Source organism: Butyricicoccus faecihominis (assembly GCF_014648015.1).
Classification (GTDB): Bacteria; Bacillota; Clostridia; order Oscillospirales; family Butyricicoccaceae; genus Agathobaculum; species Agathobaculum butyriciproducens.
The window spans coordinates 1-57,671 of the sequence record NZ_BMQH01000006.1 but is presented as its reverse complement, the minus strand read 5'-3'; the positions used below and the strand labels follow the sequence as shown (position 1 = coordinate 57,671).

Annotated in this window: 53 protein-coding genes, 1 tRNA gene and 1 other annotated feature (1 of these 55 running past the window's edge); of the genes, 19 read left to right on the top strand and 35 right to left on the bottom strand. The window is 53.2% G+C overall.

The genetic code is table 11. The features are described 5' to 3' along the window. From ileS to IEY11_RS07120, 4 genes are all read left to right on the top strand, one after another. Positions 1-998, top strand: the 3' end of a protein-coding gene (gene ileS / locus IEY11_RS07135) for an isoleucine--tRNA ligase (RefSeq protein WP_119189377.1). Its footprint begins 1,792 nt before the window's first position; 998 of the gene's 2,790 nt are visible here — the last part of the coding sequence; the start codon falls outside the window, past its left edge; it ends in the stop codon at positions 996-998. A gap of 61 nt (positions 999-1,059) precedes the next feature. Next, a complete protein-coding gene (gene lspA / locus IEY11_RS07130) occupies positions 1,060-1,530 on the top strand; it encodes a signal peptidase II (protein WP_110436776.1) in 471 nt (156 codons plus the stop codon). Positions 1,531-1,532: 2 nt separating this feature from the next. Next, entirely contained in the window at positions 1,533-2,453 is a 921-nt protein-coding gene (locus IEY11_RS07125) for an RluA family pseudouridine synthase (protein WP_188886184.1), read from the top strand. After that, positions 2,450-3,262, top strand: a complete 813-nt coding sequence (locus IEY11_RS07120; RefSeq protein ID WP_188886183.1) for an HAD family hydrolase — start codon at positions 2,450-2,452, stop codon at positions 3,260-3,262. Before IEY11_RS07125 ends, IEY11_RS07120 begins: the two co-directional genes overlap by 4 nt. Positions 3,263-3,702: 440 nt before the next feature. On the opposite strand, the gene pdxT is transcribed toward IEY11_RS07120, so the two are convergent. The 6 genes from pdxT to IEY11_RS07090 all read right to left on the bottom strand — a co-directional run bounded on the left by pdxT (position 3,703) and on the right by IEY11_RS07090 (position 10,914). Further along, positions 3,703-4,287, bottom strand: a complete 585-nt coding sequence (gene pdxT / locus IEY11_RS07115; RefSeq protein WP_117750800.1) for a pyridoxal 5'-phosphate synthase glutaminase subunit PdxT — start codon at positions 4,285-4,287, stop codon at positions 3,703-3,705. Position 4,288: 1 nt separating this feature from the next. After that, a complete protein-coding gene (gene pdxS / locus IEY11_RS07110; RefSeq protein WP_110436780.1) occupies positions 4,289-5,161 on the bottom strand; it encodes a pyridoxal 5'-phosphate synthase lyase subunit PdxS in 873 nt (290 codons plus the stop codon). A gap of 163 nt (positions 5,162-5,324) precedes the next feature. Continuing rightward, positions 5,325-7,244 (bottom strand): HlyD family secretion protein, encoded by a 1,920-nt coding sequence (locus tag IEY11_RS07105; protein WP_188886182.1) that lies wholly within the window; start codon positions 7,242-7,244, stop codon positions 5,325-5,327. Between the two features lie 61 nt (positions 7,245-7,305). Next, complete coding sequence (locus tag IEY11_RS07100; protein WP_118359391.1) at positions 7,306-7,818, bottom strand: nucleoside/nucleotide kinase family protein; 513 nt, start codon at positions 7,816-7,818, stop codon at positions 7,306-7,308. Between the two features lie 130 nt (positions 7,819-7,948). Continuing rightward, positions 7,949-9,424, bottom strand: coding sequence for a stage IV sporulation protein A (gene spoIVA, locus IEY11_RS07095; protein ID WP_188886181.1), 1,476 nt, complete (start codon positions 9,422-9,424; stop codon positions 7,949-7,951). 14 nt (positions 9,425-9,438) lie between these two features. Next, complete coding sequence (locus IEY11_RS07090) at positions 9,439-10,914, bottom strand: DUF3794 domain-containing protein (RefSeq protein ID WP_118729859.1); 1,476 nt, start codon at positions 10,912-10,914, stop codon at positions 9,439-9,441. Between the two features lie 141 nt (positions 10,915-11,055). Here IEY11_RS07090 and IEY11_RS07085 point away from each other — a divergent pair, with 141 nt between their 5' ends. Next, complete coding sequence (locus tag IEY11_RS07085; protein WP_158557213.1) at positions 11,056-11,202, top strand: hypothetical protein; 147 nt, start codon at positions 11,056-11,058, stop codon at positions 11,200-11,202. 152 nt (positions 11,203-11,354) lie between these two features. Here the strand turns inward: IEY11_RS07085 and IEY11_RS07080 are convergent, their stop codons facing one another. Genes IEY11_RS07080 through nrdD form a run of 3 tightly spaced genes read right to left on the bottom strand, consistent with a single transcriptional unit; the run spans position 11,355 to position 14,507 of the window. Next, a complete protein-coding gene (locus IEY11_RS07080; RefSeq protein ID WP_118285774.1) occupies positions 11,355-11,870 on the bottom strand; it encodes a dCTP deaminase/dUTPase family protein in 516 nt (171 codons plus the stop codon). Positions 11,871-11,886: 16 nt separating this feature from the next. Continuing rightward, positions 11,887-12,381 carry an anaerobic ribonucleoside-triphosphate reductase activating protein gene (nrdG, locus tag IEY11_RS07075; protein WP_118729860.1) on the bottom strand — a complete coding sequence of 165 codons (495 nt, stop codon included), beginning with the start codon at positions 12,379-12,381 and terminating at the stop codon, positions 11,887-11,889. Positions 12,382-12,386: 5 nt separating this feature from the next. Beyond that, positions 12,387-14,507 (bottom strand): anaerobic ribonucleoside-triphosphate reductase, encoded by a 2,121-nt coding sequence (nrdD, locus tag IEY11_RS07070; protein ID WP_118729861.1) that lies wholly within the window; start codon positions 14,505-14,507, stop codon positions 12,387-12,389. A gap of 426 nt (positions 14,508-14,933) precedes the next feature. Between nrdD and IEY11_RS07065 the strand changes: the two genes are divergently transcribed. The 4 genes from IEY11_RS07065 (at position 14,934) to hydF (ending at position 18,980) form a co-directional block, all read left to right on the top strand. Continuing rightward, a complete protein-coding gene (locus IEY11_RS07065; protein WP_110436788.1) occupies positions 14,934-15,191 on the top strand; it encodes a TM1266 family iron-only hydrogenase system putative regulator in 258 nt (85 codons plus the stop codon). Next, a complete protein-coding gene (gene hydE / locus IEY11_RS07060; protein WP_188886180.1) occupies positions 15,184-16,230 on the top strand; it encodes a [FeFe] hydrogenase H-cluster radical SAM maturase HydE in 1,047 nt (348 codons plus the stop codon). Before IEY11_RS07065 ends, hydE begins: the two co-directional genes overlap by 8 nt. A 71-nt stretch (positions 16,231-16,301) precedes the next feature. Continuing rightward, complete coding sequence (gene hydG / locus IEY11_RS07055; RefSeq protein WP_188886179.1) at positions 16,302-17,750, top strand: [FeFe] hydrogenase H-cluster radical SAM maturase HydG; 1,449 nt, start codon at positions 16,302-16,304, stop codon at positions 17,748-17,750. A gap of 12 nt (positions 17,751-17,762) precedes the next feature. Next, the gene (hydF, locus tag IEY11_RS07050; protein ID WP_188886178.1) at positions 17,763-18,980 is read left to right on the top strand and encodes a [FeFe] hydrogenase H-cluster maturation GTPase HydF; all 1,218 of its coding nucleotides are present in this window, start codon (positions 17,763-17,765) and stop codon (positions 18,978-18,980) included. 237 nt (positions 18,981-19,217) lie between these two features. On the opposite strand, the gene thiD (IEY11_RS07045) is transcribed toward hydF, so the two are convergent. Both thiD (IEY11_RS07045) and IEY11_RS07040 read right to left on the bottom strand, forming a co-directional pair. Beyond that, entirely contained in the window at positions 19,218-20,015 is a 798-nt protein-coding gene (thiD, locus tag IEY11_RS07045; protein WP_188886177.1) for a bifunctional hydroxymethylpyrimidine kinase/phosphomethylpyrimidine kinase, read from the bottom strand. A 1-nt stretch (position 20,016) separates the two neighbouring features. Beyond that, on the bottom strand, positions 20,017-20,910 hold the full coding sequence (locus tag IEY11_RS07040) for a radical SAM protein (protein WP_188886249.1): 894 nt from the start codon (positions 20,908-20,910) through the stop codon (positions 20,017-20,019). A gap of 178 nt (positions 20,911-21,088) precedes the next feature. Here IEY11_RS07040 and metF point away from each other — a divergent pair, with 178 nt between their 5' ends. The 3 genes from metF to IEY11_RS07025 are packed head-to-tail and all read left to right on the top strand — an operon-like array spanning position 21,089 to position 24,968. Continuing rightward, positions 21,089-21,949 (top strand): methylenetetrahydrofolate reductase [NAD(P)H], encoded by an 861-nt coding sequence (gene metF, locus IEY11_RS07035; RefSeq protein ID WP_110436794.1) that lies wholly within the window; start codon positions 21,089-21,091, stop codon positions 21,947-21,949. After that, the gene (locus IEY11_RS07030) at positions 21,946-22,590 is read left to right on the top strand and encodes a vitamin B12 dependent-methionine synthase activation domain-containing protein (protein ID WP_188886176.1); all 645 of its coding nucleotides are present in this window, start codon (positions 21,946-21,948) and stop codon (positions 22,588-22,590) included. Before metF ends, IEY11_RS07030 begins: the two co-directional genes overlap by 4 nt. Before the next feature lie 5 nt (positions 22,591-22,595). Then, positions 22,596-24,968: a homocysteine S-methyltransferase family protein gene (locus IEY11_RS07025; protein ID WP_188886175.1), complete on the top strand. Its 2,373-nt coding sequence runs from the start codon at positions 22,596-22,598 to the stop codon at positions 24,966-24,968. Positions 24,969-25,200: 232 nt separating this feature from the next. On the opposite strand, the gene IEY11_RS07020 is transcribed toward IEY11_RS07025, so the two are convergent. Together IEY11_RS07020 and IEY11_RS07015 are read right to left on the bottom strand one after the other, a co-directional pair. Further along, entirely contained in the window at positions 25,201-26,199 is a 999-nt protein-coding gene (locus tag IEY11_RS07020; RefSeq protein ID WP_118285766.1) for a helix-turn-helix transcriptional regulator, read from the bottom strand. Beyond that, a complete protein-coding gene (locus IEY11_RS07015; protein WP_188886174.1) occupies positions 26,192-26,716 on the bottom strand; it encodes an O-acetyl-ADP-ribose deacetylase in 525 nt (174 codons plus the stop codon). Before IEY11_RS07015 ends, IEY11_RS07020 begins: the two co-directional genes overlap by 8 nt. Before the next feature lie 129 nt (positions 26,717-26,845). Here IEY11_RS07015 and IEY11_RS07010 point away from each other — a divergent pair, with 129 nt between their 5' ends. After that, entirely contained in the window at positions 26,846-27,898 is a 1,053-nt protein-coding gene (locus IEY11_RS07010) for a tyrosine recombinase XerC (RefSeq protein WP_118761201.1), read from the top strand. 215 nt (positions 27,899-28,113) lie between these two features. Here IEY11_RS07010 and pyrB read toward each other — a convergent pair whose 3' ends face one another. The 6 genes from pyrB to IEY11_RS06980 all read right to left on the bottom strand — a co-directional run bounded on the left by pyrB (position 28,114) and on the right by IEY11_RS06980 (position 34,823). Further along, on the bottom strand, positions 28,114-29,178 hold the full coding sequence (gene pyrB / locus IEY11_RS07005; RefSeq protein WP_188886173.1) for an aspartate carbamoyltransferase: 1,065 nt from the start codon (positions 29,176-29,178) through the stop codon (positions 28,114-28,116). Positions 29,179-29,266: 88 nt separating this feature from the next. Continuing rightward, positions 29,267-30,439 (bottom strand): ABC transporter permease, encoded by a 1,173-nt coding sequence (locus IEY11_RS07000; RefSeq protein ID WP_188886172.1) that lies wholly within the window; start codon positions 30,437-30,439, stop codon positions 29,267-29,269. Next, positions 30,436-31,392: an efflux RND transporter periplasmic adaptor subunit gene (locus tag IEY11_RS06995; RefSeq protein WP_188886171.1), complete on the bottom strand. Its 957-nt coding sequence runs from the start codon at positions 31,390-31,392 to the stop codon at positions 30,436-30,438. The genes IEY11_RS07000 and IEY11_RS06995 overlap by 4 nt, the downstream gene beginning before the upstream one ends. Before the next feature lie 61 nt (positions 31,393-31,453). Beyond that, on the bottom strand, positions 31,454-32,809 hold the full coding sequence (gene radA, locus IEY11_RS06990) for a DNA repair protein RadA (protein WP_110436803.1): 1,356 nt from the start codon (positions 32,807-32,809) through the stop codon (positions 31,454-31,456). 10 nt (positions 32,810-32,819) lie between these two features. Further along, positions 32,820-33,518 carry an N-acetylmuramoyl-L-alanine amidase gene (locus IEY11_RS06985; RefSeq protein WP_118729871.1) on the bottom strand — a complete coding sequence of 233 codons (699 nt, stop codon included), beginning with the start codon at positions 33,516-33,518 and terminating at the stop codon, positions 32,820-32,822. 51 nt (positions 33,519-33,569) lie between these two features. Then, positions 33,570-34,823 carry an S-layer homology domain-containing protein gene (locus tag IEY11_RS06980; RefSeq protein WP_188886170.1) on the bottom strand — a complete coding sequence of 418 codons (1,254 nt, stop codon included), beginning with the start codon at positions 34,821-34,823 and terminating at the stop codon, positions 33,570-33,572. Between the two features lie 116 nt (positions 34,824-34,939). Between IEY11_RS06980 and IEY11_RS06975 the strand changes: the two genes are divergently transcribed. After that, positions 34,940-35,884 (top strand): L-lactate dehydrogenase, encoded by a 945-nt coding sequence (locus IEY11_RS06975; protein WP_188886169.1) that lies wholly within the window; start codon positions 34,940-34,942, stop codon positions 35,882-35,884. Between the two features lie 50 nt (positions 35,885-35,934). Here IEY11_RS06975 and IEY11_RS06970 read toward each other — a convergent pair whose 3' ends face one another. The 7 genes from IEY11_RS06970 to thiD (IEY11_RS06940) form a co-directional block, all read right to left on the bottom strand. Continuing rightward, positions 35,935-36,951 (bottom strand): ABC transporter substrate-binding protein, encoded by a 1,017-nt coding sequence (locus tag IEY11_RS06970; RefSeq protein ID WP_118761195.1) that lies wholly within the window; start codon positions 36,949-36,951, stop codon positions 35,935-35,937. Between the two features lie 62 nt (positions 36,952-37,013). Further along, complete coding sequence (locus IEY11_RS06965; protein WP_118729874.1) at positions 37,014-37,763, bottom strand: ABC transporter permease; 750 nt, start codon at positions 37,761-37,763, stop codon at positions 37,014-37,016. Next, on the bottom strand, positions 37,760-38,515 hold the full coding sequence (locus IEY11_RS06960) for an ABC transporter ATP-binding protein (protein ID WP_188886168.1): 756 nt from the start codon (positions 38,513-38,515) through the stop codon (positions 37,760-37,762). The genes IEY11_RS06965 and IEY11_RS06960 overlap by 4 nt, the downstream gene beginning before the upstream one ends. 3 nt (positions 38,516-38,518) lie before the next feature. Beyond that, positions 38,519-39,187 (bottom strand): thiaminase II, encoded by a 669-nt coding sequence (gene tenA, locus IEY11_RS06955; protein WP_188886167.1) that lies wholly within the window; start codon positions 39,185-39,187, stop codon positions 38,519-38,521. 78 nt (positions 39,188-39,265) lie between these two features. Beyond that, the gene (gene thiM / locus IEY11_RS06950) at positions 39,266-40,093 is read right to left on the bottom strand and encodes a hydroxyethylthiazole kinase (protein ID WP_243183972.1); all 828 of its coding nucleotides are present in this window, start codon (positions 40,091-40,093) and stop codon (positions 39,266-39,268) included. Next, positions 40,090-40,599: an energy coupling factor transporter S component ThiW gene (thiW, locus tag IEY11_RS06945; protein WP_188886166.1), complete on the bottom strand. Its 510-nt coding sequence runs from the start codon at positions 40,597-40,599 to the stop codon at positions 40,090-40,092. The genes thiM and thiW overlap by 4 nt, the downstream gene beginning before the upstream one ends. A gap of 6 nt (positions 40,600-40,605) precedes the next feature. Next, positions 40,606-41,397, bottom strand: coding sequence for a bifunctional hydroxymethylpyrimidine kinase/phosphomethylpyrimidine kinase (gene thiD / locus IEY11_RS06940; RefSeq protein WP_188886165.1), 792 nt, complete (start codon positions 41,395-41,397; stop codon positions 40,606-40,608). 761 nt (positions 41,398-42,158) lie between these two features. Here thiD (IEY11_RS06940) and IEY11_RS06935 point away from each other — a divergent pair. Next, a complete protein-coding gene (locus IEY11_RS06935; RefSeq protein ID WP_188886164.1) occupies positions 42,159-43,895 on the top strand; it encodes a carbon starvation CstA family protein in 1,737 nt (578 codons plus the stop codon). A gap of 310 nt (positions 43,896-44,205) precedes the next feature. Here the strand turns inward: IEY11_RS06935 and leuB are convergent, their stop codons facing one another. Genes leuB through IEY11_RS06915 form a run of 4 tightly spaced genes read right to left on the bottom strand, consistent with a single transcriptional unit; the run spans position 44,206 to position 48,591 of the window. Further along, positions 44,206-45,282 (bottom strand): 3-isopropylmalate dehydrogenase, encoded by a 1,077-nt coding sequence (gene leuB / locus IEY11_RS06930; RefSeq protein ID WP_118285757.1) that lies wholly within the window; start codon positions 45,280-45,282, stop codon positions 44,206-44,208. A gap of 4 nt (positions 45,283-45,286) precedes the next feature. Further along, positions 45,287-45,778: a 3-isopropylmalate dehydratase small subunit gene (locus IEY11_RS06925; RefSeq protein ID WP_117488093.1), complete on the bottom strand. Its 492-nt coding sequence runs from the start codon at positions 45,776-45,778 to the stop codon at positions 45,287-45,289. A gap of 17 nt (positions 45,779-45,795) precedes the next feature. Then, entirely contained in the window at positions 45,796-47,058 is a 1,263-nt protein-coding gene (leuC, locus tag IEY11_RS06920; RefSeq protein ID WP_188886163.1) for a 3-isopropylmalate dehydratase large subunit, read from the bottom strand. 21 nt (positions 47,059-47,079) lie between these two features. After that, positions 47,080-48,591, bottom strand: coding sequence for a 2-isopropylmalate synthase (locus tag IEY11_RS06915; RefSeq protein WP_118359336.1), 1,512 nt, complete (start codon positions 48,589-48,591; stop codon positions 47,080-47,082). A 76-nt stretch (positions 48,592-48,667) separates the two neighbouring features. Next, positions 48,668-48,911: a binding site (T-box leader), on the bottom strand. Between the two features lie 520 nt (positions 48,912-49,431). Here IEY11_RS06915 and metG point away from each other — a divergent pair. The 4 genes from metG (at position 49,432) to IEY11_RS06895 (ending at position 53,628) form a co-directional block, all read left to right on the top strand. Then, positions 49,432-51,366 (top strand): methionine--tRNA ligase, encoded by a 1,935-nt coding sequence (metG, locus tag IEY11_RS06910; protein ID WP_117752003.1) that lies wholly within the window; start codon positions 49,432-49,434, stop codon positions 51,364-51,366. A gap of 203 nt (positions 51,367-51,569) precedes the next feature. Continuing rightward, positions 51,570-51,983, top strand: a complete 414-nt coding sequence (locus IEY11_RS06905) for an EamA family transporter (protein ID WP_117488099.1) — start codon at positions 51,570-51,572, stop codon at positions 51,981-51,983. Positions 51,984-52,077: 94 nt separating this feature from the next. Continuing rightward, positions 52,078-52,842: an HAD hydrolase family protein gene (locus IEY11_RS06900; RefSeq protein WP_188886162.1), complete on the top strand. Its 765-nt coding sequence runs from the start codon at positions 52,078-52,080 to the stop codon at positions 52,840-52,842. Between the two features lie 12 nt (positions 52,843-52,854). Further along, complete coding sequence (locus IEY11_RS06895) at positions 52,855-53,628, top strand: TatD family hydrolase (RefSeq protein WP_118285755.1); 774 nt, start codon at positions 52,855-52,857, stop codon at positions 53,626-53,628. Between the two features lie 266 nt (positions 53,629-53,894). On the opposite strand, the gene IEY11_RS06890 is transcribed toward IEY11_RS06895, so the two are convergent. The 5 genes from IEY11_RS06890 to IEY11_RS06870 all read right to left on the bottom strand — a co-directional run bounded on the left by IEY11_RS06890 (position 53,895) and on the right by IEY11_RS06870 (position 57,405). Beyond that, positions 53,895-54,779 carry a HEPN domain-containing protein gene (locus tag IEY11_RS06890; RefSeq protein WP_118359328.1) on the bottom strand — a complete coding sequence of 295 codons (885 nt, stop codon included), beginning with the start codon at positions 54,777-54,779 and terminating at the stop codon, positions 53,895-53,897. 120 nt (positions 54,780-54,899) lie between these two features. Next, positions 54,900-56,021, bottom strand: a complete 1,122-nt coding sequence (locus tag IEY11_RS06885) for a hypothetical protein (RefSeq protein WP_188886161.1) — start codon at positions 56,019-56,021, stop codon at positions 54,900-54,902. 98 nt (positions 56,022-56,119) lie between these two features. Then, the gene (locus IEY11_RS06880; RefSeq protein WP_243022709.1) at positions 56,120-56,728 is read right to left on the bottom strand and encodes a KilA-N domain-containing protein; all 609 of its coding nucleotides are present in this window, start codon (positions 56,726-56,728) and stop codon (positions 56,120-56,122) included. Between the two features lie 216 nt (positions 56,729-56,944). Continuing rightward, positions 56,945-57,136: a recombinase family protein gene (locus IEY11_RS06875; protein ID WP_118729883.1), complete on the bottom strand. Its 192-nt coding sequence runs from the start codon at positions 57,134-57,136 to the stop codon at positions 56,945-56,947. Between the two features lie 193 nt (positions 57,137-57,329). Further along, positions 57,330-57,405: transfer RNA gene (locus IEY11_RS06870), tRNA-Ala, on the bottom strand. Between the last annotated feature and the right edge of the window lie 266 nt (positions 57,406-57,671).

Here is a 57,671-nt window from a genome sequence, read left to right as displayed (position 1 = left end):
ACGAGGAGCGCCAGAAGATGTCCAAGTCTCTGGGCAATGGTATTGCTCCGGAGGATATCCTCAAGCAGTATGGCGCAGACGTAATGCGTCTGTGGGTTGCTTCTTCTGACTACCGTCAGGATATGCGTATTTCCAAGGACATGCTCAAGCATCTGTCTCAGAACTACCTCAAGATCCGCAACACGGCTCGCTACATTCTGGGCAACCTGTTTGACTTTGATCCTAAGACCAACGCTGTTGCATACGCAGATATGCCGGAGTTGGATAAGTGGGCACTGATGAAGCTGAACGACCTTGCTGCAAAGGTTCGTGAGGGATATGATAGCTACGAATTCCACACCGTATTCCATGCAATTCATAATTTCTGTGTTGTTGATATGTCCAACTTCTACCTCGATGTGATCAAGGATCGTCTGTACTGCGATGAGACCGATGGTCTGAGCCGCCGCTCTGCACAGACTACGATCTATCGTATTCTGAGTGCGCTGGTTCGCATGCTGTCTCCGATCCTGTGCTTTACCGCAGACGAAATCTGGCAGGCTATGCCGCACGCTGCTGAGGATGATGCTCGCAACGTAGCATATAACGAGATGCCGCAGGCTGACGAGGCTTTGTCCTTCAGCGATGAGGATCGTGCTAAGTGGGACAAGCTGACCGCATTCCGCGATGACGTAAACAAGGCGCTCGAGGGTGCGCGTACTGCTAAGACCATCGGCAAGCCGTTGGAAGCATGCGTTACTGTTTACGCTGACGCTGAACAGGCTGCATTCCTGAACGGCTGTGGTCAGGATCTGGCCGATCTGTGCATTGTTTCCGAACTTGATGTCGTTGCCGGTGACGGCGAGGGCGCTGCAAGCGAGAATCTGCCGGGTCTGAAGATTGCTGTTGCCCGCGCAGCAGGTGAGAAGTGCCTGCGCTGCTGGAAGCAGGCTAAGACCGTTGGTTCTGATGCAAAGCATCCGGGTCTGTGTGCTCGCTGTGCCAAGGTTGTAGGCTAAAAGAAGAATCCAAGGGGGAGCAGAGCAATTCTGTTCCTCCTTTTTGGTTTGGAGGTAGAAGATGCCGATTTATATTTGTGCAATCTTGCTGATGATCGCAGCAGATCAGGCAGTGAAATACTGGGCGTTTACGTCCCTGCAGGCACAGCAGACCATTCCGTTAATCAATGGTGTGTTTCACTTGACTTATATCGAGAATCGCGGTGCAGCATTCAGCCTGTTCGCGCAATTTGATTCACGCTGGATTTTTGTTGTATTGGCCATTGTGATTACAGTTGCCATTTTCACAGCGATTTACAAGAATATGCTGCAGACTCAGCTGGGCTGCTGGTCTCTGATTCTGGTGGCGGCAGGCGCACTCGGCAACGCCATTGATCGTGTAGCACACGGTTTTGTTGTCGATATGTTTGACTTCCGTCTGATTCATTTTCCGGTATTTAATGTGGCAGATATCTTCATTTGTGCAGGTGGTGTACTGTTTGTGCTATATTTTATGTTTCAGCACAAGGAAACAAGCGAAGCGGAGAAGTAATCATGAGTGAATTACAATTTACAGTTCCGGCAGAGCAATCCGGCAAGCGTATCGACATCTGGCTGGCAGAGCAGATTGAAGGATTGACCCGCTCTGCGGCGCAGAATCTGCTGTCAGAGCAGGCAGTAAGCTGTAACGGTCAGCCACTCAAGAAAAATTACAAGCTGGCCGGCAGCGAGGCGATTACGGTTCAGCTTCCGGAGTTAAAGGAAGTAGATCTCAAGCCGGAGAATATTCCGCTGGATATTGTTTATGAGGATGCAGATATTGTGGTGGTCAACAAGCCACGCGGCATGGTTGTGCATCCGGCGGCCGGCAACTGGGACGGCACGTTGGTAAATGCATTGATGTACCACTGTGGTGACAGTCTTTCTGGCATTAACGGTGAACATCGACCGGGCATTGTGCATCGTATTGATAAGGATACCAGCGGTCTGCTCGTTGTGGCGAAAAATGACGCCGCACATCAGAGCTTGGCAGCTCAGATTGCGGCGCATACGGCGTATCGCGGCTATGAAGCGATTGTGGTTGGTTCTGTCAAGGATGATACCGGAACGGTGGATAAGCCGATTGCCCGTCACAAGATGGATCGAAAAAAAATGGCAATCGTGGAGGGCGGACGTGAAGCAATCACGCATTATACTGTCATCAAACGATATAACGGCTACACATATATGGCATTTCAGCTCGAGACCGGACGTACACACCAGATTCGTGTACATATGGCATCTATTGGTCATCCGATTATCGGTGATCCGGTGTACGGACTGAAAAAAGACCGGTTTTCCAATATCGGCGGTCAATGTCTGCATGCAGCGAAGCTGACGCTCACGCACCCGAAAACAGGGGAGCGGATGGAGTTTTCGGCATCGCTGCCACAATATTTTACTGAAGTTCTTGATAAATTGGAGCGTATGCAATGAAAAAGTTTAAGGGTATGCTGCTGGCTTGCGATATGGATGGTACGCTGCTCGATGATTCAAAGCAAATTCCGGCAGAAAATTTGCGCGCATTACAATATTTTACGAAACAGGGAGGACGGCTGTCGCTTGCGACCGGCCGTTCTCCTCATGCTATTGGCACATATATAGACCAGTTGCCGGTCAATGCGCCATACAGTGTGATGAATGGTTCGTTGATTTGCGATGAAAATCGCAAGATTTTGTATTGCTCCGGCATGCCGTACGAGACGAAAGAAATGATCGAGCATATATTGTTAAATAATTCACAATTCGGTTGTGAGGTTTTTACTGCAGAAACGGCGCTGATTCGTCAAATGAGCGATCACACGCTGCAGCACATGCACAAGCTGCATTTGGATTATCAGATGCTTTCTAATGAGCAGTTTGCAAAAAGCGCAACTGCGGACTGGTGTACGGTCAATTTTACCGGTGAACCGGCACAAATCACCGCACTTACACAGGATTTACTGATTCGATATCCGCATGTATTTGATGTGACATCCAGCATGCCGACATTCTGTGAAATCACAGCCGCTGGTGTGAATAAGGGTTCGGCTCTACGAAATATTGTTGAATACTTACCAGACGTTGAACGTGTGTTTGCTATTGGCGACAGCTACAATGATGAATCCATGCTGCAAGAAGCTCAGATTTCGTTTGCACCGGCCAATGCAGAGCCGGAAGTGCTGCAAAATGTCAATATGACGGTAAGTTCTAATAATGATCGTGCTGTGGCTGATATGATAGAGTATCTGGAGAAAATAGGATGAAAACTGTTAATTATTAATTGTCTATAAAATAGATGGTTTGTTAATTATACAAAATCTTTATTTTGTATAATTAGAGGTACTGGCAATTACGCAGCATCGCTGCTGCGCTGACTGTCCTAATTTTTCTTATTCAGCTTCTTCTATCCTCGTAAGACGTTCTATAATTTGTTGCAATTGGTTATGTATCGGCACATATGTGCCAATAGCATGAGTTGTTTTCGTATCTGCATAGGCTTTTTCTCGTATGGTTTTCGTAAAATAAAATCATCGCAAAAATACTTAGACAATTGTTTTTCTGTGATGCATCATTTTCGTGCAGTGACAGCAAACACAATTGTCACATTTAGTCATAGCATGCTCATATCTTTCTGTTGGTGTTTTTGTGTGCAGTAGATTTTCTATACAGACGAAAGCGGCTCTTACAGAGCCGCTTATTTTAGTTATCCCGCATTCTTCAACCGAAACTGCTCAACCATCCGAATAAAATGCTGATGCACCGTCAAATCCATATCTAATTCCGGATGAAATGCGGTCACGAGCATATTATCCTGCTGTGCAGCAACAATATTACTGTCAACAACGGATAGCACCTCGACATTATTTCCTACGCTCTCAATATATGGTGCGCGAATGAATGTCATCGGTATTCTCTCGCTACCGCCAAACCGATCATCCGTGAAAAAACTGCCAAGCTGTCTGCCATAGGCATTACGCTTTACGCGGATATCCATCACACTGAAGCATGGTATGCCACCATCAATCTGCTTAGCCAGCAGAATCAGACCGGCACAGGTTCCGAATACAGGAAGTCCGCTTTGAATCCGCTCACGTAGCGTATCATACAAATCCAGCTCGCGCAAGAGTTTATTCATTACTGTGCTTTCGCCACCCGGAATAATCAAACCATTCATCGGCTGATCCAGATCGCGCTTCTGGCGAATTTCGAAGTGCGGTACGCCGAGTTTATCCAGCACTGCGGCATGCTCTGCGAAGGCGCCCTGCAGCGCCAGAATTCCAACTGCCATTTTACTTGCCTCGCTCTGCCATCAGCAATGCGATTTCGTTCTCGTTAATGCCAACCATTGCTTCACCCAGATCGGTAGACAGTTCTGCAATCAGCTTTGCATCGGTGTAGTTAGTAACCGCCTTTACGATTGCTGCAGCACGCTTTGCCGGATCGCCGGACTTGAAGATGCCCGAGCCAACGAATACGCCTTCTGCGCCAAGCTGCATCATCAGTGCTGCGTCAGCCGGAGTTGCAACGCCGCCTGCTGCAAAGTTTACGACCGGCAGTCGGCCATTTTCATGCACACTTCGGAGCAGTTCAACCGGAACCTGCAGTTGCTTTGCGGCCTCAAACAACTCATCCTCACGCAGATTCTGCACACGGCGAATCTCTGCGTTCATAGCGCGCATGTGACGAACCGCTTGTACAACATCACCGGTGCCCGGCTCACCCTTGGTACGGATCATTGCAGCGCCTTCAGCGATGCGGCGCAAAGCTTCACCCAGATCACGCGCACCGCATACAAACGGAACCTTGAACTGTGTCTTATCAATGTGGTATACATCGTCCGCCGGAGACAGCACTTCACTCTCGTCGATATAGTCGATCTCGATTGCTTCCAGCACCTGTGCCTCAACAAAGTGACCGATACGGCACTTTGCCATAACCGGAATGGAAACCGCTTCCTGAATACCGCGAATCATCTTCGGGTCGCTCATACGGGAAACACCGCCTGCTGCACGGATATCAGCCGGAATGCGCTCCAATGCCATAACTGCACATGCGCCTGCTGCTTCGGCAATCTTTGCCTGCTCCGGTGTGGTTACGTCCATAATGACGCCGCCCTTCAGCATCTGGGCCAGTTCCTTGTTCAGCTTATATTGTACGCTCATGTCGTTCAGACTCCTTTGTTGTTTGGTGTATGAACGCATTATACGCCTGATCTGAATATGTTAAAATATTCAGATTATAATTATTTTATAATGCCAGTTTGTAAGAAATAAAGGAAAGCACGGTTTCTGTTTCTAAAACAAAATCCGTGCTTTATGCTACTTATCAGCCGTTATATGCTGTATTTTCCTCATCAGTTACCGCGTTTGATGTATTTGGTGTGGCATTCAGATAAACCGTTGCACCTTCATCGCCGCCCCAGAAAATTTCGGTATTGTTCGCATCTGAAACGCCGGTTTCCACCGCTACCAGCTGATAGCCTTCGGGGGCTTCCATGCCGTCCGGAATCGGCAGTGTATCATCGAACGAAATTTCGTTGCCGTCCTTGTCGATGAGCTTTTTGGTGAATACACCCGTACTGCCATCCGCCGTGTGAACGATAGCGGAAGTCGGTACTATCAGGCAGCCGTTCGATTCGGCAACTGCAATTTTGTAATCGACCATCATGCCGCTGGAAATCGCCTGACCTTCGATAGAATCAACCGTGATAATTGCTTTAAAAGTCGTCAGACTGCCCTGACTGCCCGTGTTCTGACTCGGCTCCGGCGAAACCGAGTCAACCACACCGGTGAGCGGCAGCTCGGAACCATCCATTGTGTACATGTTCATTGTCACCGTCTGACCAGGCTCGACAGACTGCACTTCATCTGTCGTCAGCTCGGCCGTAACAACGGTATCGCTCAGGTCGGAAACAACAACCAGAGGCTCGGTACCATCGGTCTCCTCCCCTTCTTCCGCGTTCAGTGAGGTGACAACGCCGTCCATCGAAGCCGTCATCGTAGCATCCAGAATCTCCTGCTGCAGCTTGAGAATGCGCGTCTGAATCTCGCTCACCTTGGCCTGTGCGGCTGCAGCCGTGCTCTGTGCAGCCGTGAGACTGCTTCGCGCGTCCGAGGTATCCGGCGCTGCAACATTGGAAATTGACATAATGACTGCACTGCTGCTGTATGTGCGGTTCGAGCCGTTATAGGCCGTGATTTCACCGCTGATCGGTGCCGTGATAACCTGCTCCTTGCTGTAGTCCAGCGTGCCTGAGCCGGAAGAGAAAATCGTGCCGGCGCTGTCGCTGTTGATCGTTGCGGTAGCACTCGTTCCCTGCGCCAGTGAACCGGAGGGATTCTGCACGGTTAATACGACAAGGAACGTACCTTTGCCGGAAGTGGAATCAATCGACGAAACCACAGCGGAAACCTGTCCGGCAGAGGTAGAGATCGTAGCCGTCTGACCGGCCTTGATATCTTTGGCATATTCCGAACTAAACTGTACAGCAAGCTGCATCTGGCTGTCGTTGACCATACGGCCGATGGTCTGTCCTGCACTTACCTTCTGCCCTACCGCAAATGTGCTTGATGCGATAAACTTGCCGCTGAACGGTGCCGTAGCGCTGCTGTGGGTGTACTGGCTCTGTGCCGAGGCAATGCGGCTCTGTGCCTGCGTGATCGCTGCCTGTGCGTTGGTCAACTCACTCTGCGCGGCCGTGAATTCGGCCTGTGCCGCTGTCAGCTGTTCGCGGATTCCGGTCGGATCGACAACGACCAGCGGATCACCGGCATGCACCGCATCTCCCTCGGAAACCAGCACCTGAGAGATTTTGCCCTCAAGTCCCAAGCCAAGTTCTTCCGTGTTGCGTGCAGCCGTTTCACCGCTGCCCTCGATATAAGTGCCAATATCGCCATAGGTAACGACTGCAGTCGTCGGAACTGTGTCCTCCGTGCCGGTATTACGTGACTGAATGACAGCAAATACCGAACCGCCGACCAGCAGAATAATCAATCCTGCTGCAATGATAACGCGGACGCACTTGCTTCGATTAAATCTTTTGCGAAAGGATTCAGCTATCTGCTCTGCCTTCTCGTTTTTTTCGTCAGCATCAGCTTTTTCGGATGCTTCTTCCAGTGCAGTATTGTCCTCCGTCTGAACGGTCTTGTCAGCAGTGTTTTCTGACATCGACGGAAGCGTCTGTGTCTGCTCAAGCTCTTGTTCATGCTTGTGTTTGCCGAAGAACTTCTTCTTGTTCTGGCTCATATTTTGATGTTCCTTTCTATGCGCTGTTCCTGTGAAACAGAGCCGTGCCCGATCTTGAAAGTTATCTCTCGATCAGAGCCTGTAAAAAGTCATGTACTTTTGCGGGCAGTTCCTCCAGCGAACCGTCGTTGAGGAATTCCGCATCATAGGCGTACGCTGCAACACCATCGTCTGAGCGATTGCCCAGTTGTCCGCGTGCCTGCTCAAGTGTCGGTCGACGCACGAGAATGGTCTTGCAGTTTACGCCTGCCGCCTGACGGAAGCGCTCGATCTCCTCCGGCTCCCGGATATGGACGAACAGCAGTTCTGCATCATTTTCAGCAAATATCTGCAGCTGTTCTGTGCAGTAGCGGAACGGAAGGTCGTTGAATTCCGTGCAGTCTGCCTTCAGCTGCGAAAGAAAACGACGTGCCGCCGGTGTTTTGGTGCCGTCCCATCCGGCGGCTTTGGCCACCTGCAAAATGGGTGTGATGGACGAAATGTTCTGCACCTTCCAGCTTTGCGCGGCAGCACTGCATACGGTATCCTTGCCGACACCGCCGCTGCCGTTTATGATAAACACTTGTTTGGTCAAGTAAAAGTCTCCTTCAAATGCGCATTTCTATACACTATACATTTTAGCACAGCAAATCGACCTTTACAAGCGGACAGTCTTTACAATTCTGTTAAAAAAGCGTGCCTGTTTTTGGCAGGCACGCCCGATTTCACAGGATGATGCAGATGAGTCCTCCTGCGCTTTCGTTGATGATCTTTTCCAGTGTTTCACGGATTTTACCGCGAGCATCGTCCGGCATACGGCTCAATTTGTGCGACAATTCCTCACGCACGAGTTCATTGAGCGACTTTCCGAAAATATTGGTCTCCCAAATCTTCTCCGGCTGTTCCTCAAACTCGCTGAGCAGATAGTGTACCAGTTCTTCCGACTGCTTTTCCGTGCCGACGATCGGATTGACCTCGGCTTTGATGTTGGCCCGCATCATATGGATGGATGGTGCAGAAGCCCGCAGACGCACGCCATACCGTCCTCCCTGCCGAACGATTTCTGGTTCCTCGAGCGACAGCTCCTCCACCGACGGCATCACAATGCCGTAACCGGTCTGATATACCTGATCGAGCGCACCATGCAGCCGTTCGTACTGCTGTTTCACCGTAGCGAAATCCTCAAGCACATGAATCAAATCTGCGTCATCCCGAACCTGAATGCCGGTCTGCTCGCCGACAATGCCATAGAATACGGTTTCTGGTACATCCACATGCACGACCGCCGAGCCGCTGCCGAGCGCCATATTGTCCACACTCGCCCGCTCGACGTATTCGTTCTCTTCAAGGGTACGGCATAGCTTCTGTACATCGCGCATTTTTTCTCCGCCTTCGGTGGCTGTGCGGATGCACTGGTAAATGCTGTTCTGCACCGGATGATGCAGCGGCAGAGTACCGATATAACGCGGAAGGACAAAACCAATCTCGCAGACCGGAAATTCATACAGCACCTGCTGCAGAATATCCGCAATGCCGCTCTCATCCAGTTCAAGACAGTTCACCGCAATCGGTGCAATCCCGTACTGCGACTGCAGCTCGGCGCATACACACTGTGCTGCTTCGCCGTTTGGCTCTGACGAGTTTACCAGCACGAGAAACGGCTTGCCGAGTGACTGCAGTTCCTCGATTACGCGTTTTTCTGCCGGTATATAGGCTTCACGCGGCAGATCGGTAAAGCTGCCATCGGTCGTCACCACCAGTCCGATGGTAGAGTGCTCGCCGATAACTTTGTGTGTGCCGATCTCTGCCGCTTCGGCCAGTGTCATGGGTTCCTCCTGCCACGGTGTAGATACCATGCGCGGTGTATCTCCCTCCATGCCGCCGAGTGCGCCCTCTACCAGATAGCCTACGCAGTCCACCAGCCGTACCCGGCATGCGCCGCCTTCCGGCAGAGCGATTTCTGCCGCTTCTTCTGGCACAAATTTTGGTTCGGCAGTCATAATTGTCCGTCCGGTGCCGGACTGCGGCAATTCATCCCGTGCGCGCTCCCGCTTGTAGGGATTCTCCATATCGGGCAGCACCATAGTCTCCATGAACCGCTTGATAAATGTGGATTTTCCCGTACGAACCGGACCGACAACGCCAATATAAATATCACCGTCGGTGCGACTGCTGATTTGATCGTAAATCTGGTTTTCCATTCTCTTCCCGCCTTTCAGTCCTGAATCGGAATCAGCAGCATGGCATTCTGCACACGCTCTGCCTCTGCCGGCAAGTCATTCGCACAGCGAATCGCCTGCTCGGTCGTACCGCAGTTTTTGGCAATGTCCCACAGCCGTTCTTCGCCGTTGATCTGCTTGAGAACCAGTGTTACGCCGTTATGACTGCTCTCCTTTGGCTTGATCTCCAGCGCAGAGATATAGCAGAACGTCACGCGCTCCTGTGTTGCAGCAGTGCCGTTTGCGGTGACAGTCAAAAGTAATCCACGCTCACCCGCCGCTGTGGCGCGTGCCGAAAGCGTAAGATCTTCCGGCTCTCCGGCTTCACTATACGGCATGGTCAGCGGTACAATACGCTGCACTGCGCAAAGCTGCTGTTCATCACTCAAATACAGCACACGAACACCGGCTTTGACCTGCAGCTCGCTCTCCGATACGCGCTTTGCGCCGCAGCAAACCGCCTGCGCGGCAATCACATGAGAAACATGCTGTGCAGTCTGCAAAGTCTCACTGCCTTCGGAGGTAAACGGCTGCGCGGATGGCATATTCTGCAATACAGGATGCTCTGCCTGCGCAGCAAGCTCCTTGCCGGGCAGATACATATCCTCGATGCAGCGCAGCCTGCGCTCCTGCCGCAGCAGCACCATAGCCTGTGCGCTGATGGTGCAGGACAACATGCCATCGGATTCCAATCGGCAGTCTGCCTCAGATACGGTCATCCGGACTGCAGTCAGGGCGTCTTCTTCTGCTTCCGATAGCTCGAGAATCTGCGTGAACGGCGTGCTGCTGTTCAGTACGCGCACTGCATCATCCTCCTGCATGGCAAGACAGTGCAGCACAGCTTCACCTTTCACGATGATTCTGCCATGCATTGCGCGGCACTCGGAAACCTGCATCGTGCAGTCGCTATGCAGAAGGGACAGCTCCGCTGCATCCGCAAGCTGTATGTCGTCCAGTATTGTCACCGGATAACTGCGTACCTGCTCCAGCAGCGTTATGTTCTGCAAATGGCTCAGGCATTCTATGCCGTCCAGTTCGACCGATTCCGTCACGTCGCATTCAGCTTTGCAGTAGCCTTCGGTTAAAAAGCAAAGCTGAACGCTGACGCTCACCTTGCGGCTGTTCATAGCTTCGGCATCTACTGCAGCAATGCGGCACACGGTGCTGCAGATAGATTCTGCCGTTAAACCCTCACATTCCTCAATATGCGCAAACGTGACCGGCACGGAGAGCCGACGCAGCTTACCACCGTTTTCCGGTTCGTACAGTATGGTCGTCTGCACGGTGCCGGATACCAGCAGGCGGTCATTCTGTGGAGTCTGGTCCTTGATGGCCGCCGTACCATACGCGCACACAATTCGTCCGATATCCGGAAACGTGTCCGGCACAATCGAATCCGCACTCTCTGTCGCCGCAGAGATATGCGCTAATTTCTTTTCGTAGTAGCAGATGCTTGTTTGATTCAGTTCCATTGATGCTGCCTCCTTTGGTTTCACCGCTGCTCCTGCATTACCATATGAAGCACTTGTGTAAAATATGAGCAGATTGGTTTCGCTTTGCTGTCACATTTTCCATCCGCGCTGCTTATACTGGTAACAGGAGCGTGATGCGCTATGTTCTGCCGTGGTCAGGCGATCGGTCTTGCCGTATTTATGTTTGGAACAGGCTTGCTGCTAGGCAGTCTGCTCCCATCCTGTCTGCCGGTGTGGCTGATTGCACTGGCAGTGATCGCGGCAGGGCTGTTCCTGCTGCAGTGCTGAAGGAGGGTAAGGCATATGAAGGTTGTTGTATGGAAAAGTCCCAAGTGCTTACGCGGGATCCTGTGCTGCCTGTTTCATGTAAACAGGGCATAAGAAAAAGCGCATTCGCAGATAAATCTCTGTGAATGCGCTTTTGGCTGTTTATAAAATCGTTACTTCTTTTCAGTCGTGCTACCGAAGCCGCCGGTGCGTTCACCGTCAGCCTCATCGTCCACGGTGATACCGAACGGCAGGAAAATACCTTGTGCAAAGCCGTCGCCTGCGGCAACCGAAAGGGTTTTGCCCTTATGATCGTCGCTGGTCATCTTAATGAGAATGTGTCCTTCATTTTTAGCCTCAAAGTAGTCGCTGTCGATAATGCCGACCGTATTGTCGAGCTGCAGACGGTGACGGAAGCCCAGACCGGAACGCGGGTACAGGCTCAGCACCCAGCCGTCCTCGATCATAACGCGGATACCGGTCGGAATAAGGATGGTCTCATGCGGAACAAGCGTAAAGCTTTCCGGCGCAAAAAAATCATAGCCGGCAGAGCCTTTGGTCGCGCGGCGCGGCAGCCGGATGTTCTGATAGACCTTCTTGGCCTCATCCGCGCTGCGGCGGGTAGCCGCGCACCAGTCACGGACAAACTGTTCCTCGGATACCTTGAAAAACTGTGCGATCTGTTGCATAATTCAGAACTCCTTTTTACTTATCGTCATGCAGGACGATATTGTTAGCCGCAAGCGTGCGCGGAACATCGATCACGCGCTGGTTGGCACTGCCGCGCCAGTGAAGCTGCGGATCGGCCTGCGCCTGTACAAAACGACCGTCGATCAGCACGTCAATCTGATCGAGAAACGGCAGCCACTTGATTTCCTCCCAGCGATAGCCGGTGTACAGCCAGATGGTCTTGTCCGGAAACTTCTGCCGAATCTCGCGGCACAGCTCGCTGACCTCCTCACGGTTGCCGGGGAAAAGCGGATCGCCGCCGGAAAACGTGATGCCGGAGATATAGTCCTTGCCGAGCTCGGTGAACAGCTCATTCTTTGCTGCCTGATCAAACAGCAGACCGCCTTCCGCATCCCATGTGATGGGGTTGTGACAGCCGGGACAGGCGTGTCCGCAGCCGGCCACCCACAGCACAACACGCAGGCCGTCGCCGTTGAGCATATCGTCCTTGGTTATATTGTGATACTGCATTCGTGTTACATACTCTTTCTTTCAGCAATTTCGGCCATCTTGGCATCGTTCAGGCGCGTATCGCCCTTAACGCGAGAGTAGGAAAGATAGCCGTTCATTCTCTCGATTTTGGTAAGGTTGCGGCTGCCGCACTTCGGGCAGACATCCATAGACAGTTCCTCATGACCGCAGTCATCGCAGTACGCGAGTGAAAGATTGACACCCTCATAGAAGCCCTTTGCCATGGCGCGGCGCACCAGAGAGCGAATCGCCTCATGGTTGTAGTCAATCGGATACTTGACGTACTGAATCTTACCGCCGTTGCACAGATTCCAGAAACGACCCTCAAGATCCTGCTTCTGAATCGGTGTCAGGTCCTCGGTAACATGGCAGTGGAAGCTGTTGGAGACATACGGACGATCGGAAACGCCCTCGATGATGCCGTATTTCTTGCGGAACTGCTCGACCTGCAAACCGCACAGACTCTCTGCCGGTGTACCGTAGATAGCATACAGATTGCCGTCCTCGTTCTTGAACTGCTCGACCTTATCGTTGATATACTGCAGTGTTTCGAGGGCAAACTGACCGTCCTCGGCAAGCGATTTACCGTTGTACAGTTCCTGCAGCTCGTTGAGTGCAGTAATGCCGAACGACGCAGTAGCGGTTTTCATAATCGGCTTGATCTTGTCCGACGGCTTGAGATGTCCGCCGTAGAAGCCGCCCTCGCAGTACGCCAACGGATTGGTGGATGCACGCATCTCCCCCAGGTATGCATAGGTGCGGATGTGCAGCTTGCGGATAAGCTCCAGATAGTAGTCCAGCACCTCGCAGAACGGACGGCTCTCCTGCTGTGCCTTAGCGTAGATCATCGGCAGGTGCAGCGATACCGCGCCAATGTTCCAGCGGCCGACAAATACCGGCTTGTCGCTCTCATCAGCGGGCTTCATGCCTCCGCGCTCGTACCACGGAGACAGGAACGCGCGGCAGCCCATCGGACTGATGATCGCGCCGTACTTTTTATACATGCTCGGCACATAGCCTTCACCGGTCAGCGACAGCCAGTCCGGATACATCGCACGGGACGAGCACAGGATACCGGCTTCAAATACATCCTCAAGCAGTTTGCCGGGACCGTGCAAGTTCTCATCGTACAGGAATACGATCTTCGGGAACAGGACCGGCTTTTTCTGGCCTTTTTTGCCCTGTCCCTTGCGGCGTACATTCAGCATGGTAATGGAGGCCAGCTTGGCAAAACGACCGGTGCCGGTTCCCATTGTCATGGTGATGAACGGATAGTCGCCGCGGCTGGATGCTACCGTGTTGAACTTGTACTCCCAGCCCTGGAAGCCCTGCTCAAAGTCGTTGAGAATGTCCGCCATAACTTCCTTCTCGACCGTATCAGCATCCAGTCCCAGACGAGTATACTTCTCGGTCAGCATTTTGTAGCTGCGCTCGGCATAGGGCTCGAGCAGCAGATCGACCGACGGCACGGTAAAGCCGCCGTACTGCTGGCTTGCAGCGGAAAGCACGATATCACCGATCACGTCAAATGCAACATTAAGTGTTTTCGGCTCGTTGTACCACAGATTGCCCATCTCAAAGCCGTCCTTGAGGACACTCGCTACATCAAACAGGCAGCAGTTCATGGTATCGCGGCGTGCCGACATATCGTGGACGTAAATGTAGCCGTCCCGACAGGCCTGCAGTTCCTCGGTGTTCATAAAGAACTTCTGGTACAGCTCCTTGTTGAGCTGATTGAAGATCAGGCTGCGCTTAGTGGAGACCAGCGCGGAATCCGTGTTGGAATTTTCCTTATCGCCGATATACATGATAGACTGGCTTTTCTGGTATACGCTGTCCAGCATGCCGACAAAATCCTGCTTATAGTTGCGGTAGTCGCGGTAGCTTTTGGCAACCTCCGGCTGCACCGACTCAAGTGCAGACTCAACGATGTTGTGCATTTGCCAGATCTGAATCTCGGTCATGTGATGGTCACGGATATAACCCTCGACATGATTGCAGATCGACTTCAACTCATCCTCTGTAAAGTTGTAGAGGACACGGTTTGCCGACTTATTGACGGCGATAACAACCTTCTGGATGTTAAACGGTTCTTTGGTGTGATCCTTTTTGACAACTCGAACCATGTGTTGTTCTTCCTCTCTAAATTTCATACGTTCATCATTATATCATATTGTCCGATAAAAAGCGAACAAAAAAGCACTGCTGTTTACAGGCAAAGCGTAAAAGTGCATACCCATATATCATGTGCCGCTATTGCATTGTACCATACAAGATATAGATTTGGAAGGATAAAATTCGACAAAAATATCATACATATTTTTGCGAAAATAATTCTTTGCACAAAATCGTCGGTTTTGCTTGCGGGTCTGCCGACTATCCTCTATAATAGATGTAGCGATCCTGACAGTAAGCCTCTGCGTCCGCAGATTCTGCATGAAAGGAGCCGTCCATATCGTATTGCAGCGTTTCTTGCACGGAAGCGCCGTTTATATCTGTATCGGACTGCGTCTTTCAGAGGACGCAGTTATTTTTTATTCCGAGGTGTTTTTATGCAAACAAGAGTTGCCGTCATGGGAATCGTGGTAGAGAACACGGATTCTGTGGAACGGCTCAATACCCTGCTGCATGAGTACGGCAGCTATATCATCGGGCGCATGGGTATTCCCTATCGAGCGCGCAATATCAACATTGTGTCCATCGCCATTGATGCGCCGCAGGATGTGATTTCAGCTTTGTCCGGCAAAATCGGCAATCTGGACGGCATCAGCGTCAAGACCGCGTACTCCAATGTGCAGAGCGATGAATAAGGAGAAGCAGCTCATTGACCGGCTGGAAGCGCAGCACAGCCTGTCAATAGAGGAATACGAATATCTAATCGAAAACCAGAGCGATGAACTGGCAGCCTATGCCGCAGAGAAAGCGGTTGCCTTACGAAAACAGGTATACGGTACGGATGTGTACATTCGCGGACTGATCGAAATCGGCAATATCTGCCGCAACGACTGCTATTACTGCGGTATCCGGCGTTCCAATCCTGCGTGTGACCGCTATCGACTGACCGAGGCGCAGATACTGGACTGTGCCCGGGAAGGCTATGCGCTCGGCTTCCGCACTTTTGTCATGCAGGGCGGCGAGGACAGCGCATTCTCGGCCGATGTGGTTTGCCATCTGGTACGACAGATCAAGGCAGAGTTCTCAGACTGTGCAGTAACGCTGTCGCTCGGAGAGTTCCCTCGTGAAGCCTATCAGGCGATGTTCGATGCTGGCGCGGACCGTTATCTGCTCCGTCACGAAACCGCCGATCAGGCGCATTATGAAAAGCTGCATCCGGCGCAGATGTCGTTTGACAACCGTATGCGCTGCCTTCGTGATTTGAAAGACATCGGCTACCAGACCGGCTGCGGCTTTATGGTCGGCTCGCCGTATCAGACGGCACGAACACTCGCTGAGGACTTAAAGTTCATCGAAGAATTTCGGCCGGAGATGTGCGGCATCGGCCCGTTTATTCCGCAGAAGGACACACCGTTCCGCGATTTTCCGGCCGGAACGTGTGAGCAGACAGTGTATCTGCTGTCACTGCTGCGGCTGATTCAACCGAATTTGCTGCTGCCCGCCACAACGGCGCTCGGCACCATCCGGCCGGACGGCCGCGAGCGCGGACTGCAGGCTGGTGCAAACGTAGTGATGCCCAATCTGTCTCCGCTTGGGGTGCGAAAAAAATATGCACTGTACGACGGCAAACTTTGTACCGGCGAGGAGGCTGCACAGTGCATCGGCTGCCTGTCGCGCCGTGTGGCGTCGGTCGGCTGCCGGATTGTTACCGCACGCGGAGATATTATCCGATAAGTGATACATTTTAAGGGACTCTGACGGAAAGAGTAATCCTCTGACCGCAAGATAAGAAAGGAAAACGAAAAATGGCTCAGTACAACCCGAAATCACTCCATGCAGAGGAGTTTATCAACCATGAGGAAATCCTTGAAACGCTGAAATATGCCGAGGAGAACAAACACAACATCGAGCTGATCGACAGTATTCTGGAAAAGGCCCGTCCGCAGAAAACGGCCACCGGCGTACACTGTGCCGGTCTGACGCATCGCGAAGCCTCTGTGCTGCTGGCCTGCGATATCCCCGAGAAGATTGAGGAGATGTATCAGCTGGCCGAGGAGATCAAGCTGGCGTTCTACGGCAACCGTATTGTTATGTTTGCACCGCTGTATCTGTCGAATTACTGCGTAAACGGCTGTGTTTACTGTCCGTATCACGCAAAAAACCGCCATATCACTCGCAAAAAGCTGACGCAGGAAGAGGTTGCCCGCGAGGTTATCGCGCTGCAGGATATGGGTCACAAGCGCCTTGCCATCGAGGCCGGTGAGGACCCGGTCAACAACCCGATTGAGTACATTCTCGAGTGCATCAACACCATTTACTCCATCAAACATAAAAACGGTGCGATTCGACGTGTCAACGTCAACATTGCGGCGACAACGGTCGAGAACTACCGCAAGCTGAAGGACGCCGGCATCGGCACTTACATTCTGTTTCAGGAGACCTACCACAAGCAGAGCTACCTTAAGCTGCATCCGGCAGGTCCGAAGCACGATTACGACTACCACACCGAAGCAATGGATCGCGCGATGGACGGCGGTATCGACGACGTTGGTCTGGGTGTTCTGTTCGGTCTGGAGATGTACAAGTACGAGTTCGCCGGTCTGCTCATGCACGCCGAGCATCTGGAGGCTGTACACGGCGTTGGTCCGCATACTATCAGCGTGCCGCGTATCAAGCGCGCGGACGATATTGACCCGGATGTATTCGACAACGGCCTGAGTGACGGGCTGTTTGCAAAGGTTATCGCGTGCATCCGCATTGCCGTGCCGTACACCGGCATGATCATCTCCACCCGCGAGAGCCAGCAGGTGCGTGAGCGGGCGCTTGGTCTGGGTATTTCGCAGATCAGCGGTGCTTCCCGTACTTCGGTCGGCGGCTATGAGGAAGAGGAGCGTCCGCACGACTCTGAGCAGTTTGATGTATCCGATCAGCGCTCGCTCGATGAGGTTGTTCACTGGCTCATGCAGCTTGGGTTTATTCCGTCGTTCTGCACCGCCTGCTACCGCGAGGGGCGCACCGGCGACCGTTTCATGAGCCTGTGCAAGAACGGTCAGATTCTCAACTGCTGCCACCCGAACGCATTGATGACACTCGCGGAGTATCTGGTCGATTACGCAAGCGAGGACACCAAGCGCGTTGGCATGGAGCTGATTCAGGAGGAACTTAAAAAAATTCCGCGCGATAAGGTACGCGAAATTGCAGCCGAGCATATCAAGGATATCTGCAGCTCCAACCGCCGTGATTTCCGCTTCTAAGGAGGGTTTCCTATGGGACTGAACGCACAGCCCTCCGGCGAGCGCGTACACATCGGCTTTTTCGGTCTGCGCAATGCGGGTAAATCCAGCGTGGTAAACCGCGTGACCGGACAAACACTGTCCATTGTTTCCGATGTCAAGGGCACAACCACAGATCCGGTGCAGAAGGCGATGGAACTGCTCCCTATCGGTCCGGTGGTTATCATCGACACGCCGGGCATTGATGATGAGGGCACGCTCGGTGAGGAACGTGTCCGCCGGGCGCTCCGCGTGCTGGAAAAGACGGATATTGCGGTTCTTGTCACGGACAGCACGCGTGATTTGCAGCCTGCAGAGCAGGAACTGCTCGAATTGTTCCGCAAGCGGGAGATTCCGTTTGTCATCGCGCACAACAAGGCGGATTTGACTTTGGTTCCTGCCGCCATGCCGGAAAACGAGATTTACGTCAGCGCAGCAGCCGACAGCAATATCCGTGAACTCAAGGAACTGATCGCACGAGCCGTCAAGCCGACCGAGCCGAAAAAACGTCTGGTAGCTGACCTGCTTGCGCCGAATGACACAGTCGTACTGGTCGTGCCGATCGACTCAGCCGCACCGAAAGGCCGGCTGATCCTGCCGCAGCAGCAGACCATCCGCGATATTCTGGAAGCAGGTGCGATTTCACTTGTCACCCGCGAAACCGAGTTGACCCGCACGCTGGAATCCCTGCGGGAGCCGCCGCAGCTGGTTATCACGGACTCGCAGGCGTTCGGCATCGTGGACAAGCTGGTGCCGAAAAATGTTCTTCTGACCTCGTTTTCCATCCTGTTTGCCCGATACAAAGGCAATCTGCGGCAGGCGATTCTCGGTGCTGCACAGCTGAATTTCTTGCAGGATGGCGATACTGTGCTCATCTCCGAAGGCTGCACGCATCACCGCCAGTGCGGCGATATCGGCACGGAAAAACTGCCGAACTGGATTCGCAGGTTTACCGGCAAGGATGTGCAGTTCTCATTTACCGCGGGCAATGAGTTTCCCGAGGACGTGAGCAAGTACGCGCTTGTCGTGCACTGCGGCGGCTGTATGCTGAACGTGCGGGAAATGCAGTATCGTCTGCGGCACAGCGCCGAGCGGAATGTGCCGATGACCAACTATGGCATTGCCATCGCTCATATGCACGGCATTCTCGATCGTGCACTTGCTCCGTTCCCTGATCTACATCAGGCATGGAGCAGCACCGCAAACAGATAAAACACGGGGCGCCCTGCAAAACAGCGCGCAAGAAAAGACGAGTAAGTTTCCCTGAAAGGGGTTTGCTTACTCGCCTTTTTTGTTTAGATTAAGGTGTGAAATAAAAACGATGTAGCGCAAATGAGCGCAGGGGCAAGAAGCCTTCTTCGGCTTTTCGTCCCTGTGTTCTTTGCGCTTTTTCCTGATTACATTTTGAAAGATTGAAATGCTTGATCTGCACCGAGAATGTGCCGCAGTTCACGCATGCCGGTTCTCCCAATTCGCAATGCGGTGCTGCAGCGGACCGGAACCGTGACCAAGAGCCAGCTTGAAGTCAATGCAGGCGGTCAGATACCGCTTGGCCCGCTTGACGCTGCCGATGAGCGACATGCCCTGTGCCAGTCCGCATGCGATTGCACTGGATAGCGTGCAGCCGGTACCGTGTGTGTTCGGGTTGTCAATACGCGGCGCGGGAAGCCAGTGCATTTCTGTGCCGTCAAACAGCAGATCATCTGCGCAGTCTGCCAGATGACCACCCTTGACCAGAACGGCGCCGCCGGTCTTGCCGACGATTTCGCATGCCGCCTGCTCCATATCTTCACGATTGGTGATGTTATGGCTGCAGACAGCGGCTGCCTCATGCAGATTAGGCGTTACCAGAGTGCACAGCGGGAACAGCTCCTCCTGCAGAACCTTTGCCGCATCGTGATGCAGCAGCGCGGTACCGCTTGAGGACATCATTACCGGGTCGAGTACGATATTCTTGGCGTGGTACGCCTTCAAGCGCTCCGCTACTGTGTGAATAATCTCTGCGTCATACAGCATGCCGACCTTGACGGCATCCGGGAAAATATCGTCAAACACACAGTCAATCTGTTTGCCAACCAGTTCAGCGGAAACCGGCTGCATACCGAATACACCAGTGGTATTTTGTGCACACACGACAGTGATAACGGCCATGCCATACACGCCGAAGGCTTCAAAGGTTTTCAGGTCGGTCTGAATACCTGCGCCGCCTGTCGGGTCGGTGCCTGCAATGCTGAGAACGGTTTTCATGTTAATTTTCCTCCAATCCTGTGCCGTCAAAGGCGGGAATAAAACTCTCGCTGATGGATTCGTCCTGCTGAAAAAAACCGCCGAGTCCAAGCTCACCGAACAGCGTACAGGCATTTGCGTACTCCTCTGCGGTGATGGTGCGGTCAAGCTCGGGATAATCCTGCATATCAAACGGCGTGTACTGCCGCATAAGGCTGACAAGCACGCTGTCGCCCCATCGAGAGGCAATATCCCGAAGCACCTGCGCGGTGTCGCCGGCCAGTCCGGGCAGCATCAAATGCCGGATGACGGTGCCGCGCTTCAGCAGACCATTTTGATCAAACTGCGGTGCACCTGTCTGGCGTACCATTTCATCAATAGCCGGAACGGCGAACTCACGGTAATCCTCCGCATGCGAGTACAGACCTGCATAGTAGCTGCTGTAATACTTGTAATCCGGCAGATAGATGTCAATGTGACCATCGAGCAGCTGCAGCGTTTCCACCTGCTCATATCCGCTGGAATTGTATACAACAGGAAGCGAAAGCCCCTGTTTCCGGGCAATTTGCAGCGCTTCGATAATTTGCGGCACATAATGGGCGCCGGTAACAAGGTTGATATTATGCGCACCTTTTTTCTCCAGAGAGAGAAAGGTTTTCGCCAGTGCATCTGCCGTAATGTTCTGTCCCTCGGCCTCTCTGCGGCTGATCTTGCGGTTTTGGCAGAACACACAGCCGAGCGAGCAATGAGAGAAAAACACCGTGCCCGAGCCATTTGTACCCGAAATCGGCGGCTCCTCCCACATATGAAGCGATGCGCGTGCAGCTTCGATTTCGATGCCTGCACCGCAGGCTCCGCGGCTCTTTGTGCGGTCTGCGCCGCAGGCGCGCGGACACAGCTGACAGTTCTTAAGCATATCGGTCAAAATAATCCCTCCGATACGTTATATTATATCGTATTTTTGTCTGGAAATAAAGTGGGGAAATGTGATATAATAAACACTACGGCTTTGGAACGTATAGAATTTTCGCGCGAATCAAAATCGTGTCTTTTTTATTAAACAGAAATACGAGTAGAAACATAGGAGATGCAACATGAAGGTTTCCCAACTTTTGAATCAGGATAAAGTAACCCTTTCTTTTGAGGTATTCCCGCCCAAGACCAGCAGCAGCTATGAGTCTGTCGCACACGCAACACAGGAGATTGCGGCGCTGCGTCCGGACTTTATGAGCGTTACATACGGTGCAGGCGGCGGCACAAGCGAACACACTGTTAACATCGCAGCAGATCTCAAGAAAAAGTATGATGTTACCGTTCTGACCCATCTGACCTGTGTTTCCTCTACCCGTGAGCACGTTGCAGCGATGGTAAAAAAGTATAAGGATGCCGGTATCGAGAACATTCTTGCACTGCGTGGTGATATTCCGGAGGGCGGTGCTCCGCATTCTGACTACCACTATGCCGCTGAGCTGGTACGCGATATCAAGTCGCAGGGCGATTTCTGCGTCGGCGGCGCCTGCTACCCGGAGGGTCACGTTGAGGCAGCCAATAAAACCGAGGATATTCTGCACCTCAAGGAGAAAGTAGACGCAGGCTGTGAGTTTCTGACTACGCAGATGTTCTTTGATAACAACATCATGTACAACTTCCTGTACCGCATTCGAGAAAAGGGTATTACGGTTCCGGTTGTTGCGGGCATTATGCCGGTGACGAATGTCAAGCAGATCAAGCGTATCACTTCCATGTCCGGCACCTACCTGCCCGAACGCTTCAAGGCCATCGTTGACCGTTTCGGCGACAATCCGGCGGCTATGAAGCAGGCAGGCGTTATCTACGCGACCGAGCAGATCATCGACCTGATTGCAAACGGCGTCAACCATATCCATGTTTACTCGATGAACAAGCCGGAAATTGCCGCAGGCATTCAGTCCAGCCTGTCGGAGATTCTCAAGTGATTGAACTGGATAGATCGGAAGCCATTCGCTACATGGGCTATCACGGCACGCAGCCGGATGAGGCAGTACAGGCCAGCCTGACACGATGCGGTGAAGCACTGCAGCAGGCGGCAGAACCCAGGTCGATCTACCGCGTGTTTCCGCTGCAGCATATTGATGCGCAAACGTTCGAGATCGCAGATGTACAAATTTACAGCAAAAATCTGGCACGTAATCTGCAGGGTTGCAGCGAGGTCTGTCTGATGGCAGCAACGCTCGGCATCGGACCGGATCGCCTGATTGCCCGCGCGTCTGCAGTCCGGATGAGCGACGCGGTGATCTATCAGGCGGCGGCAGCGGCCATGGTCGAGACCTATTGCGATGAGGTCAACGAATGCATCCGGCAGGAAGCCGCTCAGCGCGGCATGTACTGCCGCCCGCGGTTCAGTCCCGGCTACGGCGATTTTCCGATCGCACACCAGCGGGATTTCAGCCGCCTGCTGGATACGCCGCGCAAGATTGGCTTGACCGTGACCGAAAGCTGTCTTCTGGCACCTATCAAGTCGGTAACGGCGGTAATCGGTCTGTCTGAAACACCGCAGCCGTGTCACCGCAAGGGCTGTGAGGAATGCGGCAAGACGGATTGCGCTTACAGGAGATGAAAAGAATGAAACTGACCGAACGACTGGGAAAAGAATGGATATTTTTCGATGGCGGCATGGGCACCATCCTGCAGGAGCACGGCTTAAAAGCCGGTGAACTGCCGGAAACGTGGAACCTGTCCCATCCGGATGAGATTATTGCGCTGAACCGCAGCTACTTTGAAGCCGGCTGTGATGTGGTGAACACCAACACTTTCGGTGCAAATGCCCTCAAATATCCGGATAACCTGCAGGAAATCGTACAAGCTGCAGTTTCGCATGCAAAAACCGCGCGTCAGCAGGCAGGCCGAGAGGATGCCTATATTGCGCTCGATATTGGCCCAACCGGCAAGCTGCTGCAGCCGATGGGCGATCTACCGTTTGAGCGTGCGGTTGAGCTGTTCGGCGAAACCATCCGTATCGGCGCGAAAGCCGGTGCGGACCTCGTGCTCATTGAGACCATGAGCGACAGCTACGAGGCTAAGGCGGCCGTGTTGGCTGCCAAGGAAAACTGCGATCTGCCGGTGCTCGTAACGCTGATTTTCGACGAAAAAGGCAAGCTGCTGACCGGCGGCACGGTGGATTCCACGGTTGCCATGCTCGAGGGTTTGCGCGTAGACGCGCTCGGCGTTAACTGCGGTCTGGGACCGAAGCAGATGCATCCGATCATCGAACGACTGACGCAGATAAGTTCACTGCCAATCATCGTCAACCCGAATGCCGGTCTGCCGCGCAGCGAAAATGGCAAGACGGTATTCGATATCGCGCCTGCCGAGTTCTCCGACCTGATGGAAGAAATTGCAGGCATGGGCGTGCAGGCGCTTGGCGGCTGCTGCGGCACTACACCGGAGCATCTGCGGCTGACCATCGAAAAGTGCCGCAAAGTACCGTTCCGACCGCCGGTAGCCAAGCGCCGCACGGTGGTCTCCTCGTTCTCGCAAGCCGTGGAGATCGGGCCGAAGCCGGTTATCATCGGCGAGCGTATCAACCCGACCGGCAAGAGCAAATTCAAGGCAGCTCTGCGCGAGAATAACATCGAGTACATCCTTGGTGAAGGCATGGCGCAGGAGGACAGCGGCGCGCATATTCTTGATGTCAACGTCGGTCTGCCTGAAATCGACGAACCCGTGATGATGGAGCGCGTTGTTACGCGCCTGCAGAGTGTTATTGCGCTGCCGCTGCAGATTGACACCTCGGATACCACCGCAATGGAGCGCGGCATGCGCCTGTACAACGGCAAGCCGATGATCAACTCGGTCAGCGGCAAGATGGAGAGCATGGAAGCTGTGTTCCCACTTGTACGTAAGTACGGCGGTGTTGTTGTTGGTCTGGCACTGGATGAAAACGGCATTCCGTCCACAGCAGAGGGCCGCATCCGGATTGCAAAGAAGATTTACGATACAGCGGAGAAATACGGTATTCCGCATGAGGATATCGTGATTGACGGTTTGGCGATGACCATTTCGTCGGATAGCGGTTCGGCTCTCGTAACGCTCGAAACGCTGCGCCGCATTCGCGATGAGCTGCACGGTCACTCTATTCTCGGCGTATCGAACATTTCGTTCGGTCTGCCGCAGCGTGAGATTGTCAACTCGAACTTCTTCACGATGGCGATGCAGAGCGGTCTGTCTTGTGCGATCATCAACCCGAATAACGAGGCGATGATGAGGTCGTACCGTTCCTATCTGGCGCTGGCCAACCTGGATGAGCAATGCGCAGGCTACATTGCGGCCTACGGCAACCAGCCGGCAGCGGCGGCTCCTGCAGCAGCAGGCGGCACGGCGATGCCGCTTGCGGAGAGCATTGAACGCGGCTTGCGTGAGCGCGCGATCGACGCGGCAAAGGAAATGCTGCAGACGGTTCCACCGCTCGAAGTTGTCAACAACGAGCTGATTCCGGCGCTTGACCGCGTCGGCAAGGGTTTCGAGAAGGGCACCGTATTCCTGCCGCAGCTGCTCATGAGCGCAGAAGCGGCCAAAGCGGCTTTTGAGGTCGTAAAGGACGCGATGAAGGGTGAGAGCCAGCAGATCAAGGGCAAAATTATTCTTGCGACCGTCAAGGGAGATATTCACGATATCGGCAAGAATATTGTCAAGGTTTTGCTGGAGAACTACGCCTATCAGGTGCTCGATCTCGGCAAGGACGTTCCGCCCGAGGTGATCGTTGATACCGCTATCAAGGAAGATGTTCCGGTGGTCGGCCTGAGTGCGCTGATGACGACGACGGTTGTCAGCATGGAAGAGACCATTAAACAGCTGCGTGAGAAAAAGCCGGGCACCAAGGTCGTTGTCGGCGGTGCCGTGCTCACACAGGAATACGCAGATTCCATCGGCGCGGACTGCTACGCGAAGGACGCTATGGCAACCGTGCATTATGCAGATTCCGTATTCGGCGTATAAGATAAGAAAAAGAGACTGTATCACCGATACAGTCTCTTTTTTATGAAATTAAGCGGCGTCTTCGAGTTCTTCAAGCGCCTCCTGCTTGGTGTCGGCAGAGAAAAGAAACGCGCCGGTTCCGTCATATACTTCAATGTGTCCGTTTACATATTCGAGAGTGCAGTTCATCTTGCGCATCCCCTTTCCTTTTGTTGTACATAGTATAACAAAAGGAAAGTACGTTAAACGGTACTTAGTCTATGAATTTGTGAATCTGCTTTTCAAACGCTTCACAGACCTCCGGTGGGTTTACAATGCGTACATCGCCTTCCAGACTGAACACCCAGGAAAAAAACTGCGGACTGACGACAACATCCACATCCAGATAAAAATGTTCGTTATCCGCCGGAAACAGACGCAGACTGCTGCCAAAGCGGTCGAGCATGACACCGATAAAGCGGTTCAGGCATTTCAGCTTCACGGTTTTCTCCTCGCCGGAGAACATGCCGAACACCTTACGGGAGTAGGCTGCCGCGTCAAACCGATCGTCGAACAGCTGTTTACCCTCACGAGGCAGGTCGGTCTGCACAAGTGAATCCATCTTATCTACGCGGTAGTGGCGGATTTCACCGGCATCGTGATCGAAGGCAATCAGATAGTAATTTTCATTGTCCCACGTCAGTGCCCACGGACTGACGCGGTAGCGCGCACCATCTCGGCGGTACTGCTTTTGAATGCGCGGACTGGCAGAGAAATTCAGCACCCAGTTGAAATAGCGAAACGTAATCTGGACATTGTTGGATATGGCCGCATGCAGCGCATCAATATTGTAGTAAATCTGCTCATTAAGCGTTTTCACACGTTCGGAAACATACACCTGACGCTGGAGCGTATGTGCTTCATGGTCACTGGTGAGGTGCTCGATTTTGCCGATGAGCTCGTTGGATTTTTTCTCGGTGATAAAGCGGGAGCACTGAATTGCATCCACGAGCAGCTTGAGCTCGGGCAGTTCAAACTCGCGCGACGCGACGTAATAGCCGCCGCCGGTACCTCTCTGACAAATTACATCCAGACCAAAATTCTGGAGTGCTTCGATGTCCGAATAAATGCTTTTGCGCTCAGCGGTAATGCCGCAGCGCTCGAGCGCCGCACGCAGTTCATCTGTGGTGAGTTTATGGTTCTCATCCGTTCGCTGCAGCAGGATTTGGTATAAATACAGCAGCTTCAGCTTTTGATTCGGATTTTTAGACATGGTTAGCCTCCCATTCAGAAAGCGCGTTTTGATACGCCGAAAGCGTGGTTCCATCAAAGCAGATCATGCTTACCTGCTCAATTTCTGCATGAGTTGAGAGATATTCCTCAATCGTACGAATAGCGATTTCAGCGGCACGGTTCAGCGGAAAGCGATATACACCGGTGCTGATGGACGGAAACGCCACGGTTTTGCAATTTAATTCAGATGCAATGCGCAGGCAGTTTTGATAGCAGCCTGCCAGCAGTACCGCCTCACCCGCATGTCCACCGCGCCAGATTGGTCCCGGTGTATGAATGACATACCGACATGGCAGACGATATGCTCGTGTTGCTTTGGCTTCGCCAGTCCGACAACCGTCGAGCGTGCGGCATTCCGCCAGCAGCTCCGGTCCTGCCGCTCGATGAATGGCACCGTCCACACCGCCGCCGCCCAGCAGGGACGTGTTGGCAGCGTTTACAATCGCATCTGTCGTGCATTGGGTAATATCTCCGCGCTGAATAAAAATTCGGCTCATCAGCCATGCCCCTTCCGTGAAGTTGTTGGCTTTATTATACGTTGTTTTTCCGAAAATTGCAAGTTTGACGCCAATTGAAGAATGCGTTATAATAAATACAGTATCACAGCAGGCGAGGAGAGCGCAGCAATGGACAAGCCGATGAACGAATACGCCGCAGACGCACCGCGCGTTTTGCGGGATTTTTTAACCTATATTTCCACAATACGCGGCAAATCCGCAAAAACCGCACACGAGTATTATCTTGATCTGCGGCTGTTTTTTCGCGTACTCAAGCACAACAAAGGCGCAGTCGATAAAAATCTTCCGCTTGATGAGATCGACATCAGCGACATTGATCTGGATTTTATCCGTGATATCACGCTGTCGGACACCTATGATTATCTGGAATACATGGCGCAGAGCCGCCCAACTCAGCAGAACAGCAACCACACCAATTACGGATTGAGTGTCAACTCGCGTGCACGCAAGGTCTCTGCGATACGCGCATTTTTCCGGTATTTGACCGATAAACAGCATGTTTTAGAGGTCAATCCGGTCAGCGGACTGGAAGCGCCGACTGTCCGTAAATCTCTGCCGACTTATCTTACAACGGACGACAGCGTGCGGCTTCTGGAATCTGTCACCGGCCCGTATGCCGAGCGAGATTACTGCATCCTGACGTTTTTCCTTAACTGTGGCATGCGTGTTTCCGAGCTGGTCGGTCTGAATCTGACCGACTTCAAGGACGATACCGTGCGCGTGCTCGGTAAGGGCGGCAAGCAGAGGACGGTATTTCTCAACGATGCGTGTCTCGCCGCGCTCGAGCAGTATCTGCCCAAACGCCTGGAGCCGAACGAGCAGGACGCGGACGCGCTGTTTGTCAGCAAAAAGCGCAACCGTATTAACGTACAGACGGTCAAGTGGCTGGTAAAGAAATATATCGGTCAGGCTGGTCTCGATCAGAAAAAATACTCTGCGCACAAGCTGCGTCACACAGCAGCAACGCTCATGTATCAGAACGGCGTGGATATCCGCACGCTGCAAAGCATTCTTGGTCACTCGAGTGTGGATACGACCATGATCTACACCCACATCGAGAATGAAAACATGCGCGAAGCTGCGGCAAGAAATCCGCTGGCGGAAATCCGGCCGAACGGTGAGCGTGTGCCTGTAAAACAGCCGAAAAACAGCGATAAGTAACATAAAAGGGCGCGCTGCAAAATAGTGCGTAAGAAAAGACGGGTAAGTTTTCCCGAAAGGGATTGCTTACTCGTCTTTTTGCTTTATGATTAGGTGTGAAACAAGATCAAACCACCCATTTTTGAAAACAAACGCAGGGACGAAATGCCTTATGCGACCTTTCGTCCCTGCGTTCTTTGCGGACCTGTTCTGCAACAGACTCTTTATTTTTTTTATTACAGCTGCATCTCCAGCGCGGCATCACAGTACGGACAGCGGTCACCGACCTTGCCGTGCAGCGGTACATACAGCTCGCTTCGCGTAATGCACTTGTGGTTGGAGCAGCGGATGCCGGGATCTGCACCGATTTCATGATGACCGGCACGCTCGAACGGCAGCTTGGACAGCGTCAGCAGCAGTGCCATACGGCCGAACATGCCGAACCGCGCCTGGCGGAAGTAGACCGCACGCGGATCATCATCCACGTCCTGTGCAATCTCATCAACACGCGGCAGCGGATGAAGCACCAGCATGTCCTTCTTGGCGCGCTTCATCTTCTCAGCAGTCAGCTGATAATTGCCTTCAAGGTTTGTGTACTCCTCTGCCGTGACAAAGCGCTCGCGCTGAATGCGGGTCATGTACAGCACATCCAGCTCGGGAAGAACTTCATCAATGCTGTCTACCTCGCAGAACGGCATATTGTTGTCTTTCAGGAATTTTACCATATAGTCCGGCAGCTTGAGTGCATCAGGTGCAATCAGATAAAACTGTACATTATGATACCGCTGCAGAAAATGCAGCAGAGAATGCACGGTACGGCCGTACTTCAAATCACCGCACAGGCCAATCTTCATATCGTCAGCCGAGCCGCGCATACGCAGAATGGTAATCATATCGGCAAGCGTCTGGGTCGGGTGCAGATGACCGCCGTCGCCGGCATTGATGACAGGCACAGACGAGTACATTGAAGCTACCTTGGCTGCGCCCTCTCGCGGGTTGCGCATGACGATCATATCCGCATAGCTGGATACCATGTTGATAGTATCCTTGAGCGTTTCGCCCTTGGACGCAGAAGTGGCGTTCGGATCGGAAAAACCGACAACACTGCCGCCCAGTCTCATCATTGCGGTGGAAAACGACAGGTTGGTACGGGTAGAAGGTTCATAAAACAGGCTGCCCAGCACCTTGCCGCGGCAGGCATCTACATAGCCCTCCGGTCGGTCGATAATATTGCTGACCAGCTTGTACAGATCGGAAAATTCCTTTTCCGTTAAATCACATAAATCAATAATATGGCGCATGCAAACTCCATTCCTTTCTACGGTACAGTCGCCCTATTTGTTATTTGTCACTGTTAATGATAGCACAAATGAAGGCGAAAGAAAAGAGTTATTTGCACATTGCGTCGATTGGATCGAGAGCGGCCGCACGAACCGCCGGGAGCAGTCCGGCAGCGGCTCCGCTGAGTGTGGAAAGTATCAGCAATCCGGCAAACACACGGCCTTCCGGCAGGAGCAGTGCGGCTCCGAAGTGCAGGAGCGCACCTGCGGCTGCCAGACCGACGATTCCGCCGAACAGGCACAGCAGCACAGCCTGCAGGAGAAATGTCCGGCGAATATCATGCGGCTGTGCGCCGAGCGCCAGCAGAATGCCGATCTCCCCTGTTTTCTCGTGAGCGGCAGCCAGCATGCTTCCCATCACACCGATGAGCGCGACAAACAGTGTTACCGCACCGACGGCGGCAAACAGGCCGATTCCCATTTCGGCAAGCTGCTGTACGGTCTGCACCGCACCCGACATATTCTGTACATGCACGCCGCGCACCTGCTGTCGATCGGTCAGGTACTTTTCGATCTGAGAGCTGACCGAAGCAGTATCTGCCTGCGAAATGCACTGCACGAACACTTGATCCGTGCGTTCGGTTTGCGACGCGATACACGCATACGGCACATAGACCAGATGCGGTGCAACCGCCGACAGCATTCCGCCGAATGCCCCCGTCTGCGCCCGCACAACACCGCATACCGTAAAATACCGGTCGGTGCCGTTTACCTTTAGCCGAATCTGCCGTCCGGTAATATTTGTCCGTCCGTACAGCGTTTGCGCCAGATCATCACCGACCACGGCAACCGGCTCCGCGTTTGCGCTCTGCCATGCGTTCGGCAGCGAGCCTGCCAGCAATTCCAGCTGCATGACCTCACCGAGCCGTTCGTCCGTACCAAGGAACACCGCGTGTTCGGTCGTGTGTCCGACACGCACGGTGCCGCTCTGCGCCTTGATCGGCATCAGCGTGCGAATGCCGTCCACATCCTGCTCTATCTCATCCGCCAGTGCTGCCGAGAGTATCGTTCCCGCGTGTCCGCTTTCCGTGTACACCGATAAACCGCTGACGCCGAGTGTCTGCAAACCGGCGTCCACCTGTTTTCGCCCATACAGACCAATGGAAAGGATAAGCAGCAGTGCGCCGCTTCCAACCGCAACAGAAAGCGCGCAAAGTGCCGTCCGCAGCGGACTTTCCCGCAGATTATGCGCCGCCAGTGATAGAATATCCCGAAGTCTCATGTCTGTACCTCCACCGGATCACCGTCAGTCAATTCATCGGGCGGTGACAGAATGACCGATACACCGGTCGGCAAGCCGTCTATAATTTCAACCGTATCCTCGAGCAGATAGCCGGTCTGTACCGCGCACTGCACGGCATGGCCGTCCTGCACACAGAATACAAACTCTTGTTCTCCACGCTGGCAAATTGCTTCATATGGGACAACCGCAGCATCGTCTCGATGGTCTGTGAATACCTTAACGGTCGCGGAATAGCCGGGGCGCAGATTTTCGGTTGAGCCGTTCAAATCAAGCAGCACCTCAACGGTTGCTTCGGCATCTTCGTTTGTCAGACTAAAGGTTTTCACAGCCGCAGGCGCGATTGCGGTCAATTCGGCGTGAAAGGTGCCGTCCACTGCCGAAAATGTGATGTTAGCGCGCTGCCCGACAGCAAGCTCTCCTACATATAGCTCGGGAGACTGCGCACGCACGCGCAGCTTATCCGGATTCGCAATTTGTATGCATGGCATATCGGCCGATACGCTCTCGCCCGCCTCCGGAACGGTCAGCACAGTACCGTCCATCGGTGCATACAGCGCGTGAGCGTCCTCGGCGGTGACAGTGTTCACCGTGCCGGAAATTGCAAACACGCTCTGTGCAGTCTGCCAGTAATCCGCAGCTGTTTGCGATCTGCCGATATCAGTCAGCGTGCACAGGATATCACCCTTCTGTACGGTGTCGCCTGCCTTAGCATACACTGCGTTTACTACGGCATTTTCCGCCGGACAAACCGCTGTGCTTTCTGCGGACTCTACCGTGCCGAAAATCGTCACACTATTGTAGATATCCTGCGTTTCAGCGGCCGCTGTGCGTACCAAAAACGCCTCCGGCGGACGGTGCTTCCACGACCAGAACAGCATCGCCGTCAGCACGCCTGCCGTCGTAAGCAGCACCGCGCGGATCTTTTTCTCCAAATGCAAAACCTCCTCTGACGCAAACTGAGTTTAGTCTGCGGAGAGGAGGTGAAAATTATGCTTACAATACGGCACGAATCGCGTCACCGACGGTTTTCGCACGCACAATATTCATTTTCTGCAGCAGGTCCTCGTCCACATCCTGCATAGGCATGATACAGGTGTGGAAACCAAGACGATATGCTTCATTGATACGCTGTCCCGGATTGGATACCGCACGCAGCTCGCCGGTCAGACCGACCTCGCCGAAGCTCATGACGCCTTCCGGCAGCGGCTTGTCCCGAAAGCTAGATGCGATTGCCAGCACCATCGGCAAATCCACGGCAGGCTCGTCCAGCCGCATGCCGCCGACGACGTTGACGTACACATCGCTCGATGACAGAAACAGCCCGCAGCGTTTTTCCAGAATGGCGAGCAGCAGCACCATGCGGTTGTAGTCCACGCCGGCAGCGGTGCGGCGCGGCACACCAAACTGCGTTTTTGCAGCAAGTGCCTGCACCTCGGCGAGCAGAGGACGGCTGCCCTCCATCACGCAGGCAATGCAGTTGCCGGACGCACCCTGCGGATGACCGGCCAGCATAGCCGCAGACGGATTCTGCACCTCGAGCAGACCGTGATCGCTCATCTCAAACACGCCGATTTCATTGGTCGAGCCGTAACGGTTTTTCGCCGCACGCAGACAGCGGAACGGACCGGCGGATTCCCCCTCGAAATACAGCACACAGTCCACCATGTGCTCAAGGATTTTGGGGCCTGCCAGCGTACCCTCTTTGTTGACATGACCAACAATAAAAATCGTCACGTTGCGATTCTTCGCGTACTGCATCAGGCTCATCGCGCATTCCTTGATCTGCGTTGTACCGCCGGGAGCGGCAGTTAAATCACGCTTGTAGACCGTCTGGATAGAGTCCACGATCAGAATATCCGGCTCGAGCAGCTCGGTTTCGTTGATGATCTGCTCCATGTCGGTCTCTGCAAGGATGTACAGCTCGGGTGAAGAAATGTGCAGGCGTGCCGCACGAATTTTGATCTGCTTGAGCGATTCCTCGCCCGAAACATAGAGCACGCGTGCGTTTTTGCACATTTCCTGACACATCTGCAGCAGAAGCGTCGATTTGCCGATGCCCGGCTCACCGCCGACCAGCACAAACGAGCCGTGTACAGCGCCGCCGCCGAGAACGCGGTCGAGTTCACCGATTCCAGAATGGAACCGGCTTTCGTCTCCGGTATCAATATCCTTGAGCAGCGTCGGCCGCGATTCGCCGCGCTGAAATGTATTCGTGCCGCGTGCCGCCGAAACCGGCTTCTCCTTGAATTCGCTCATGGTGTTCCATGCGCCGCAGGACGGGCATTTGCCGTACCATTTCGGACTTTCATAGCCACAGTCACCGCACAGAAAAACTGTCTTTTGCTTCATATTTCCTCCGTTACATACCGCTCTGGCTGCGTAAATATCCGCAGATCACGGCGGCAGCAAGTTGTTTGTGATAGGCTTCGTCCCGCAGCCGCGCTTCTTCGGCCGGATTGGACAGAAAGCCGCATTCGATGATAACCGCCGGGCAGTCCAGCTTTTTCATCAGATAGATGGCGCTGTCTGCCTGTTTAGCCTTGCGATGATTCAATGGGTCGCAGCCGTCAATCAGGCACTGCTGTATCTGCTCGGCCAGCGGCTTGCCCTGCACATTCCCTGTCGAGTAAAACACCTGTGCACCGTGGTACTGTGCGTCACTGAATTTATTCAGGTGAATGCTCAGAAACACCGGTGACGGAATGCTGTTTACCAGCTTTTCTCTCGCCTTGATATCCGCGATTTTGTTCTCTCGCACCGTGCGGGAAGGGTCGTAATCAAGTGCATTTTCATCCGGCCGCGTCATAGCAGTCGGCACACCGAAGAAATTCGCCAGCACCTGCACCCGTTTTGCAATGCTCAGATTGATATCCTGCTCGGCGGTTCCATCCGCGCCGACCGCACCGCCGTCAAAGCCGCCGTGTCCGGCATCGATGACGAGCGTAACTTCGGTGTTCCCTGCCGTCTGCATTGCACGGGTTTTCTGCTCCATGCCAAAGCACAGCACCAGCGCCAGTGCCGCCGCGGCGCAAACGCCGCATTTCAGCCGTCTCTCCATCTCCGCACCTCCGTATCACACAAATATGCGAAAAAGGCGGAACTTATGCGTTTACTTGGGCGCGTTCAGCACAGCATCTGCACCGGTTTTACCCAGTGTGCTGATGATAACAGGCTCTGCCGTCATGCCGTCCAGCGTGAAGGCTGCAGAAACGCTCTGCCTGCGAATCGTACCGCCGCTGACCGACTGCGTTACCGTAGTCGGCTGCAGCCGGACGGCTTCGTCTAAATCACCCAGTGCACTTTCGACCGACCAGAGCAGTTCGGTGTACGCGTTCGGCGTATCGGCACAGGTAATGGTCCAGCTATCTGCACGCTGACTCAGCGAATCGACACACACCAGCGGTACGCGGCCATACATTGCGGCAAGGCTCTCCTGCTCAGCGGCAGTCACCAGCTCTGCCGACCATGAGCCGTTCAATTTGTGATACAGCGCACCGTCCGACAGATAACTCTGCGTCAGCAGCTGCTTATCCGATGTATTCGGCGCGGAAAGCGTCATTTTGCGGTCGGTGAGCAGTTCGTTCTTCTCGCGGTCGAATACGGTGGTCTCGCTCGTCTGCACCTGCATGACGATCTTGTCGTCATGGGCCACAGCCACCGGAGACGCAAACTCGCTGTTGACCGAGTAATGCAGCAGAGCATCCATACCGGCGGTTGCCTCGCGGTACTGCGCGTAGGTCGAAAACAGATTCTGATACGATTTCGCGTTCGCTTCGGTTATCGCGTTTTCGCTGACAAGCTGGTCCAGCAGCGTGCCTTCACTGTTCTTCGGTGAAACGGACAGCGCCGTGTAGCTTGCCGCTGCAGCATCATCGCGCAGAAAATTCTGCGTGTTGATGATACCGGTGTCGTAAATACCCTGCTCACGAGCAGTCTCTATCGCGTTCGCATAGCTGAAATCCGCCGTATCCGAGTAGCCGAGCGCACGCAGCAGGAACACCGCGTACATCTGCGCGGTACACTTGCCGGTCGGATAGAAGGTCGTCCGGTTCGTGCCATTTGCCAGACCGTTGCTGTACAGATACTGCACATACGGCTTTTCCCATCCCTTGAGATCGGTAAACGGTGCAGTATACGTCAGCGCCTTGGCCTCAGCCTCCTTGCCGAGCAGACGCACCAGCATAACAGCCGCTTCCGCCCTGGTCGGCGTGCGGTCGAGATCGTAGCCGTTCTGCGTGCCCTGAAACAGACCCATTTCGTGCAGTGAATCTGCACAATTCGTATAATTTGCCGCAAAGGCCGAAGCGGTCAGCATGGCAGCGGCAGCCGCGCCGACGCAGACAGCGCGTAACCATTTATTCATAGTCCTATCCTCCTGAACTGATATTGCCTATAAAAATACAGTATAAGTATAGCACAAAGCCATGTGTTTTCCAACAACAAAACGGATATACTACTCGCAGAAGGAGTGTATCCAATATGACGAATATTCAAAAATGCGGCGTGATCGGCGTGGGCTTTGTCGGCGCGACCTGCGCATACACATTGGCGGTTTCCGGACTGTTCTCCGATCTGGTACTCGTGGATATGAACCGCGACAAGGCTATCGGTGAAGCTGCGGACATCAATCATGGTGTGGCGTTCAGCAAGCCGTGCCGCGTCATGGCCGGAGACTATGCTGACCTCGCCGAATGCGGTCTTATCATCATTGCGGCAGGCGCAAACCAGAAACCGGGCGAAAGCCGTTTGGAGCTGCTCGGACGCAATAAAGGCATCCTGTCCTCCATCATTGCACAGCTTACGGCAGTCAATCGTGAGGCGATTCTGTTGGTTGTGTCCAATCCGGTCGATGTGCTGACCTGTCTGGCGCAGCAGCTGAGCGGCTTCCCTGCCGGACGTGTACTCGGTTCCGGTACCGTGCTGGATACCGCGCGGCTCAAGTATCTGCTCGGACAGCGGCTTGGCGTGGACAGTCGCAACGTGCATGCGTTCATCATTGGCGAGCACGGCGACAGCGAGCTGGCGGTATGGTCGAGCGCTAATATCTCCGGTGCCGATCTGGACGATTACTGCCGCATTGCCGGCATCACCAAGCCTGCAGATGAGCTTTCCCGCATTTACGAGCATGTGCGCGATGCAGCGTATCAGATTATCGACAGCAAAGGCGCAACCTATTACGGTATTGGCATGGCGGTGCGGCGCATCGCGGAGGCCATTGTACGCAATGAACATTCCGTGCTGCCGGTCACTTCGATGATTCACGGACACTACGGCGTGGACGGTATTTGTCTGGGTGTGCCGACCATCGTCGGACGAAACGGCGCGGAAGCCGTGCTGGATATTCCGCTCTCCGAGGAAGAACTGGCACAGCTGCAGCGTTCCGCGAACACAATGCGCGAAATGATCGACAAGCTGGACGGATAACACAAAAGGGACAGAGTCAATGCTCTGTCCCCTGTTCTATATGCGTACTTTTAGAAGTCAAGGTTTACCATAACGTCGGAAACATCCGGCTTCTCTGCAATCAGACCCTGATCGTACATCCAGTCAATGTTCTCCTGCCAGCACTGCTCGGTCTGAGAAAGGAACTTGGCGTCCTCGGTCTCCATGAGCGGCAGCAGCGTCTCACAGGACTTCTTCTCTACATCCGGATCAAGTGCAAAGTTTGCCTCGTCCTGATTGTCGAGCAGAACCTGCAGAACATCGTCGGTATTGCTCTTGAAGTCCTCAAAGCCCTTGCTGCAAGCGCGCAGGAAGCCCTTCAGCGTATCGGAATTGTTCGCAATCATATCATCGCTTGCGAGGAAAATACCTTCGTAATACTTCGGAACACCGTAATCATCCGGGAAGAAGTAATTGACCTCGAAGCCTTCCTTCTCCATCTGCGGTACCTCGTGGTTAACCAGACAGCCGATGGTTGCATCAACATTGCCGGTGGTCATCGAGCTCATCAGGTCGAAGCCAACGTCAACCATGTTCACGCTGTTCGGATCGGCACCGTTGGACTGCATGATGCTGCGGACCAGTGCCTCGGAAAGCTCGGTGCCTGCATAGCCGACCGTTTTGCCCTCGAGATCCTGCGGCTTGGTGATGTTCTTGTCCTTGAGCGACAGGATGATGTTCAGCGGACCCTGAACTACCGCACCGATGGACTTGATCGGCACATTCTGCTCTGCGCGAGCCTGAATCACATCCTGCTGATAGTACAGACCGATATCTGCCTTGCCGGCGGCAACCATGCTCATTGCATCGTTTACGCCTGCCGGAGACTGGATATCCACATCTAAACCTTCCTCGGCGAAGTACCCCTTCTCCTGTGCTTCGTACAGGAATGCGTGCAGAGCATTCGGATACCAGTCGAGCACAACGGTCAGGTGCTGCAGATCATCGCTGCCGCTGTTTGCCGCATCAGACTGTGCGGCGTTCTGTGCGCCGCAGCCGGTCAGCAGCATGGTGCCTGCTGCCAGAAGTGCAAGAATACGCTTTTTCATATGTAATTTTCTCCTTATGTTAGAACAAAAATTTCGTTTTTCTTAAAATTGTGTTATCAAGTTTATAAGCTGCTGCGCCAGGTGATAATCTTCTTTTCCAACCAGCTTACAATGCCTACTGCGATCATCGCAACCACGCTCAGCAGTACGATCGGTGCAAACACGCCAGCGCCGTCCAGCTGCGTCATCATGCGGCGGCTGAAATAACCGAGACCGGCCTGTGCGCCCAGCCACTCGCCGATTGCAGCGCCGATGATCGACATCGGGATCGCCATTTTGAGCGCCGAGAAAAAGTACGGCAGCGCTGCCGGAATCTTCAGCTTGAGGAAAATTTCCTTCTTGCCTGCGCCGAAGGTCTTGAGCATATCGACCATATCGGTCTTCGCCGAGCGGAAGCCGTCAAACACGGTCATTGCGATCGGGAAGAACGTGATGAGCACGGTGACGAGCACCTTGCTCCAGATCGTGTAGCCGAACCAGAGCACAAACAGCGGCGCAAGTGCGGTTGTCGGAATGGTCTGTGAAGCGACGATGAGCGGGTACAGCATTTTCTCCGCCGACGGACTCGCGTCCATTACGATGGCGAGCAGCAGACCGAGCGCGATCGAGATCGCAAGGCCGACTCCGGTACACAGCATGGTAGCCGGCAGATGTGCGGTGAACAGCGGTTTGCGCAGCTCCCACAGGCGCACAAGCACCTGTGTCGGCGACGGCAGAATGTAGGCCGCATCCATGCCCATGGCTATGCACTGCCAGACGATGAGCAGCGCGAACATAAAGATCAGTGCGGGCAGATTTGCATTCTTTTTCATGCCTGCACCTCTTTTCTGAGCAGCGAAATCAGATTTTCTCTCAGCTCGAGCATCTTCGGGTCGGTCAGGCACGCACGCGTGCGCGGATACGGCGCAGGCACTTCAAACGAGTGCAGCTTGCGGATCGGCGTATCCTCCACGACCAGAACACGGCCGGACAGGAAAATAGCCTCCTCTACATCGTGAGTGATGAACAGGACGGTCTTGCTGTCCTGCTCCCACTGGTCGAGCAGCCACTCCTGCATAGTGATGCGCGTGAGAAAGTCGAGCGCGGAAAACGGCTCATCGAGCAGCAGCAGTTCCGAGCCGGTCAGCAGCGTACGCGCGAATGCCGCACGCTGACGCATACCGCCGGAAAGCTCCTCCAGGCGCTTGTCGCCCCAGCCAGCCAGACCAACGTGCTCAAGCGTTTCCGCCACACGCTTGTCCATCTCCGCGCGGGAAAAGCCGCCGCGAATCTCCATCGGCAGACGCAGGTTTTCGTTCACCGTGCGCCACGGAAACAGCAGGTCGCGCTGCGGCATGTAACCGCAGTAGCCGCGCCGTCCGTCGATGCTCTTGCCGTCCACCAGAATTTCACCGCTCCTGCGCGGCAGAAGCTGGTTGGTCAGGCGGAAAATCGTGGATTTGCCGCAGCCGGACGGCCCGATGACCGACACGAATTCTCCCTTCTCGAGATGGAAGGATAGACCGTCTATGATATTAAAATCCTCACTGTCGTACTGAAAAACGACGTTGCGAAACTCCAGCATGGCTTACATCGCCTCGTTCCAGGCCATGTCCCAGAACATGCCCTCGTAGCGCGAGCATGCGACGAAAATATCGGTCAGACGCGCAAGCTGCGGCTCGGTATAGTCCTCACTCAGGCGCTCCATATAAGCGACCAGCTTGCGGTTTTCTGCCGCATAGTCCTCGGATGCGTAGCCCTGTACCCACTCACCGTAGAACTCATGCTGATCGGCGTTCGGGTAGTTGGCCACAATCCATTTAGCGATATACTCATAGCTGAGTGCACACGAAAGCACAGCCGCCATGATCTCTGCAGGGCCTTCCTCGGCCGCAACAGCGCGCATATATGAGGTGTAAGACTCGTTATTCAGCGATGGCTTGACGCGCTCGGCATCCTCCTCGGTGATGCCGAGACGGCCCATGTAGCCGCGGTGAATATTCATCTCGCCGCCGAGAATATTCGCCACCGAGGTTGCGAACACGCGCATGATCTCGGGATCACGGGACTTGACAACGCCCTGCGCGAATACCTTTGCGTAATCAAACAGATAAACATAATCCTGCAGAAGATAAAAACGAAATTTTTGAATGTCGAGGCTGCCGTCGGCAATACCGTGGACAAACGGATGGTTCAGATAGCCTTCCCAGATGTCCTGCGTTGCGGCAAGCAGTCTTTCGGTGGTTTTGTTGTTCAAGGTGGTACCCCCAATGAAAGTATGTTGATGATTTTCCTAAGACTGACGGCAAAATTCTGCCGGCAGCACTTTTCCTGCTTACAGAATCTGCAAACAGAGGTTCGGCGTCAGCTCGTCCGCGTTCAGCAGACTTACCGCGTCGATCAGGCGCGTACGAAAGGAAGCGGTGCCCTCCATCTCTTTACGCACACGCGCCTCGGCTGTTTCTCCGCAATGCTTCATCACCTCCGATGCCGTGACTGCGGCTTCTAACAATGTATCTGGATTCGCACCGCAGTATACGCCGGTCAGCGAAGTGAGCATACAGCCCGCGCCGGTGATCCGCCGCAGATACGCACTGCCACCGCGCACCACTGCGGTACGGGTTCCATCGGTAATTACATCCATCGCGCCGGTGAGCATGACGACAGCTCCGGTCCGGCGGCTGAACGACCGCAGCCACGCTGCGGATTCCTGTAAATTGTCCTCGGTCACGCTGTCGAGCGCACTGGCTTCCACGCCGGTTTCCTGCTCGGCTCCTGCGGCGAGCGCCCGCACCTCGGATGCATTGCCGCGAATGACCGAAACAAGATTTTCGCTCAACAGACGGGAACACATTTCACGCCGGAGCGTGCTGGCACCGGCGGCTACCGGATCGAGTACGACCGGATTGCCGTTTCGCCTGGCAATCTTGGCTGCACGCAGCATGGCCTCCTGCGCGCGGACAGCACCCATGTTGAGTACAAGCGCCTGCGCATGAGAAGTAATCTCCTCGACCTCGCGCTCATCCTGCGCCATAATGGCCGTGCCGCCTGCCGCAAGGATGATATTCGCGCAATCGTTGATGGTAACATTATTGGTGATGGAATGCACCATCGGTGTGCGGTTCTGCGTGTTTTCGAGAACGGCTTTAATAGTGTCGATCAATGCTTAGCACCTTCCAGTGCGCTGAGTACATGCGTGCGCTTGAGGGCGCTCAGCACCAGCACAGAGATCGCCGCACCCACCGCAGTGGACACGAGGAAGGACGGCACAAAGGTGAACAGAGCTGCCTTGGTATTGCCCATCACGAATGCGGCAATCGGGTAGGAAGCCAGACCGCCGAGAATGCCGGTGCCGAATACCTCACCAACGTAAGCGACCGGCAGCTTCGGGCAGGCCTTGTAGGCCAGACCGCACAGCAGCGCACCGATCATCGAGCCAGGGAACGCCAGCAGACTTCCCAAGCCGAGCACATTGCGAATCAGTGCTGCTGCAAAGCCCATGCCGAGCGCGTACCACGGGCCCAGCAGAACGGCGCCGAGCACATTTACCATATGCTGCACCGGCGAGCACTTCGCGCCGAGCACCGGAATGGAAAACAGGCTGCCAACGACCGCTACCGCGATCAGAACACCTGCGATTGTCAGTTTACGGATAGAACTTTTCTTCATTTTCAATTACTCCTCCGAAAAAATACGGCAAAAATGGCCCAGCGGACCGCAGCCATGTCCCAGACCGGGCGCATGGCGGATGGCATCGGTGACATACTCCTTAGCCAGCTTCACCGCCTCGGGTACACTGTGGCCGAGCGCCAGATTGGATGCGATTGCAGAGGACAGCGTGCAGCCCGTGCCATGCGTGCTGGTGGTGTCGATCTGCTCAATCTCAATGCGGTGACAGGTCTCGCCGTCAAACAGTACGTCCACCGCGCCCGCGATGTTCTTGCCGCCCTTGACGAGCACGTTCCTGCAGCCCTTGGCATAGATGCGGCGTGCTGCCTCCTCCATGTCCTCGGGCGTGCGGATTTCCATATCTGCCAGATACTGCGCCTCCGGTACGTTCGGAGTCAGCACCTCAGCAAACGGCAGCACGGTCTCAATAAGTGTGCCGACAGACGCCGGATCCATCAGCGGATCACCGTTTTTGGCGAACATCACCGGATCAATCACGATGTGCGCCGGCTTGTACTGTGCCAGCTTGCCGGCTACCGCCTTCATGCACTCCGGCGAGGACAGCATGCCGATTTTAACCGCATCCGGCACGATGTCTTCAAACACCGCGTCAATCTGCTCCTCGATCATCTTGGGACTAATGTCCTGAATGTCGATCACGCGTGCGGTGTTTTCCGCTACAACTGATACGATAACGCTCATGCCGAACACGCCGTGTGCCGCCATGGTTTTCAGATCGGCCTGTACACCTGCACCACCGGAGCAGTCCGAACCGGCAATGGTAAGCACTGTTTTCATTCCTGTTCCCTCCAATTTTATCATCGCTGCCGGGAAAATAAAAAACGCCTCGTTTTCACCCTGCGGCAAAACCGAAGCACTCAATCCCAGCCATGCGACAGCTTCCCTACAATGGCATTAACCAACAGGTTCAAAAGGTTGGGTTTCTCGCCCTCTCAGCCGTTCATCACAGCACCCTTGCTTGTCTTTTATATAATATCAGTATAAGCCGTGTAAAATATATTTGTCAAGTATAGAATCTTGCTGTATCTGATACGCCGTTAAAAAATAAACAAATTTTTATTTATCAATACTGCCGGATTTGCAGGTGTTGCCAAAATTGCATTTTTCGTCTCCTGTCCGGTTGACAAACGGCAAAAAGAGGTCTATTATACGAATCGTTCAGTAGCCAAATGCTTTGAACAGGACATGACGTATCCGTATCACCGCTCACAGAAAGCCGTCGGTCGTGCAAGACGGCAGCAAGGCACGGGTTCGCTATCCCCTGCGAGCAGCTTCGATCAAAGGCAATGCCGAGTAGTCGAGGCCGGATATCCACCGTTAACAGGAAAAGCCCTCCGGAAGAATGCGGTACCGGGCGGCAATGAGAGGTCGGCAGCATGCTGTCGGCAAGCAAAGTGGTAACGCGGAAGTAAATACAGCAATGTATATGCCTTCGTCTTTGCAGGATCATCTTCGTGATCCTCCTGCATGGACGAAGGCTTTTTTGCGTACCTTTGGCTGCGGAATCGCAAATCATTTCAAGAAAGAGACGAAAAAACATGAACACACTTGTAATTGTGCTGATCGCGGCTGTTGTTCTGTTCGGCGCGTACGTTTTCTACGGACGCTGGCTGGCGAACAAATGGGGTATCGACCCGAAAGCCAAGACGCCTGCCGTTGAATTTAATGACGGCAAGGACTTTGTGCCGACCAACGGCTGGACAGTATTCAGTCACCAGTTCTCCTCTATCGCGGGCGCAGGCCCTGTAACCGGCGCAATTCAGGCTGCGGCGTTCGGCTGGCTGCCGGTACTGCTGTGGGTGCTGATCGGCGGCGTATTCTTCGGCGCAGTAACCGACTTCGGCGCGCTGTACGCTTCGGTTAAGAACAAGGGCAAATCGATGGGTATGCTGATTGAGAAGTACATCGGCAAAACCGGCCGCAAGCTGTTCCTGATTTTCTCGTGGATCTTCTGCTGCATCGTTGTTGCGGCATTCGCAGATATGGTTGCGGGCACATTCAACGCCTACACTGTCACGGATGCAGGCGTTACCGAGCTGGCTGCTACCGCAACCACCAACGGTGCGGCAGGCATGATCTCCATCATGTTTATGGTATTCGCGGTTGTGCTCGGCCTTATCCAGAAAAAGTTTAACCTGACCGGCTGGAAGGAAGCCGTTGTCGGCATTGTGTGCATCGTTGCCTCCTTTGCAATCGGCATGAACTGCCCGCTTATCTTCGGCAAGGCAGCATGGAGCTATATCACCTTCGTTTATATCTTCTTCGCCGCTGTCCTTCCGATGTGGCTGCTCAAGCAGCCGCGCGACTACATGACCACCTTCATGTTCATCTGCATGATCGCAGGCGCAGTCGTCGGTCTGGTTGTTGCACATCCGACTATGAACCTGCCGGTATTCACCGGTTTTACCAATGAGAAGCTCGGCACGATGTTCCCGATCCTGTTTGTAACCGTTGCATGCGGTGCGGTTTCCGGTTTCCACAGTCTGGTTTCCTCGGGTACGTCCTCCAAGACCATTGAGAACGAAAAGGACATGCCCAAGGTTGGCTATGGCGCAATGGTGCTGGAAAGCCTGCTGGCTGTTCTGGCACTGTGCGTTGCCGGTGCTGCTGCAGCAGCTGACGGTACGCCGGCAGCGGGCACGCCGTTCCAGGTATTCAGCAGCGGTGTCGCAGGCTTCTTCGAGATGTTCGGCGTTCCGGTTTATGTTGCTACTGCATTTATGACCATGTGTGTTTCCGCACTGGCGCTGACCAGTCTGGACGCGGTTGCGCGTATCGGCCGCATGAGCTTTCAGGAGCTGTTCTCCGTCGATGACATGGAGCATGCCGAGGGCTGGCGCAAGCTGTTCTGCAACGTATATTTCTCCACGGTTATCACGCTGGCATTTGGTTTCCTGCTCACCAAGATCGGCTATGCCAATATCTGGCCGCTGTTCGGTTCGGCCAACCAGCTGCTGAGCGCCCTGGTGCTCATCACGCTCTGCGTATTCCTCAAGGTTACCGGCCGCAGCAACAAGATGATCTTCCCGCCGCTGATCATCATGCTGTGTGTTACCTTCACCGCGCTGGTGCAGCGTTTCCTTGCTATGGTAAAGGCGATCTCTGCTGCCGCCTCAACGGCTATTCCGGCCGGTGAGACCACTTGGGGAGCGGTATTCATCGCAAACGGCCTGCAGCTTATCCTTGCGGTACTGCTGATTGTGCTCGGTCTGACGATCGTTATCCACTCGTTCAAGAGCTATGCCAAGAGCGAGAGAAACAGCGAGAACGCGTAAAGCCGATTCTCCATATAACAAAAACGGCTTCGAAAAAACGAAGCCGCAAGACTATCGAAAAACCCGGTTGCAGCCTAATCGCAACCGGGTTTTTCGATAGGAAAAATTCACGGAGTAATTACAGATTACTCATTCCTGATTATTCTTAAGGCAACACCGCACAATTAAAGCTGCGGCGCTTTGCGGAAATTTTGTGTCCTGACTTTGTTGCGATTTCACAGTAATACACTAAGTATTACTGCAAAACCGCGCCTCGTCAGTACACAAAATTTGCTCGCAAATCGCTCTTGTTCAATTATGCGGTATTGCCTTAAAGCTGTTCGCGGATCAGTGCACCCATCTCGGAGGTGGACAGTACCTTCTCACCCTTTGCGGCGATGTCCGCGGTGCGGTGGCCTGCGTTGAGGACATTCTCAACAGCGGTTTCGATGGCGTCTGCCTCGTCCTTGAGGCCGAACGAGTAACGCAGCATCATCGCGCACGACAGGATGGTCGCGATCGGGTTCGCGATGCCCTTGCCCGCGATGTCCGGCGCGGAGCCGTGAATAGGCTCGTACATACCCTTGCCGCTCTCATTCATCGAGGCGGACGGCAGCATACCAATGGAGCCGGTGATCATAGAAGCCTCATCGGACAGAATATCGCCGAACAGGTTGCCGGTTACGATAACATCGAACTGACCCGGATTGCGGACGAGCTGCATCGCGCAGTTGTCAACATACATATCGGTGTACTCGACTTCCGGATACTCGTCCTTGATGCGGTGCATGGTTTCGCGCCATACGCGGCTGGTTTCGAGCACGTTTGCCTTGTCTACCGAGCAGACCTTCTTATTGCGCTTCATCGCCATCTCAAAAGCACGGCGGCCGATGCGCTCTACTTCATAAACCGAGTAGTTCATGTCGTCCGCGCCGGTCTCGCCCCAGCCCTTGTCGCTCTCGCGGCGATAGTGCTTGCCGAAGTAAACGTCGCCGGTCAGCTCACGGCAAACGAGAATGTCGAAGCCGTCACCAATAATCTCAGGCTTGATCGGGCACGCATCCGCAAGTGCCTTGTGCATCTGCGCCGGGCGCAGGTTGACGAACAGGCCCAGTGCGGCGCGCAGACCGAGCAGCGCCTTCTCCGGACGCTTGGCACTCGGCACATCGTCCCACTTCGGGCCGCCGACTGCACCGAGCAGAACGGAATCCGCGTTCTTGCAGATCTCGATGGTCTCATCGGTCAGCGGGATGCCGTTCTTGTCGATCGAGCAGCCACCCGCGAGGACCTCCTGAAAACCAAACTTGTGGCCGAACTTCTCGCCGACCTTATCGAGCACGAGCATAGCCTCGGATACGATTTCCGGACCGATGCCATCGCCCTTGACAACAGCAATATTGTATTCCATGGGATTATGCCTCTCTCTCCTTGAGCGACTTGAGCAGGCCGCCTGCCTTGATGATGTTCTGGATAAACGGTGGGAATGCAGCTGCCTGCCAGCTCTCGCCCTTGGTAACGTCGGTGATCACGCCGGTGTCGAAGTTTACCTCTACCTCGTCGCCCGCGTCGATGCCGTTCGCCGCTGCCTCGCACTCGAGGATGGGCAGGCCGATGTTGATGGCGTTGCGGTAGAAGATACGCGCGAACGAGGACGCGATCACGCAGGAAACGCCGTTCTCGCGGAGAACAAGTGGCGCGTGCTCACGGGAAGAACCGCAGCCGAAGTTGCGGGTCGCAACAACGATATCGCCCGGGTGCATATTCTTGACGAAATCCGCGTCGATGTCCTCCATTGCGTGGGTGGACAGCTCCTTCGGGTCTGCGATATTCAGATAACGTGCGGGGATGATAACATCGGTATCGACATTATCGCCGTACTTGAAAACCTTGCCTTTTGCGTTCATGGTATGTGTTTCCTCCCTTACTTCAGGTCGTCCGGTGCACAGATATAGCCTGCTACCGCACTTGCGGCAGCGACGGCCGGGCTTGCCAGATAAATTTCCGAGGTGATATGACCCATACGGCCTACAAAGTTGCGGTTGGTGGTGGAAACCGCCTTCTCACCGTGCGCCAGGATACCCATATGACCGCCGAGGCACGGGCCGCAGGTCGGTGTGGAAACGATAGCGCCAGCCTGAATGAAGATCTTGGTCAGACCCTCCTCGATGCACTGCAGGTAAACTTCCTGTGTCGCGGGGATGATGATGGTGCGCACATTCGGATTTACCTTGCGGCCCTTGAGGATTTCGGCTGCAACGCGCATATCGTCGATGCGGCCGTTGGTGCAGGAACCGATGACCGACTGCTGAACCTCAATATGGCCGAGGTCGTCAATGGTCTTGGTGTTCTCCGGCAGGTGTGGGCACGCGATGGTCGGACGGAGTGCAGACAGGTCGATCTCGATGGTCTGCTCGTACTCGGCGTCAGCGTCAGCCTCGAATGCGATAACCTCGCGGTTTACGCGGCCCTTGATGTAGTCCATCGTCTTGTCGTCTACCGGGAAGATGCCGTTCTTCGCACCGGCCTCGATCGCCATGTTGCAGATGGTGAAGCGGTCATCCATGGACAGCGCGTGTGCACCCTCGCCGACGAACTCCATCGACTTGTACAGCGCGCCGTCCACGCCGATCTTGCCGATGATGTGCAGGATGACGTCCTTGCCGGATACCCACGGGTTCAGCTTGCCGGTGAGCACAAACTTGATGGCACCCGGCACCTTGAACCATGCCTTGCCGGTCGCCATGCCTGCGGCGAGATCGGTAGAACCGACGCCGGTGGAGAATGCGCCCAGTGCGCCGTAGGTGCAGGTGTGGCTGTCCGCGCCGATGATAAGCTCACCGGGAGCGGTCAGACCTTTTTCCGGCAGCAGCGCGTGCTCGATACCCATTGCGCCAACGTCGAAGAAGTTTACGATGTTGTACTTCTTGGAGAACTCGCGGCATTCGAGGCACTGCTCAGCGGACTTAATATCCTTGTTCGGTGCAAAGTGATCCATTACCAGCGCGATCTTCGTGTTGTCGAACACCTTATCGAAGCCCGCCTTCTCCATCTCTCGGATGGCAACCGGACCGGTGATATCGTTTGCCAGCGTGAGATCTACGTTTGCCTCGATCAGCTGACCTGCCGTTACGCTTTCCAGACCCGCATGCTTTGCGAGGATCTTCTGCGTCATTGTCATACCCATAACAGCGTTCCTCCTGCTGAATTAGTCGTTAAAATACTTGTTGATGCCGTTGATGTACGCCTTGATGGATGCTTCCATAACGTCAACCGATACGCCGCGGCCGGTAACAACCTCGTTGCTGCCGTCTACGCGGATCTTGACGATAGCCTCGCTCTGTGCGTCCTCGCCGTCGGTCAGTGCGCGCAGCGAGTAGTCCTCCAGAACGATTTCCTTGCCGATGATCTTGTCGATTGCATGGAACGATGCGTTGATCGGGCCGTCGGAAGCGGCAGCGCGCTCGAACATCTCGTCGCCCTTCTTGACACGGATAACAGCGGTAGAGGTAATGGTGTTGCCAGAGTTGATGACAAAGCGGTCGAGCGTGTAGCGCTCCTCGCCGGAAACCGGAACAGCACCGATCAGACCCTCGAGGTCGCGGTCCTTGATGACCTTCTTCTTGTCAGCCAGAACCTTGAACTTCTCGAATGCCTTCTCGAGCTTCTCGTGATCGAGCGTGTAGCCCAGCTCATGCAGACGCTCCTCGAAGGCGTGACGGCCGGAATGCTTGCCGAGCACGATCGCGTTCTTCGGGATACCGACGGATTCCGGAGTCATGATCTCGTAGGTTTCCTTGTTGGCCATTACGCCGTGCTGGTGGATGCCTGCCTCGTGTGCGAACGCATTTGCACCGATGATCGGCTTGGTCGGTGCAACAGCAACGCCGGTAATGGTCTGGATCATGCGGCTTGCGCGGTAGATCTGGGTGGTTTCGATGTTGCAGCCGATGCCGAAGTGGTCGGCACGGGTCTTGAGCGCCATAACGCACTCCTCCATCGAGGCGTTGCCTGCGCGCTCGCCGATGCCGTTGATGGTGCACTCGATCTGGTCAATACCGGCTTCAACGCCTGCCAGAGAGTTTGCAACTGCCATGCCGAGGTCGTTGTGCATGTGGCAGGACAGGATTACGTTCTCGATACCCTCGGTGTGCTCACGCAGATACTTGATGCGGGATGCGTACTCCTGCGGGATCATGTAGCCGACGGTATCCGGAATGTTGATGGTAGTAGCGCCGGCCTTGATGGCGGTTTCCACAACGCGGCACAGGAAGTCGAGATCGGAACGGGTTGCGTCCTCAGCGGAGAACTCGATGTCCGAACAGAACTTCTTGGCGAAGGCTACGTTGTGCGCTACGGATTCCAGCACCTCATCCGGCGTCATCTTCAGCTTGTACTCCATGTGTACCGGGCTGGTTGCCAGGAAGGTGTGAATGCGGGCAGACTCTGCACGGCGGATGGAGTTCCATGCCGCCTCGATGTCCTGCTCACGGCAGCGTGCCAGCGAGCAGATGGTAGCGCCGCGCACGGTATCAGCGATTGCTGCGATAGCAGCAGCATCGCCGGGAGAAGCAGCCGCAAAGCCTGCTTCAATGATATCTACCTTGAGGGCTTCGAGCTGCTTTGCAACCTCGATCTTCTCATTCAGGTTCATGCTGCAGCCGGGAGACTGCTCACCGTCACGCAGCGTCGTATCAAAAATCTTAACTGTTCTTCCCATGGTATCTTGTCCTCTCCTATTCAGAATTTTACCGGGTTTACAGGGACAAAAAAAGCTCCGTCCCTTAATCCAATCATTAAGAGACGAAGCGAAAGCTCCGCGGTACCACTCTTGTTGCCGCAGTATGGTGCGACCCCTCTATGCACATCTGACAATGCGCTCCCCTGTAACGGTGGGTATCCGTTCCCTCCTACCGGTCCGAAGGACTTTCAGCGGACAGCTCCCGGGCGAGTTTCACTGCTTCCTGACGCTGCCTTACACCAACCGGCAGCTCTCTGCGGACAGGGGTGACAATTACTTTACCCGTTCATCACCTTTATCAATATGTTTTTATATTAGACCTCTGAGCCGCTGTTGTCAAGACTTTTTTTAAGGCAGCGCCGGGCATACTGCACCGCAAACAGATTTGACAAACCTTCTCCAATATAGTAAAATAACACTGTATACAGGAAAACGCTGTTTTCCTGAGCGCATCTGTTAAAAGCTGTGAAGAGAAGAGTACGCAGTGAAGTACGTCAAAGCGAGTTCCGGGCGGTGAAAGCGGAGCGCGGAGGGCACTGCCGAACATGGTCTTGGAGCTTCGCACCGAACCTGCTTTGTAATAGTAGGCAAGGCTGCGGCGGCAAGGTCCTGCCGTTATCGGGGACGATGGGTAGCATCCTACCCGCTGAGGCGCCTTTCCGCGAGGAAGGCGTAAAGCAAGGTGGTAACACGGAAGGTTTGTCCTCCGTCCTTGCAGTGGCAAAATACAGGCCATTGCAGGAACGGAGGATTTTTTGTTCCCTGTTCCCTGCTGTCACGCATAAAACATATTTATATATGTAAGGAGAGAATACACGAATGGACAAGAAACCCTATTATATCTCAACGGCGATCGCCTATACCTCGGCGAAGCCGCACATCGGCAACACCTACGAGATCGTGCTGGCCGACGCTATCGCACGCTACAAGCGCATGACCGGTTACGACGTTTATTTCCAGACCGGCACGGACGAGCATGGTCAGAAGATTCAGGAGAAGGCCGAGGCAGCCGGCATCACGCCGCAGCAGCACGTTGACAAGGTTGCCGGTGAGGTTAAGACCATCTGGGATCTGATGAACACCACCTATGACAAGTTCATCCGCACCACCGACCCGATGCACGAGAAAAAGGTGCAGAAGATCTTCAAAAAGCTGTATGATCAGGGCGATATTTACAAGGGCGCGTACAAGGGCAAATACTGCAAGCCGTGTGAGTCCTTCTGGACCGAGAGCCAGCTGAAGGACGGCTGCTGCCCGGACTGCGGCCGCCCGTGCGTAGACGCCGAGGAGGAAGCATACTTCTTCCGCATGAGCAAGTACGCCGACCGCCTGATGAAGCACATCGAGGAGCACCCCGAGTTCATCCAGCCGGAGAGCCGCAAGAACGAGATGGTCAATAACTTCCTGAAGCCGGGTCTGCAGGACCTGTGCGTTTCCCGCACCTCGTTCAGCTGGGGCATTCCGGTAGACTTTGACCCGGGCCATGTTGTTTATGTTTGGCTGGATGCGCTTACCAACTATATCACCTTCTGCGGCTACGATCCGGACGGCAACCACGATGAGCACTACAAGAAGTTCTGGCCGGCTGATGTGCACCTGATTGGCAAGGATATCATCCGCTTCCACACCATCTACTGGCCGATCTTCCTGATGGCTCTTGGCGAGCCGCTGCCGAAGCAGGTATTCGGTCATCCGTGGCTGCTGGTCGGCGACGGCAAGATGTCCAAGTCGCTCGGCAACGTTATCTATGCGGACGATCTGGTTCGCCTGTTCGGTGTGGATGCCATCCGCTACTACGTTCTGCACGAGATGCCGTTCGCAAATGACGGTGTGCTCTCCTACGAGCTGATCTGCGAGCGCATTAACTCTGATCTGGCAAATGTGCTCGGCAATCTGGTCAACCGCACGATTGCCATGACCAAGAAGTATTTCGGCGGCATTGTTCCGGCGCCGACCGCACCGGAAGCGCTTGATGACGAGCTGAAGGCAGTCGCACTCGGTCTGCCGGCAGCTGTTGAGAAAAAGATGGACACCCTGCACGTTGCAGACGCCATCGACGAGGTATTCGCACTGCTGCGCCGCTCCAACAAGTATATCGACGAGACCATGCCGTGGGCGCTCGCCAAGGACGAGAGCAAGCAGGCGCGTCTGGGCACGGTGCTGTACAACCTGCTCGAAGCGATCCGCTTTGCCGCTGTTGAGCTGAAGCCGTATCTGCCGGACACCGCCGACAAGATTTTCGCACAGCTGGGTGTTGAAAACAAGGGCGTTGAGAGCCTGACCTCGTTTGACGGCATGCAGCCGGGTCAGCCGGTCGGCGAAGCCTCCATCCTGTTCGAGCGCATCGACATTCCGAAGAAGCTCGCTGAGATCGAGGAGGAAAAGAAGGCTGCCGAGGCAGAGCAGAAGCCTGCAGTTGAGTTCCTGCCGGATATCCCGTTTGACGATTTCTGCAAGGTCGATATGACGGTCTGCAAGGTACTCGCATGCGAGAACGTCAAGAAGAGCAATAAGCTGCTCAAGTTCCAGCTGGATGACGGCTCGGGCACGCCGCGTCAGATTCTGTCCGGTATTGCCAAGTATTACAAGCCGGAGGAGCTGGTCGGCAAGACGGTCGTCGCCGTTACCAACCTGCCGCCGCGCAAGATGATGGGTCAGGAGTCCAACGGCATGCTGCTTTCCGCCGAAAAGGACGAAAAGCTCAATCTGCTCATGCTGGACGACAGCATTCCGGCTGGCGCCAAGCTGTGCTAAAATAAACACACTTTACAACGGATTCCGCAGGGCGGGGTGCCCTCACCCCGCCGCACATAAACAGGAACACTCGGTTGCAACGGCGGGCTGAGGGCAGCCCGCCGTACGAATGGGTTAACAGATGTATTATCCCATGTATAATTTCGCACACACTACAATCAACAATTTAGGAAGCGAAAATTATGACAAGAGGGCGAAATGCAATGTGGATCATTTATGCGCTGCTCTCTGCGGTATTTGCCGCACTGACAACGATTTTAGCCAAAATCGGCGTGGAAAACGTGGACAGCACGCTTGCTACTGCTATCCGAACCGCTGTGGTGCTCGTGATGGCATGGGGTATGGTCTTCCTGCTGGGAAAACAGGGCGGCGTAAGCGCAATCGGCGCCAAAAGCTGGGTATTCCTTACCCTGTCCGGACTGGCGACCGGCGGCTCGTGGCTGTTTTACTACAAGGCCCTGCAGATGGGCGAGGCCAGCCGTGTGGCTCCGATCGACAAGCTGAGCGTTGTTATCACGATGATTCTGGCGTTTGTTGTCCTGCACGAGACCGTGACGGTCAAGGGCGTGATCGGCGGCATTCTGATTGCGGCAGGCACGCTGTTTATGATTCTGTGATATATTTTAAGCAAAAGAGTTAAGAACAGAGTGGAGAGTGGAGATTTATGTTTTCTGCACTCTCCACTCTTCACTCTGTTATTGAGGGTTTTACATGCACAAAAAATACTTCTTTTTTGATATTGACGGCACGCTTTCCACCGGTCTCACCACCATGATGCCGGAAAGCGCAGTAAAGGCACTGGCGCATCTTCGTGCGAACGGCCACTTTACCGCCATTGCGACCGGACGGCTGCAGGCATCTGCAGCAGCCGTTGCCGCGCGCTACGGCTTCACGGACATTGTAGCGGACGGCGGCTGGAGCGTAACGCACAACGGCGAAATTGTCGAGATGGAGTCGCTGCCGGCGGCCGACTGCATTGCGCTGATCGAGCGGCTCGAGCAGGCCGGTATTCCGTGGGCGGTGTCGCCGGAGAATGAGAAACTATGCGTAACAACGGATAAAAATTATCTTCCGTATGCACCGGAGAACTACTTCCCTGTTCTGTGGGACCCGCATTTTGATTATCACAGACTGGAGCATCTGTACAAGGTTTACTACGTCTGCACGCCTGATGAGGAGAATCATATTGACGCGGGCGGTCTGCCGCTTGTGCGGTACAATCCCCATGTGATTTTCGTTGAGCCGAAGGAAAAACAGCGAGGTATTCGCTATTTTCAGCAGCTTTTATCCATTCCGGATGAGGATATTGTGGTGTTTGGCGACGGCATGAACGACATCTGCATGTTCGGTCAGGGATGGCTGTCTATTGCGATGGGCAATGCCCGCGCCGCGCTCAAGGAGAAAGCGGATTACATCACAACCGACGTGGATAAGGATGGACTTTGGAACGCCTGCAGGCATTTCGGCTGGATTTGAGGAAGGTTTACTATGCTTTTTGATACACATGCACACTATGACGATGAGCGGTTCGACGAGGACCGCGATACGCTGCTGGCTTCCATGCCCGAGAACAATGTCGGCCTGATTCTCAATCCCGGCTGTGATGTGGAAAGCTCGCGCAAAGCGGTCAGCTACGCGAATAAATATCCATTTGTATATGCGGCGGTCGGTATGCACCCGGAGAACATCGAGGACGGCTGGGAGGCTGATCTGGAGACCATCCGCGCACTGGCACAGAACGAAAGCAAGGTTCGCGCCATCGGCGAAATTGGTCTTGACTATTACTGGGAAAAAGACGAGCGTGCGCGTGCACGGCAGCAGGTTGTATTTGCCCGCCAAATGGAGCTGGCGCGTGCACTGCACCTCCCTGTCATCGTGCATGACCGCGATGCGCACGCCGACAGCATGGAGATCACCCGTCGGTATCCGGATGTGATCGGCGTGTACCACTGCTATGCCGGTCACGTCGAAATGGCACGCGAACTGCTGAAACTCGGCTATTATTTGTCATTTACCGGTGTTATCACATTCAAAAATGCCAAAAAGGCGAAGGAAGTCATTCGCGAAGTGCCGATTGAGCGACTGATGATCGAGACCGATTCGCCCTACATGGCACCCGAGCCGTTTCGCGGCCGCCGTAATTCCTCGCTGTATGTGCATCGCATGGCTGAGACTATCGCGGAAATCAAGGGCATAAGTGCCGCAGAGGTTGAACGGATTACAACCGAAAACGGCAGACAGCTGTTTGGTATTTCCGGGTAAGATAGAACAAAACAGGGACAAGAGGTTTTATCTCTTGTCCCTGTTTTGTATGAACTATGTTGACGAAAAAGATGCACCAATCCAAAGCCCCATCTCATCAAGCCGCAAACCAGCGGAGCGTTTGCGGCTTGAAAAGGAGGAGCAGCGGAATGAGTGCGCTCTGACTTTTTTGATAAAAAAGTCGGAGCAAGCGATATAAAGCTTGCTCCGACGTGTAATAGCGAAACACTATAGATATCGGTCCAAACCTCAATTTGCAGAGAAAATCATTGGTCGCATCTATCTGCCCACCAGCAATTTATAGTTTCAATACGATTAGACAATCTCTCCTTGTATCGGTTTAGTGGAATATCGAGCAAATCTAATAAAATAATTCTATACATGAGTGAAAGCTTGTGTAGGTAAAGCACACTCTCATCACCATTCAAGAATTTTCTATTCTGCTTACTTTTAATGTGAGCAATTCGATTCCTACTATTTACTAATATTTGCACAAAACCTTCCAAGTCTTTTTGGTACTCACCCCGAAAAATTTCTTGCCCATAATGGCTTATTATATATTTAAGATCCAAACCTAATTGGGACTCCTCACGACTCTTCCTTTTTGGCAAAACAAATTCGCTCTTTTTGCTCTGAATAATCTCGCCCACACCAATAAAGGCTTCAATTAGGAAAGCACATTTCATGTCCACAGGCATTTCAACTCTGGAAAGGCAATATAAAGCCGTATTGTGAACAATATCTAATTCCTCTTGAATCAGACACCAATTTGAAAAAAGTGTTTCGGAAAGCACCTCATCAAAATTAATCAAACGGTTATTTTCTCCAATCATAAAATCAGCAGAAAAATAATTAGGAAGCAACTTTTTCTGAATGCTTGTGGTGATTTCGACTCCATCCTGAGTAACCGATGTGATTGGATAAAACTGCCCATCCATTAGCATTATTAGACGCTTCAAATCAAAGTATAAATGATGAAGGTCGTATATGGAGGCATCTTCTACAGTATGAACCGTAATGATACGTTCACCAAATTGCTCTATGGAAATCTCTGCCAAACTATGTTGTTGGCCTATATAGGCTGTAATCGTTTTCTCGAACGGTCCACCAAGTATACCATTGTTGGGACATTCTCGAACAATGAATTCCATCTGGTCACCACCTTTAGATAGTGCGGAGTTTTCTCTTGGCTAAAAAGAAGAAAAAAGTTCTGTTTTAAATATCATACAGCAAGCTTTATGTGAATTTCTATGTTACTCCAGACATATTAACTAATCGTTTATAAATTCCTCAAATCCGCGGTATAAAGTATAGTTATACTTTGCAATTTGCGGTTGCCCTCCAAAGAGTTTGGAGGCTCCTGGATAATACGAAAAAGTAGACTTGATTTGTGCTAAGTAAGTATATGGATTATTAATGTTCCCTACTCTTTTCTCAAAAATCCCAGTCAAGATTCCGGCCCATAAGCCGGAAGACTCAATTGCGCCCTTATATAAATCAGGGAAATTACTACAATACCCCAATACATCCGCAGCTACAGTAATTACAGTTGTCAATATACCACCAAACTTAGCAACCCTTAAAATATCCATACTTTTTCTATATTCATTCGCTGCAGAATCAATTTTTTTCTTTTCATCATTAATAATTGCCTCTATCACTTCAGGAGCATCTGCTTGAGCCAGCTCATTGCGAAGAGTTTTAATGGCATTCAAAAATTGATTGCGCTCATCTTTTCGCTTTTCACGAAAACGAAGAATATCTGTGGGAGGAACATGCAAAAGATCTTGTGGAAAAATATCTGGAATCATAATCGATACTAATGCTTCGGTGCTCGGTTCAATGTATTCTTTCCCCGGTCGATAATCATCCTGAAGAGCTCCTCCGTATAAAAAGTAGGTTGATGTTGTCCACAACTCTTGATTTCTGGTCCACAAAGATAGTGAATTCTTTTTTGCAATGTGATTTGCTAAAAAGGTCATATAGAAGTTCACAGTGTGGGGGCTTGCATACAGCCAGTTTTCATCCTCGTCAATATGTTTTAGCTTGAAGAAAATATCCTGCAAGAGTTTGACATCCATTTTTGAAGAATGAATTCGGATATATTCTGTTTCATCATCCTCAATCAGCGAAAGCGCAGCTGCTTTTCTATGATTCTCATCCATAAACTTCGAAAATTCTTCACTCGCTTCTTTTGAATACGGAACAGGAGATAGTGGGATTCCAATTTCGCCGGTAGAACACAACTCTCTAATATTTTGCGGTTCATTCAATTCATATCCAGGGGGCACAATTCTATATATTTTATCCGCAAAAAGAGCTGCATTCCAGAGCCATTGATAATCTTCGTGGCGAAACTCAATTGTCGGATAATAAAGAATAGAGTTACTCATAATTCAAGTTTCCTCTCTATAATTTTAAGGAATATTTTATTGATGAATTGAATGGCTTATGCGCATCATCCGTCAATTTCTATACATGATTCAAATTGTTACTTTAGGTGCGTCCTCCCCAAAGATAACTTAATCAATAGCATCTTAAACTCTGGTGCAATCCATGAAGCAAACTCGCAAGCAATCATCGGATGAGCAAATGTTCCTCTGGCTTTACCTTGCTTAGAAACAATGCCGATTGCCTTTGTTCGGTCGATCCACAGCTTTGGTATCAATGTAAAAGAAGCGGCTTTCTTCTTTTCTAAAAGCTCCTCATAACCGGCTTCGCTGTAATCAGGATTATTTTCCTGTTCCCACAGGTTGAGGAAGGCTAAGGTGTTTCCACTTCGCAACCAACTCTGAATCACATATCCTGGAGCATCCTCACTATGTGCTCGAGCAATCTCGGTAAGAGAAATATAACTCTCATCTTGCTTCTTGTCCTGTGATACCGAGTTCTTTCTCCGTGCAACACTTTCCAATACCTCACTCTTACTCTTGCCATAGCCAGCGAGAGCGGAGAGCGTATATTCAGCAATATCATTTTCCTTTGTGATTCGCAGTATAATTCGATCTCGTTCCTCGCAGGTGATATTATCCGCTCCCACAAGGTATTCCAACAAATTTCCAATGCCAGCTAAATCTATCATGCTGATTTTCCTTGCCACACGCCTCACCTCTTGAGGCTATTGTAGCATAACTTGTAGAAATATGAAAGATAAATCAAATCTGAATCACGGCAGGGGAAACATAGCGTGTGCCTTTCCTTGGTGTTCCTTCCTTATCGTAATCAACATTGCAGCGGGCAGACTTCTCAAACTGTGCATCCATGAACTTCTCCATGCCAATAACAGCTATGTATTTACCATTAGAAAGAAGATGATCTACCGCAGCTGAGTCCATTTTGCTTTTCCGATCGGAGAAGATATTTGTTTTGCATGAAGCATATCCACGACCTTTCCCAAACTTGCTCCTGCCATATAGAAATCAAAAATCAGACGCACAACATTTGCTTCACTCCTATTGATTTCAAGTGTCCCGCTACTGGTCAAAGTAAAACCATATGGTATTCTCATGTTTTGCCCCTCCTAAAAAATAAGAATTACTATGCTGCCGCCTCACCCGAGAGGCAAAACATAGGAATATAGAAGATATTGTTTTCTTTCGTGCTGTCATTCTGCACAGTCAGCAAGGTTAATTGGTCTTCTTTGGTGTCAAAAATGACAAAACCCGTGTATAACTTAAGTTATACACGGGTTTTGTCTAATATGGTGGAGACGGTGGGGATCGAACCCATGACCTCTTGACTGCCAGTCAAACGCTCTCCCAGCTGAGCTACGCCCCCGATTCGGCTAATAAACTTTGCATAAAAATTATAACGCAACGGATTGGTTAATGTCAAGCACAGAGCATCTGGCAGTATCACTGAAATCACAAAGCAAAACTTGGTAGTGCTGCCGAAAATTTAGGTGAAACTGCCAAGTTTTATTCGCTGCTGTTAGGACTCGGGGGTGCGGACGAAAAGTTGGACAAAGCAGAGGCCGCAAGGAGGAAATAGGTATATTGTTCACATACGAAAAGAAAGTCCGCGCCCTGTAATTATATGAGCAA

Coding starts and splice junctions, on each gene's coding strand:
- lspA (WP_110436776.1), top strand. CDS start 1,060: ATGCCGATTTATATTTGTGCAATCTTGCTGATGATCGCAGCAGATCAG.
- IEY11_RS07125 (WP_188886184.1), top strand. CDS start 1,533: ATGAGTGAATTACAATTTACAGTTCCGGCAGAGCAATCCGGCAAGCGT.
- IEY11_RS07120 (WP_188886183.1), top strand. CDS start 2,450: ATGAAAAAGTTTAAGGGTATGCTGCTGGCTTGCGATATGGATGGTACG.
- pdxT (WP_117750800.1), bottom strand. CDS start 4,287: ATGGCAGTTGGAATTCTGGCGCTGCAGGGCGCCTTCGCAGAGCATGCC.
- pdxS (WP_110436780.1), bottom strand. CDS start 5,161: ATGAGCGTACAATATAAGCTGAACAAGGAACTGGCCCAGATGCTGAAG.
- IEY11_RS07105 (WP_188886182.1), bottom strand. CDS start 7,244: ATGAGCCAGAACAAGAAGAAGTTCTTCGGCAAACACAAGCATGAACAA.
- spoIVA (WP_188886181.1), bottom strand. CDS start 9,424: ATGGAAAACCAGATTTACGATCAAATCAGCAGTCGCACCGACGGTGAT.
- IEY11_RS07090 (WP_118729859.1), bottom strand. CDS start 10,914: ATGGAACTGAATCAAACAAGCATCTGCTACTACGAAAAGAAATTAGCG.
- IEY11_RS07085 (WP_158557213.1), top strand. CDS start 11,056: ATGTTCTGCCGTGGTCAGGCGATCGGTCTTGCCGTATTTATGTTTGGA.
- IEY11_RS07080 (WP_118285774.1), bottom strand. CDS start 11,870: ATGCAACAGATCGCACAGTTTTTCAAGGTATCCGAGGAACAGTTTGTC.
- nrdG (WP_118729860.1), bottom strand. CDS start 12,381: ATGCAGTATCACAATATAACCAAGGACGATATGCTCAACGGCGACGGC.
- nrdD (WP_118729861.1), bottom strand. CDS start 14,507: ATGGTTCGAGTTGTCAAAAAGGATCACACCAAAGAACCGTTTAACATC.
- IEY11_RS07065 (WP_110436788.1), top strand. CDS start 14,934: ATGCAAACAAGAGTTGCCGTCATGGGAATCGTGGTAGAGAACACGGAT.
- hydE (WP_188886180.1), top strand. CDS start 15,184: ATGAATAAGGAGAAGCAGCTCATTGACCGGCTGGAAGCGCAGCACAGC.
- hydG (WP_188886179.1), top strand. CDS start 16,302: ATGGCTCAGTACAACCCGAAATCACTCCATGCAGAGGAGTTTATCAAC.
- hydF (WP_188886178.1), top strand. CDS start 17,763: ATGGGACTGAACGCACAGCCCTCCGGCGAGCGCGTACACATCGGCTTT.
- thiD (WP_188886177.1), bottom strand. CDS start 20,015: ATGAAAACCGTTCTCAGCATTGCAGGCACCGACCCGACAGGCGGCGCA.
- IEY11_RS07040 (WP_188886249.1), bottom strand. CDS start 20,910: ATGCTTAAGAACTGTCAGCTGTGTCCGCGCGCCTGCGGCGCAGACCGC.
- metF (WP_110436794.1), top strand. CDS start 21,089: ATGAAGGTTTCCCAACTTTTGAATCAGGATAAAGTAACCCTTTCTTTT.
- IEY11_RS07025 (WP_188886175.1), top strand. CDS start 22,596: ATGAAACTGACCGAACGACTGGGAAAAGAATGGATATTTTTCGATGGC.
- IEY11_RS07020 (WP_118285766.1), bottom strand. CDS start 26,199: ATGTCTAAAAATCCGAATCAAAAGCTGAAGCTGCTGTATTTATACCAA.
- IEY11_RS07015 (WP_188886174.1), bottom strand. CDS start 26,716: ATGAGCCGAATTTTTATTCAGCGCGGAGATATTACCCAATGCACGACA.
- IEY11_RS07010 (WP_118761201.1), top strand. CDS start 26,846: ATGGACAAGCCGATGAACGAATACGCCGCAGACGCACCGCGCGTTTTG.
- pyrB (WP_188886173.1), bottom strand. CDS start 29,178: ATGCGCCATATTATTGATTTATGTGATTTAACGGAAAAGGAATTTTCC.
- IEY11_RS07000 (WP_188886172.1), bottom strand. CDS start 30,439: ATGAGACTTCGGGATATTCTATCACTGGCGGCGCATAATCTGCGGGAA.
- radA (WP_110436803.1), bottom strand. CDS start 32,809: ATGAAGCAAAAGACAGTTTTTCTGTGCGGTGACTGTGGCTATGAAAGT.
- IEY11_RS06985 (WP_118729871.1), bottom strand. CDS start 33,518: ATGGAGAGACGGCTGAAATGCGGCGTTTGCGCCGCGGCGGCACTGGCG.
- IEY11_RS06980 (WP_188886170.1), bottom strand. CDS start 34,823: ATGAATAAATGGTTACGCGCTGTCTGCGTCGGCGCGGCTGCCGCTGCC.
- IEY11_RS06975 (WP_188886169.1), top strand. CDS start 34,940: ATGACGAATATTCAAAAATGCGGCGTGATCGGCGTGGGCTTTGTCGGC.
- IEY11_RS06970 (WP_118761195.1), bottom strand. CDS start 36,951: ATGAAAAAGCGTATTCTTGCACTTCTGGCAGCAGGCACCATGCTGCTG.
- IEY11_RS06965 (WP_118729874.1), bottom strand. CDS start 37,763: ATGAAAAAGAATGCAAATCTGCCCGCACTGATCTTTATGTTCGCGCTG.
- IEY11_RS06960 (WP_188886168.1), bottom strand. CDS start 38,515: ATGCTGGAGTTTCGCAACGTCGTTTTTCAGTACGACAGTGAGGATTTT.
- thiW (WP_188886166.1), bottom strand. CDS start 40,599: ATGAAGAAAAGTTCTATCCGTAAACTGACAATCGCAGGTGTTCTGATC.
- thiD (WP_188886165.1), bottom strand. CDS start 41,397: ATGAAAACAGTGCTTACCATTGCCGGTTCGGACTGCTCCGGTGGTGCA.
- IEY11_RS06935 (WP_188886164.1), top strand. CDS start 42,159: ATGAACACACTTGTAATTGTGCTGATCGCGGCTGTTGTTCTGTTCGGC.
- leuB (WP_118285757.1), bottom strand. CDS start 45,282: ATGGAATACAATATTGCTGTTGTCAAGGGCGATGGCATCGGTCCGGAA.
- IEY11_RS06925 (WP_117488093.1), bottom strand. CDS start 45,778: ATGAACGCAAAAGGCAAGGTTTTCAAGTACGGCGATAATGTCGATACC.
- leuC (WP_188886163.1), bottom strand. CDS start 47,058: ATGGGTATGACAATGACGCAGAAGATCCTCGCAAAGCATGCGGGTCTG.
- IEY11_RS06915 (WP_118359336.1), bottom strand. CDS start 48,591: ATGGGAAGAACAGTTAAGATTTTTGATACGACGCTGCGTGACGGTGAG.
- metG (WP_117752003.1), top strand. CDS start 49,432: ATGGACAAGAAACCCTATTATATCTCAACGGCGATCGCCTATACCTCG.
- IEY11_RS06905 (WP_117488099.1), top strand. CDS start 51,570: ATGTGGATCATTTATGCGCTGCTCTCTGCGGTATTTGCCGCACTGACA.
- IEY11_RS06900 (WP_188886162.1), top strand. CDS start 52,078: ATGCACAAAAAATACTTCTTTTTTGATATTGACGGCACGCTTTCCACC.
- IEY11_RS06895 (WP_118285755.1), top strand. CDS start 52,855: ATGCTTTTTGATACACATGCACACTATGACGATGAGCGGTTCGACGAG.
- IEY11_RS06890 (WP_118359328.1), bottom strand. CDS start 54,779: ATGGAATTCATTGTTCGAGAATGTCCCAACAATGGTATACTTGGTGGA.
- IEY11_RS06885 (WP_188886161.1), bottom strand. CDS start 56,021: ATGAGTAACTCTATTCTTTATTATCCGACAATTGAGTTTCGCCACGAA.
- IEY11_RS06875 (WP_118729883.1), bottom strand. CDS start 57,136: ATGAGAATACCATATGGTTTTACTTTGACCAGTAGCGGGACACTTGAA.